The 57,369-nt window shown below is 64.6% G+C and carries 48 protein-coding genes and 1 pseudogene (1 of these 49 only partly in view); 21 read left to right on the top strand and 28 right to left on the bottom strand.

The features are described 5' to 3' along the window. Positions 1-316 carry the beginning of a LysR family transcriptional regulator gene (locus tag IAE24_RS21115; RefSeq protein ID WP_013802902.1) on the bottom strand. 581 nt of this gene lie to the left of the window's left edge, so only the first 316 of its 897 coding nucleotides appear in the window; the start codon lies at positions 314-316; its stop codon lies beyond the left edge, outside the window. 150 nt (positions 317-466) lie between these two features. Between IAE24_RS21115 and IAE24_RS21110 the strand changes: the two genes are divergently transcribed. Next, the gene (locus IAE24_RS21110; protein ID WP_199961102.1) at positions 467-1,789 is read left to right on the top strand and encodes an arylsulfatase; all 1,323 of its coding nucleotides are present in this window, start codon (positions 467-469) and stop codon (positions 1,787-1,789) included. Then, on the top strand, positions 1,786-2,808 hold the full coding sequence (locus IAE24_RS21105; RefSeq protein ID WP_199961103.1) for a tripartite tricarboxylate transporter substrate binding protein: 1,023 nt from the start codon (positions 1,786-1,788) through the stop codon (positions 2,806-2,808). The genes IAE24_RS21110 and IAE24_RS21105 overlap by 4 nt, the downstream gene beginning before the upstream one ends. A gap of 58 nt (positions 2,809-2,866) precedes the next feature. Here IAE24_RS21105 and IAE24_RS21100 read toward each other — a convergent pair whose 3' ends face one another. From IAE24_RS21100 to nikR, 3 genes are all read right to left on the bottom strand, one after another. Further along, positions 2,867-3,583, bottom strand: a complete 717-nt coding sequence (locus IAE24_RS21100; protein ID WP_199961104.1) for a DUF4198 domain-containing protein — start codon at positions 3,581-3,583, stop codon at positions 2,867-2,869. A gap of 10 nt (positions 3,584-3,593) precedes the next feature. Beyond that, on the bottom strand, positions 3,594-5,627 hold the full coding sequence (locus tag IAE24_RS21095; RefSeq protein WP_233626246.1) for a TonB-dependent receptor: 2,034 nt from the start codon (positions 5,625-5,627) through the stop codon (positions 3,594-3,596). Between the two features lie 127 nt (positions 5,628-5,754). Then, positions 5,755-6,249 carry a nickel-responsive transcriptional regulator NikR gene (gene nikR, locus IAE24_RS21090; RefSeq protein ID WP_043796807.1) on the bottom strand — a complete coding sequence of 165 codons (495 nt, stop codon included), beginning with the start codon at positions 6,247-6,249 and terminating at the stop codon, positions 5,755-5,757. A 246-nt stretch (positions 6,250-6,495) separates the two neighbouring features. On the opposite strand from nikR, the gene IAE24_RS21085 reads away from it, so the two are divergent. After that, positions 6,496-6,855: a hypothetical protein gene (locus tag IAE24_RS21085; RefSeq protein ID WP_013802908.1), complete on the top strand. Its 360-nt coding sequence runs from the start codon at positions 6,496-6,498 to the stop codon at positions 6,853-6,855. On the opposite strand, the gene IAE24_RS21080 is transcribed toward IAE24_RS21085, so the two are convergent. Further along, complete coding sequence (locus IAE24_RS21080) at positions 6,848-8,401, bottom strand: MFS transporter (RefSeq protein ID WP_199961106.1); 1,554 nt, start codon at positions 8,399-8,401, stop codon at positions 6,848-6,850. The two genes, IAE24_RS21085 and IAE24_RS21080, sit on opposite strands and share 8 nt — an antisense overlap. A gap of 139 nt (positions 8,402-8,540) precedes the next feature. Between IAE24_RS21080 and IAE24_RS21075 the strand changes: the two genes are divergently transcribed. Continuing rightward, positions 8,541-9,428 (top strand): LysR family transcriptional regulator, encoded by an 888-nt coding sequence (locus IAE24_RS21075; RefSeq protein ID WP_199961135.1) that lies wholly within the window; start codon positions 8,541-8,543, stop codon positions 9,426-9,428. A 19-nt stretch (positions 9,429-9,447) separates the two neighbouring features. On the opposite strand, the gene IAE24_RS21070 is transcribed toward IAE24_RS21075, so the two are convergent. Then, positions 9,448-9,948, bottom strand: coding sequence for a DUF2938 domain-containing protein (locus IAE24_RS21070; protein ID WP_199961107.1), 501 nt, complete (start codon positions 9,946-9,948; stop codon positions 9,448-9,450). A gap of 114 nt (positions 9,949-10,062) precedes the next feature. Between IAE24_RS21070 and IAE24_RS21065 the strand changes: the two genes are divergently transcribed. Continuing rightward, entirely contained in the window at positions 10,063-10,734 is a 672-nt protein-coding gene (locus tag IAE24_RS21065) for an ArsR/SmtB family transcription factor (protein WP_199961108.1), read from the top strand. On the opposite strand, the gene IAE24_RS21060 is transcribed toward IAE24_RS21065, so the two are convergent. From IAE24_RS21060 to IAE24_RS21050, 3 genes are all read right to left on the bottom strand, one after another. Continuing rightward, a complete protein-coding gene (locus IAE24_RS21060) occupies positions 10,731-11,312 on the bottom strand; it encodes a TetR/AcrR family transcriptional regulator (RefSeq protein ID WP_199961109.1) in 582 nt (193 codons plus the stop codon). The genes IAE24_RS21065 and IAE24_RS21060 overlap by 4 nt on opposite strands. Next, a complete protein-coding gene (locus IAE24_RS21055; RefSeq protein ID WP_199961110.1) occupies positions 11,305-11,904 on the bottom strand; it encodes a dihydrofolate reductase family protein in 600 nt (199 codons plus the stop codon). Before IAE24_RS21055 ends, IAE24_RS21060 begins: the two co-directional genes overlap by 8 nt. Before the next feature lie 74 nt (positions 11,905-11,978). Continuing rightward, positions 11,979-12,830 carry an EamA family transporter gene (locus IAE24_RS21050; protein WP_199961136.1) on the bottom strand — a complete coding sequence of 284 codons (852 nt, stop codon included), beginning with the start codon at positions 12,828-12,830 and terminating at the stop codon, positions 11,979-11,981. Between the two features lie 109 nt (positions 12,831-12,939). On the opposite strand from IAE24_RS21050, the gene IAE24_RS21045 reads away from it, so the two are divergent. The 5 genes from IAE24_RS21045 to IAE24_RS21025 all read left to right on the top strand — a co-directional run bounded on the left by IAE24_RS21045 (position 12,940) and on the right by IAE24_RS21025 (position 17,502). After that, complete coding sequence (locus IAE24_RS21045) at positions 12,940-13,482, top strand: MarR family winged helix-turn-helix transcriptional regulator (protein ID WP_063326454.1); 543 nt, start codon at positions 12,940-12,942, stop codon at positions 13,480-13,482. Between the two features lie 97 nt (positions 13,483-13,579). Then, positions 13,580-13,795, top strand: a complete 216-nt coding sequence (locus tag IAE24_RS21040) for a hypothetical protein (RefSeq protein ID WP_199961111.1) — start codon at positions 13,580-13,582, stop codon at positions 13,793-13,795. A 378-nt stretch (positions 13,796-14,173) separates the two neighbouring features. After that, entirely contained in the window at positions 14,174-14,665 is a 492-nt protein-coding gene (locus tag IAE24_RS21035; RefSeq protein WP_180317386.1) for a response regulator transcription factor, read from the top strand. A 449-nt stretch (positions 14,666-15,114) separates the two neighbouring features. Next, positions 15,115-16,428 (top strand): hypothetical protein, encoded by a 1,314-nt coding sequence (locus IAE24_RS21030; RefSeq protein ID WP_199961112.1) that lies wholly within the window; start codon positions 15,115-15,117, stop codon positions 16,426-16,428. Between the two features lie 63 nt (positions 16,429-16,491). Then, complete coding sequence (locus IAE24_RS21025) at positions 16,492-17,502, top strand: hypothetical protein (RefSeq protein ID WP_071955205.1); 1,011 nt, start codon at positions 16,492-16,494, stop codon at positions 17,500-17,502. Positions 17,503-17,558: 56 nt separating this feature from the next. Here the strand turns inward: IAE24_RS21025 and IAE24_RS21020 are convergent, their stop codons facing one another. The 4 genes from IAE24_RS21020 to gstA all read right to left on the bottom strand — a co-directional run bounded on the left by IAE24_RS21020 (position 17,559) and on the right by gstA (position 22,548). Next, positions 17,559-20,033: a TonB-dependent siderophore receptor gene (locus tag IAE24_RS21020; protein ID WP_199961113.1), complete on the bottom strand. Its 2,475-nt coding sequence runs from the start codon at positions 20,031-20,033 to the stop codon at positions 17,559-17,561. Between the two features lie 102 nt (positions 20,034-20,135). Next, the gene (locus tag IAE24_RS21015; RefSeq protein WP_233626248.1) at positions 20,136-21,185 is read right to left on the bottom strand and encodes a FecR family protein; all 1,050 of its coding nucleotides are present in this window, start codon (positions 21,183-21,185) and stop codon (positions 20,136-20,138) included. After that, positions 21,175-21,711 (bottom strand): sigma-70 family RNA polymerase sigma factor, encoded by a 537-nt coding sequence (locus IAE24_RS21010; protein WP_043824270.1) that lies wholly within the window; start codon positions 21,709-21,711, stop codon positions 21,175-21,177. The genes IAE24_RS21015 and IAE24_RS21010 overlap by 11 nt, the downstream gene beginning before the upstream one ends. Before the next feature lie 204 nt (positions 21,712-21,915). After that, positions 21,916-22,548 carry a glutathione transferase GstA gene (gene gstA, locus IAE24_RS21005; protein WP_199961114.1) on the bottom strand — a complete coding sequence of 211 codons (633 nt, stop codon included), beginning with the start codon at positions 22,546-22,548 and terminating at the stop codon, positions 21,916-21,918. A 150-nt stretch (positions 22,549-22,698) separates the two neighbouring features. Here gstA and IAE24_RS21000 point away from each other — a divergent pair, with 150 nt between their 5' ends. From IAE24_RS21000 to IAE24_RS20990, 3 genes are all read left to right on the top strand, one after another. Then, the gene (locus IAE24_RS21000; RefSeq protein ID WP_065345876.1) at positions 22,699-23,022 is read left to right on the top strand and encodes a winged helix-turn-helix transcriptional regulator; all 324 of its coding nucleotides are present in this window, start codon (positions 22,699-22,701) and stop codon (positions 23,020-23,022) included. An 81-nt stretch (positions 23,023-23,103) separates the two neighbouring features. Further along, on the top strand, positions 23,104-24,084 hold the full coding sequence (locus IAE24_RS20995; RefSeq protein ID WP_199961115.1) for an AraC family transcriptional regulator: 981 nt from the start codon (positions 23,104-23,106) through the stop codon (positions 24,082-24,084). 372 nt (positions 24,085-24,456) lie between these two features. Next, on the top strand, positions 24,457-25,284 hold the full coding sequence (locus IAE24_RS20990; protein WP_199961116.1) for a hypothetical protein: 828 nt from the start codon (positions 24,457-24,459) through the stop codon (positions 25,282-25,284). Between the two features lie 289 nt (positions 25,285-25,573). Here IAE24_RS20990 and IAE24_RS20985 read toward each other — a convergent pair. The 3 genes and pseudogenes from IAE24_RS20985 to IAE24_RS20975 form a co-directional block, all read right to left on the bottom strand. Further along, positions 25,574-26,198 (bottom strand): annotated as a pseudogene (locus IAE24_RS20985) (tyrosine-type recombinase/integrase). 195 nt (positions 26,199-26,393) lie between these two features. Further along, positions 26,394-28,766, bottom strand: a complete 2,373-nt coding sequence (locus tag IAE24_RS20980) for a hypothetical protein (protein WP_199961117.1) — start codon at positions 28,764-28,766, stop codon at positions 26,394-26,396. Positions 28,767-28,834: 68 nt separating this feature from the next. Then, on the bottom strand, positions 28,835-29,995 hold the full coding sequence (locus IAE24_RS20975; RefSeq protein WP_199961118.1) for a YobI family P-loop NTPase: 1,161 nt from the start codon (positions 29,993-29,995) through the stop codon (positions 28,835-28,837). A gap of 634 nt (positions 29,996-30,629) precedes the next feature. Here IAE24_RS20975 and IAE24_RS20970 point away from each other — a divergent pair. Both IAE24_RS20970 and IAE24_RS30615 read left to right on the top strand, forming a co-directional pair. Further along, positions 30,630-31,565, top strand: a complete 936-nt coding sequence (locus IAE24_RS20970) for a BRO-N domain-containing protein (RefSeq protein ID WP_199961119.1) — start codon at positions 30,630-30,632, stop codon at positions 31,563-31,565. 143 nt (positions 31,566-31,708) lie between these two features. Beyond that, positions 31,709-31,831 carry a hypothetical protein gene (locus tag IAE24_RS30615; RefSeq protein WP_013802932.1) on the top strand — a complete coding sequence of 41 codons (123 nt, stop codon included), beginning with the start codon at positions 31,709-31,711 and terminating at the stop codon, positions 31,829-31,831. Between the two features lie 39 nt (positions 31,832-31,870). Here IAE24_RS30615 and IAE24_RS20965 read toward each other — a convergent pair whose 3' ends face one another. Further along, the gene (locus IAE24_RS20965) at positions 31,871-32,155 is read right to left on the bottom strand and encodes an immunity protein Tsi6 family protein (protein ID WP_071955187.1); all 285 of its coding nucleotides are present in this window, start codon (positions 32,153-32,155) and stop codon (positions 31,871-31,873) included. A 160-nt stretch (positions 32,156-32,315) separates the two neighbouring features. Beyond that, entirely contained in the window at positions 32,316-34,475 is a 2,160-nt protein-coding gene (locus IAE24_RS20960; RefSeq protein WP_199961120.1) for a methyl-accepting chemotaxis protein, read from the bottom strand. Positions 34,476-34,730: 255 nt separating this feature from the next. On the opposite strand from IAE24_RS20960, the gene IAE24_RS20955 reads away from it, so the two are divergent. Both IAE24_RS20955 and IAE24_RS20950 read left to right on the top strand, forming a co-directional pair. Beyond that, positions 34,731-35,594, top strand: a complete 864-nt coding sequence (locus tag IAE24_RS20955) for a LysR family transcriptional regulator (protein WP_199961121.1) — start codon at positions 34,731-34,733, stop codon at positions 35,592-35,594. Positions 35,595-35,690: 96 nt separating this feature from the next. Continuing rightward, complete coding sequence (locus tag IAE24_RS20950) at positions 35,691-36,848, top strand: agmatine deiminase family protein (RefSeq protein WP_199961122.1); 1,158 nt, start codon at positions 35,691-35,693, stop codon at positions 36,846-36,848. Between the two features lie 412 nt (positions 36,849-37,260). Here IAE24_RS20950 and IAE24_RS20945 read toward each other — a convergent pair whose 3' ends face one another. Genes IAE24_RS20945 through IAE24_RS20930 form a run of 4 tightly spaced genes read right to left on the bottom strand, consistent with a single transcriptional unit; the run spans position 37,261 to position 44,607 of the window. Next, the gene (locus IAE24_RS20945) at positions 37,261-37,914 is read right to left on the bottom strand and encodes a response regulator transcription factor (protein ID WP_199961123.1); all 654 of its coding nucleotides are present in this window, start codon (positions 37,912-37,914) and stop codon (positions 37,261-37,263) included. A gap of 18 nt (positions 37,915-37,932) precedes the next feature. Continuing rightward, entirely contained in the window at positions 37,933-41,193 is a 3,261-nt protein-coding gene (locus IAE24_RS20940; protein WP_199961124.1) for a hybrid sensor histidine kinase/response regulator, read from the bottom strand. A 20-nt stretch (positions 41,194-41,213) separates the two neighbouring features. After that, complete coding sequence (locus tag IAE24_RS20935) at positions 41,214-42,425, bottom strand: EAL domain-containing response regulator (RefSeq protein WP_199961125.1); 1,212 nt, start codon at positions 42,423-42,425, stop codon at positions 41,214-41,216. 4 nt (positions 42,426-42,429) lie between these two features. Beyond that, complete coding sequence (locus IAE24_RS20930; protein ID WP_233626249.1) at positions 42,430-44,607, bottom strand: ATP-binding protein; 2,178 nt, start codon at positions 44,605-44,607, stop codon at positions 42,430-42,432. A gap of 482 nt (positions 44,608-45,089) precedes the next feature. On the opposite strand from IAE24_RS20930, the gene IAE24_RS20925 reads away from it, so the two are divergent. Then, positions 45,090-47,447, top strand: coding sequence for an Ig-like domain-containing protein (locus tag IAE24_RS20925; RefSeq protein ID WP_233626250.1), 2,358 nt, complete (start codon positions 45,090-45,092; stop codon positions 47,445-47,447). A 34-nt stretch (positions 47,448-47,481) separates the two neighbouring features. Here the strand turns inward: IAE24_RS20925 and IAE24_RS20920 are convergent, their stop codons facing one another. The 6 genes from IAE24_RS20920 to IAE24_RS20895 form a co-directional block, all read right to left on the bottom strand. Beyond that, positions 47,482-47,799, bottom strand: coding sequence for a DUF3325 domain-containing protein (locus tag IAE24_RS20920; RefSeq protein WP_123691578.1), 318 nt, complete (start codon positions 47,797-47,799; stop codon positions 47,482-47,484). Beyond that, on the bottom strand, positions 47,792-49,465 hold the full coding sequence (locus tag IAE24_RS20915; RefSeq protein WP_199961127.1) for a PepSY-associated TM helix domain-containing protein: 1,674 nt from the start codon (positions 49,463-49,465) through the stop codon (positions 47,792-47,794). The genes IAE24_RS20920 and IAE24_RS20915 overlap by 8 nt, the downstream gene beginning before the upstream one ends. A 17-nt stretch (positions 49,466-49,482) precedes the next feature. Further along, a complete protein-coding gene (locus IAE24_RS20910) occupies positions 49,483-49,761 on the bottom strand; it encodes a hypothetical protein (protein ID WP_063326477.1) in 279 nt (92 codons plus the stop codon). Between the two features lie 114 nt (positions 49,762-49,875). Continuing rightward, positions 49,876-51,594 carry an FMN-binding glutamate synthase family protein gene (locus IAE24_RS20905; protein ID WP_199961128.1) on the bottom strand — a complete coding sequence of 573 codons (1,719 nt, stop codon included), beginning with the start codon at positions 51,592-51,594 and terminating at the stop codon, positions 49,876-49,878. An 88-nt stretch (positions 51,595-51,682) separates the two neighbouring features. Beyond that, the gene (locus IAE24_RS20900) at positions 51,683-53,188 is read right to left on the bottom strand and encodes a sensor histidine kinase (RefSeq protein WP_199961129.1); all 1,506 of its coding nucleotides are present in this window, start codon (positions 53,186-53,188) and stop codon (positions 51,683-51,685) included. A gap of 1 nt (position 53,189) precedes the next feature. Continuing rightward, positions 53,190-53,906, bottom strand: a complete 717-nt coding sequence (locus IAE24_RS20895) for a response regulator transcription factor (RefSeq protein ID WP_012204915.1) — start codon at positions 53,904-53,906, stop codon at positions 53,190-53,192. Between the two features lie 168 nt (positions 53,907-54,074). On the opposite strand from IAE24_RS20895, the gene msrB reads away from it, so the two are divergent. The 3 genes from msrB to msrA are packed head-to-tail and all read left to right on the top strand — an operon-like array spanning position 54,075 to position 57,235. Further along, positions 54,075-54,575: a peptide-methionine (R)-S-oxide reductase MsrB gene (msrB, locus tag IAE24_RS20890; protein ID WP_013802950.1), complete on the top strand. Its 501-nt coding sequence runs from the start codon at positions 54,075-54,077 to the stop codon at positions 54,573-54,575. Positions 54,576-54,591: 16 nt separating this feature from the next. After that, entirely contained in the window at positions 54,592-56,451 is a 1,860-nt protein-coding gene (locus IAE24_RS20885) for a cytochrome c biogenesis protein DipZ (RefSeq protein WP_199961130.1), read from the top strand. Between the two features lie 34 nt (positions 56,452-56,485). Next, positions 56,486-57,235, top strand: a complete 750-nt coding sequence (msrA, locus tag IAE24_RS20880; protein WP_199961131.1) for a peptide-methionine (S)-S-oxide reductase MsrA — start codon at positions 56,486-56,488, stop codon at positions 57,233-57,235. The last annotated feature ends 134 nt before the right edge of the window (positions 57,236-57,369 follow it).

The raw sequence follows: 57,369 nt of genomic DNA, 5'->3' as shown, positions 1-57,369 counted from the left end.
CCGAGGTGGCCTGCGTGAAGCCCAGGCGGATCAGGCCCACATGCTGGGCCTGGATGTCGCTGGCGGCGCGCATCGTCTCCTCATGCCGCAGCACCAGTTGGCGTGCGGGCTCCATGAATAGCTGGCCGCTGCTGGTCAGCGCCACGCCATGCGTTCCGCGCGTGAACAGGGCCGCTCCCACGCCCTGCTCCACGCGGCGCACGATCTTGGAGACGGCCGGCTGGGTCAGTTGCAGGGCAGCGGCCGCACGCCCGAAATGGCCATGCTCGGCCACGGCCAGAAAGCAGGCCAGCTCGTTATAGGCAAATCCCGTCATGCCATCCCTTGTCAACGAAGAAAAACGAGAAAGCTTGCTACCTTGTCGAGCAAAGCCATTCCAGGTGTGCATCGATTTTCGCTTGTTTGGTTATCACCAAGACAGGGCTTGTGGCTAGAGTTTTGGCATGGAAACTTTTTGAGCCACATCATGAACCCACCAAACATCGTGCTCATCGTCGCGGACAACCTGGGCTGGGGCGAGCTGGGCTGCTACGGCGGCGGTGCGCTCCGCGGCGCGCCCACTCCGCGCATCGACCAGCTGGCCTCCGAGGGGCTGCTGCTGCAGAACTTCAACGTGGAAAGCGACTGCGTGCCCACGCGCTCGGCCCTGATAACGGGGCGCCACCCCATCCGCACGGGTGCCCTGCAATCGGTGCCGGCCGGGCTGCCACAGGGCCTGACGCGCGGCGAGACCACGCTGGCCCAGCTGCTGTCCGCCCAGGGATATGCCACGGCGCATTTCGGCAAATGGCATCTGGGGGACATTCCGGGCCGTTATCCCTCGGACCGGGGTTTCGACGAGTGGTACGGCATTCCCCGCACCACGGACGAAAGCCAGTTCACCGCGACCACGGGCTACGACCCCCAGGTGGCGCCCCTGCCCCACATCATGGAAGGCCGCGCGGGCGCGCCCTCGGACGATGTCAAGGTCTATGACCTGGAATCGCGGCGCAACATCGATGCCGAGCTGGTGGAGCGCTCGCTGGACTTCATGCGCCGCAACCACGCCCGGGACCGCCGCTTCTTCCTGTACCTGCCCCTGGTGCACCTGCACTTTCCCACGCTGCCGCATGCGGATTTCGCGGGCCACACCGGCCAGGGCGACTTTGCCGACTCCATGGTGGAGATGGACCACCGCGTGGGCCAGATCTCGGACGAGATCGACCGGCTCGGCCTGCGCGAGGACACCCTGTTCATTTTCTGCAGCGACAACGGCCCCGAGTTCCGCCAGCCCTACCGCGGCACGGCCGGCCCCTGGCGCGGCACCTACCACACGGCCATGGAGGGCAGCCTGCGCGTGCCCTTCATCGCACGCTGGCCGGGCCGCATCCAGGCCGGGCGCACCAGCAACGAAATCATGCACGTGACCGACATCTTCTCCACCCTGGCGGCGGTGGCGGGCGCTGCCGTGCCACAGGACCGGCCCATCGACGGCCTGGACCAGACGGCCTTCCTGCTGGGCGAGCCCCGGTCCGCGCGCGAGGGCTTTCTCTTCTACATCAAGGACCAGCTGCGGGCCGCGAAGTGGCGCGACTGGAAGCTGCATTTCTACTGGGAGCCCGAGGTCAACGAGAGCAAGGGCAAGCTGGAGTCCCCCTACCTGTTCAACATCGTGCGCGATCCCAAGGAGGAGCATGACGTGCTGATCTTCAACACCTGGGTGCTCAACCCCATGCTGACCATGGTCCAGCGCTTCAACGAAAGCTGCAAGGCACACCCCAACACCGCGCCCGGCGCCCCCGACCAATGACCTGCGCACCCCTACCCGCCCCGCAGGCCAGCGGCTGCCTGCTGACCACCCGCCGCCATGCACTGCGCCCCCTGGCCGCCGCAGCCCTGCTGGCACTTGCAATGCCCACGGCCCGCGCGGCCGATTCCCCGGCGCACGCCCCGCAGGGCAAGCCCATCACCTGGATCGTGGGCTTTGCGCCCGGCGGCAGCCTGGACGTGCTGACCCGCCATGTGGCCCGGCAACTGGAGGCCAGGGCCGGTGTCAGCGTGGTGGTGGAAAACCGGCCGGGCGCCTCGGGCGCGATCAGCCTGCAGGCGGCAGCGAAGGCACCTGCCGATGGCCTGACCCTGGTCTCCGTGCCCGGACCGCAGCTGTCCGGCCCACGCCAGCCCGAGGTGGGCCGCGAGCTGACCGCCGTGGCCGTGATGGCCCGGGGCGCCATGGTGCTGGTGGGCCCTGCCCCGGGCGCGGCCGGCAGCCTGGGCGAACTGGTAGCCGCCATGAAAGCCAAATCGGGCCAATGGAGCTACGCCAGTTCGGGCACGGGCACCTCCCAGCATCTGGCCGGCGAACTGCTCAACGCCCTGGCGGCCACCAGCATGGTGCATGTGCCGTACAAGGGCGGCGGGCAGGCCGTGACCGATGTGGTGGGCGGGCAGATCCCCCTGGCCATGCTGGGCGTGACGCCCGTGCTGCCGCACATCCAGTCGGGCCGGCTGAAGGCCTATGCCGTGACCAGCGCCACGCGCATAGACAGCCTGCCTGATGTACCGACCATGCGCGAGGCTGGCGTGCCCGGCTACGAGGCCACCCAGTGGTATGCCGTGGCCGTGCCCTCCGGCACGGCCCCCGAGCGGCTGGCCCAGCTCAATCATTGGATCAACCAGGCCATACAGTCGCCCGAGCTGCGCCCCACGCTGCAGGCCGCCGGGGCCGTGGCCACGCCCATGTCCCTGCCCGAGATCCAGCGCTTCATGTCCCAGGACAACGCCAAGTGGAAGAAGCTGGCCGCAGACCGGCGCCTGGCGCTGGACTGACCCCACAGCGCCGGGCCGCGCCAGGCCGGGCCACGCCGGGCCGGGCCGCCATCCCCTTTCAATGCGCCGAGAACCCCAGCAGGTATTCGTAGCTGAGGCTGGTGGTGCGCGCGTCGCCGGAGACAGGCAGGCGCACGATGGCCAGCAGCTGGTTCATGCCGGCACGCGGTGTGACGGTCACCAGGCCGTCGGCATCGGTTGCCAGTGGCGGGCCGCTTTCTCCCAGCGACACGCGCACGCCAGCCCGGGGCTGGCCGTTCAGCAGCACCTGGAATTGCTGGGGCTCGCCCGCGTGGGGCGAGCGGCGGGTCTTGGCGATGATCTCCAGGGTCTGGCCCAGCTTCTCGCGGGTGACCGGGCCCCATTCGACGATGGTCTTGTGGAACTTGAGCGCATGCACGCCGCTGGTGGCGCCGGGGTTCTCGGTCATGGGCTTTTCAACCATCGGCCCCTCGCCCACGCGGCTGAAAAATCCGTTGTCGAAATGCGCGGCCAGCAGCGCGGCCTTGCGGGCCGGCGTGGCGCGGGCACCGCCGGGCACGGGCTGCACGGCCACGTTGATGCGGCGGCCGCGCGCGTCATAGGCCTCAACGCTCTTGAGCTTGCCGGTCGCAAAGTTCTCCAGCTGGCCCTCATGGCCGCCGAACTGCACGGTGTAGGCGCCGTCGGCATCGGGCTCCAGCCAGACGTTGTGGGCCTGGGCCAGCGGTGCGCAGGCCAGCAGGACCACGAATGCGGCGGTTGCAACGGATGCGAAACAGGGGTTGGATTTCATTTTTTCCTCCTCAAAACTGTGTCTGCACGCCGACCTTGAGCGTGCGCGGCGCGCCGGGCGCGAACAGCGGCACGCCGCGGATGACCGAGGCCGACGTGGCATAGGCCTTGTCCCCCAGGTTGGAGACCACGGCGTAAATGCGGCTGCGCGCCGAAGGCAGGCGCCAGCTCAGGCCCAGGTCCCAGGTGGCGTAGCCGCCGTAGAACACGCTGTTGTCGGCCGTGACGGCATAGCGGCCCACGCGGCGCCAGGTGAGCGTTCCCTCCCACTGCGCCAGCGGGCGCCAGGCCAGGCCCACGGTGGCGGTCTGCCGGGGCACGCCGGCCACCTGGTTGCCGACCAGGGCCGGGTTGCCGTTTTCGGTCACGCGCGAATGGGCGCTGCCCCAGGCCAGTTGCAGGTCCAGGTTCTTGCGCACCGCCCACAGCGCGCTGGCCTCCACGCCCGTGCGGCGCGTGGCGCCGAAGTTCTCGTACACGCCGGGCGCCACGTTGCGGATCTCGCCCGAGGACTGCAGCCGATAGGCGGCCACATCCAGCGCCAGGCCCGGCATGGGTTTGATCTGCGCGCCCACTTCGGTCTGCCGAAAGATGTTGGGATCGAGCCGCGCGGCGCCCAGCGCGTACTTGGCGAAATCGCTGGCCAGCGCAAACCCTTCGGACCAGCTGGCGCGCAGCAGCACGCCCGGCGCCACCTGCGAGCGCAGGCCCAGCTTGGGGCTGGCATGCGCCGTGCGCGCCAGCGGGCCACAGGGGTCGCTGCCCGTCTCGGGGCCATTGGGACGGCAACCGCCCGTGAAGCGGTCCCAGCGCAGGCCGGCGGACAGCTGCAGCAGGCGGTGGATGGGCGCATCCACCTCGGCAAAGGCCGAGAGGGTGTTGAGCCTGGAATTGCGGTCGTCAATGGCTGCGCCCGTGCGCTCGCGCCACTGCAGGCCGTCGTAGAACTGGTAGTCGGTGGATTCGCGCACGGCCTCCAGCCCGGCCACCCAGTTGAGCGGGGTCAGCGCCGTGACATGCCGGCCATTGAGGCTGGTGCCGGCGCCGTAGACGGCGCGGTCATAGCTTTCCTCGCGCTGGCGCCACTGCAGTGCGTCGATGGGCCGGGTGAACCAGCGCGTGAAGCTTTGCTGCGTGGTGTAGGTATGGCCCAGCCAGGTCAGCCGGGGCGAAAGCGCGTACTGCACATCGGCCCGCAGCGTGGCGAAGTTCTTGCGCGTGCCATCGTTCATGGCGCGCGGGTCCATGCCTTGCGGATCGCGCGCGAACTGCCCCGCCGTCAGGTACGACGGCGAGTCGCCCTCGCCGTGGTGCAACCGTGCCGACAGCGCCACTTCCAGCTGCGACGAGAGCCGCTTGCTCCAGCGCAGGGATACCGTGCTGCGCTGCATTTGCGACTGCGCGCGGAAACCGTCCGTGCGGTAGTGCTGGGCCGCCAGGTTCAGGAACTCGCCCTCGCCCGGCTTCAGCCCCAGCGCCGCCTGAGCGTCCAGCGTGCCGTGCGAGGCCAGGCTGACATCGGCCTCGCGGTACTCGGCCTGGGCGTCGTAGTTGCCCTGCTTGCGCGTCTCTATCGCCATCAGCCCCGCGCGGTTGAAGTTGCCGTACAGCGCGGACACGGGACCCTTGTAGATGCTGACGCGCTCCATCTCCAGCGGCACGATCACGCCCAGGTCCACATAGCCGTCGGCATGCGACATGGCCTCGTTCAGGGGAATGCCGTCCAGCACCACGCCCACGTCGCCGCCATGGCCGCCACCGCCGAAGCCGCGCATGACGATGGCGTCACCCACGCCGGACAGCTGGTAGTTCTGCACATTCATGCCCGGCACCTGGCGCAGCAGCTCCTGCGGATGGCTGGCATGGGCGTTGGTGATGTCCTCTGCCTCGATCACCGTGGTGGTGTAGGCGGCCGAGGCACCACGCGCGGTCTGGCCCTTGACCTCGACGGGCTGCAGGCTGGCCGCGGCATCCGTCGCCTGCTGTGCACCAGCCTGGGGAATGGCGGCCAGGCCCAGCAGGCCGGCCGCCGCAATCTGGTGCAAGGCGCAGGGCCGAGAAGGAAATTTCAGAGGATGTGTCATGCGGGTCCAGGAGTTGTATGAAGAAAAAAGCAAACTTCATACCGACCTGCGTGACAGAGGCTGGGCAAGGCGCCCGCCCTGGCTTCAATCAGTCGCCGTGGGCGTGTGAATGGGGATGTGGATGCGGATGCGGATGGGAATGGGGATCGGGTTGCGCGTGCTCATGCCCGCCAGGCTCCCCCCGGCGCGCCATCACCACGTTGAGCTGGCCATGGTGCACGCCGCGCTCGGCCGTGATGGTGTCGGCAAATCGCCGCACAGCGCTGGCCGGGCCGCGCAGCATCACCGTCTCTATGCACTGCTCATGGTCCAGGTGCACGTGGGTGGTGGCCATGTGCAGTTCGTGGTGGTCATGCTGCAGGCTGGCCAGGCGCTCGGACAGGTCGCGCTCGTGGTGGTTGTAGACATAGGACAGGTTGGCCACGCACAGGCCGTCGGCGTCCTCGCGCTCGCGCACCTGGGCCAGGTGGGCGCGCAGCACGTCGCGGATGGCCTCGGAGCGGTTGTCGTAGCCGCGCGCGGCGATCCATGCGTCGAAATCACGGGCCAGGTCGTCGTCGATGGAGATGGTGAAGCGTTCCATGGGCAGCAGAAGTGGGGAAACAGGTGGCGGGAACAAAAAAGGTCGGCATCACGCAGGATGTGCCCGGCCATTGTCCGGCCATCCAGGCCGGTGCCCTGCATGCAACACCCGCGCCAATCACTGTCGGCGCAGGCTGGCAATAGCGACAAACCACCACGGTCATGCTTTGTTCACATTCGCGCAATATCCGGTTACCCTGATCGAGGTTGCGCAGTGCGCACCGTCGATCGCTGAAAGGGGCGCGGCATGCAGTATTCATTCGATCAGCTTCTGGACATGCTGCTGTCCCTGCTGGAGGCTGCGCCCGCCTGTTCCTCGCGCGAACAGTCCTTCGAGCAGCTGCGCACGCTGTGGCTTCAGACCCACAGCTATTTCGCGGCCCCCGAGACCGAGCTGCGCCGCATCGGTACACGCCGGCTGGAAGACTTTCACGGCTGGAAGGACCTGGACAAAGACCCCTGCTACCTGGACCACGATCCCGGCAACGGCAGCGCCCTGCGCATCTACCTGCACCGCGATGGTGGCATGGTGATACAGCGCCTGCAGGGCGATGGCCGGCAGATCCTGTTCTCGCGCCTGGGCGTGCAGTTGCAGCCTGCTAGCTGAGCCTGCGCCCGGCCTGCGGGGCCAATTGCTCCGGGGAAGACACGGCCCGGCCCTTGCGCTCCAGCAGCCACAGAACGGCCAGCGCCGTGACCACCGCCAGCCCCGCCAGCAGCAGCAACAGATCGTGGAAGGCCGCGCCGTACACCTGCGCAAGCAAGCCGTCCTGCCCCGGCAGCGCCTGGGCGGCGCGCGCCAGATCGGCCTGGGCCAGTTGCCCGGCCATCTCGCGCCGCAGGTCCGCATCGGGCGACAGCCCGCCAAGCTGCCCCTCCACCAGCACCGCCAGCACGGCGCCCGCCACGGCCAGGGCCACGCCGTCCGCCGAGATGCGCACGGTGTTGAAGATGCCCGTGGCCATGCCCACGCGGTCTGGCGCCACGGTGCTCACGGCCAGCCCGTCCATCAGGCCCCAGGGCAGGCCAATGCCGGTGCCTATCAGCAGCAAGGGCAGCGCCAACGCCGGACCGGCGCCCTGCCCGAAGGCAGCCGCCAGCCACCACAGGCCTGCCGCGGCCAGCAGCAGACCGGCCGCCGACAGCCGGCCCGGGCTGATCCAGCGCGACAGCAGGCCCACCAGCAGGGCCGCCAGCAGCGGCACCACCAGCAAGGGCGCCGCCAGCCAGCCCATCATGCGGCCCGCCGCCAGCGGGCTGAGGCCCTCCACGCCGATGAAGCGCCCGGGCAGCATGACCACCAGAGAGATGAACAGAAACGCCGGAGACGCCGCCAGCAACTGCACGCCCAGAAAGCGCGGCTGCGAGAACAGCGATAGATCCAGCAACGGACGGGCCACGCGCCGCTGCACCGCCACGAAGACCACGAACAGCAAGGCGGACAGCGCCAGCGGCCCCAGCACCTCGGCATGGAGCCAGCCGCGCTCGGGCACCATCAGCACGCCGTAGGTGAAGCCGCCCAGGGCCAGGGTGAACAGGGCTGCGCCCAGCCAGTCGGGCCGGTCGGCAGACACGGCTTCATCGCGCCGCGCGCTGGCCATCACCATGGGCAGGCCCAGCAGCGCCACCAGCCCCGTCCCATGGAACACCCAGCGCCAGCCCAGGCTGTCCACCATCAGGCCCGACACCCAGGGGCCGAAGGCCAGGCCCAGGCCAAAGGTCGTGCCCAGCAGGCTGAAGGCCCGCATGCGCGCCGCGCCCTCGAACAGCGGCGCCAGGGAGGACATGGCCGCCGCAAAGGCCACTGCCCCGCCCAGCCCCTGCAGCAGGCGCAGCCCATCGGCCCAGCGCAGATCGGTTGCCAGGCCCACGCCAAAGCTCAGCAGGCCGAACCAGACCAGCCCCAACAGCCACAGGCGGCGCCGGCCATGGATGTCGGTCAGGCTGCCGGCCACCATCATGGCGCTGCCGTAGCTCAGGATGTAGGCATTCATGATCCAGCCCAGCTGGGAGGGCGTGCCGCCCAGCTCGGCATGGATGGAAGGCAGGGCCACGGCCGGGCCCGTGAAGCTCAGGGGAATCAGCAGCCCCGTCAGGCAGACGGCCAGCAGTTGCAGCCATTTGAGGGGGCTGCCGCGAGAGAGGGAAGACATGGTTTGTGCGCCATTTCAAGAAACGACCGCCAGCGTAGGCCCGTCTTCATCTGAGACAATCCATCTTTATTTCCGAACACTTGAGACACCTGAGTCTCAAATCATCTCCTTCACACACCTCTTCACACAGCACATGGAAATAGACAGCCTGGGCAGCATCGGCCTCTTTGTGCGCGTGGCCGAGCGGCTGGGCTTCTCTGCCGTGGCGCGCGAACTGGGGCTGTCGCCCTCGACCGTGGGCAAGGCCGTGGCGCGGCTGGAGGAGCGCCTGGGCGTGCGCCTGTTCAACCGCAGCACGCGCACGTTGGCACTGACGGCCGAGGGCGAACGCTTTCTGGAGCGCTGCCGGCGCATCCTCTGCGAGGTCGAGGCCGCGCAGCAGGAACTGCGCCATGCGGGCGAGCGGCCCCAGGGCCGGCTCAAGGTCAGCCTGCCACGCCACTGCGGTTTGTTCGAGCAGGCGCTCTCGGACTTCCTGCTGGAGTACCCCGAGGTCGAACTGGACCTGAATTTCTCGGACCATCTGGTCGATGTGATCGGCGACGGCTTTGACGTGGCCATACGTGCCGCGCCGCTGCAGGACTCGGGCCTCAAGCAACGGCGGCTGGGCGGCTTCCGGCGCGTGCTGGTGGGCTCGCCCGCCTATTTCCAGCGCCATGGCAGGCCGGCGCAACCTGCCGACCTGGCCCGCCACCAATGCCTGCACTACCGCTATCCGGCCACCGGCCGGCTGGAGCGCTGGCCCTTGGGAAACGACGACGACACCGCCCCGCCCGCGCTGCCCTCCAGCGTGGTCTGCAACAGCGTGGAGATGCGCATCTTCCTGGCGCTGCGCGGCCAGGGCATTGCCTGCCTGCCGGACTTCACCGTGGCCCGCCAGCTGGAGCAGGGCCTGCTGCAGACCGTGCTCGACCCGTTCACCGCCAACGCCCAGGGCACGGTCTGGATGGTCTGGCCCCCGGGCCGCGACCTCTCGCCCAAGGTCAGGGCCTTTCTCGAATTCATGGCGCACAGGCTGTTTGCCTGAACCGGGTCAGCGCATCCGCTCAGCCCCTCAGTTGCGAGACGGCCCAGGCCGCGATGAACAGGCCCAGGCCGAACACCGTGTGCGCCATCAGGCTGCGCAGCCGCGCCACGGCGGGCTTGGGTGTCTTGCGGGCAAACAGCCCCGCCCCCATGCACGGCTGCAGCGCCAGAAAGGGTGCGGCCACGGTGAACACGCCCCAGGCCAGGGCCGGCCACAGCGTGGGCGCCCGGGCCCAGCCCTCACCCGCCAGGGCCAGCAGGGCTGCCGCAAAGGCCACGCCGATCGCATAGTGCGCCACCCAGCCCAGGGCCTTCTCACCCGCCACCGGCGCGGACCGGCCGATACCGGCATGCACCAGCCGGCCGCGCGGCAGATGGCCCAGCCAGCGGCCCACCATGGCGTAGTCCAGCGAAGGCACGCCCCACAGACGCTGCAGCACCAGCGCCCACACATCCATCACCAAGGTCGCGCCTGCGCCCGTCAGCACGGCGCGCAGCAGGAATTCCGGCACATCCAGCATGTCTCTTCACTCTCTTGCAGGTTTGCAGCGGCCTCCTTGGATGCCACCGCATGCACAATGAACAATACATTCAATTAATTGATTGAATGTTTGCGCGATGCTAGGCTATCCCCCATGAATCCGTCAAGCAGCCCTGTACCGATCGAGGCCTTCCCCGACTTGGCCGACCTGGCGCGCACCCTGGGTCATGCCCACCGCCTCACCTTGCTGAGCCATGCGGCCGAAGGCGAGCAGCCCGTGGAGCGCCTGGCCGAGCTGTGCGGGCTGTCCGTGGCCAACACCTCCCAGCACCTGCAGCACCTCAAGCGCGCGGGCATGGTGCTCACACGGCGCGAGGGCAAGCATGTGCTGTACCGGCTGGGTGACGGGCCCATCACCGGCATCATCGATGCGCTGCACGACTATCTGCGATTCCGCCACGCCGAGATCCGCGCCGTGGTCTCCGACAGCCTGCGCCAGCGTGACCGCCTGCAAGCCGTTGCGCTGGACGAGCTGCTGCAGCGCATGCAGATGGACGACACCATCGTGCTGGACGTGCGTCCTCCAGCGGAATTCGCCCAGGGCCACCTGCCCGGGGCCGTCAACATTCCCCTGGAAGCGCTGGAAGGCGAGCTGGACGCGCTGCCGCCCGACAAGGACATCGTGGCCTATTGCGGGGGCCAGTACTGCGTACTCTCGGCCAATGCCGTCACGGCGCTGCGCGCCAGTGGCCGGGAGGCGCGGCGCTTCGAGGCGGGCTTCACCGGCTGGCAGCAGGCCGGCCTGCGCGTGGAGGCCGGCGCCTAGCGCAGCAGCCGCGCCAGCCCCTGCTCGAACCGGCCATGCAAGGCCTTCGCACCCTCGCCCGACAGGGCCAGCGCCAGCGCATGGCCATGGGTGTAATCGATCAGCAAGTCCAGCAGCACGGCGGCATCGTCATCGCTGGGCTCGCACTGCTGCACCTCGCCGCGCAGCCGCTGCGTGAAGGCGGCCAGCGAATCGGTGAACAGGGCCGGGTCGCCCAGAATGCACACCGTCAGCGCCGGATGGCGGCGCACGCGCTCCATGTAGCCCGCCAGCAGCGCCTGCACTCGCTGCGCCGGCGCAAGCCCGGGCTGCGGTTCGGCCAGCGGCTGGCCATGCACGCGCTCCACCAGGCTGCGCATCAATTCCTGCTGGTCACCCACATGGTGGATCACCGACATGGGCGTAATGCCCAGCTGCCGCGCCAGCGGCCGCAGGCCAAAGCCCTGCGCGCCCACGGCCTCCAGCAAGGCCAGCCCGGCATCCAGCACCTGATCGCGGCTGAGCGAGCGCCCGGCCGAGGGGCGCCCGCGCCGTGCAGCCTGTGCAGTCGGTACAGCCAGTACAGCCTGCTCACTCATCGCCGCCCCCGTTGCGCACCATGACCCGGCCGCCCGCCTCCACGCGGTAGCGCGTGCTGACCATGCCGCTGGGATAGGCCTGGGAGGCCAGGCACGTCAACCGCAGATCGCAGCCGATATCACCAAACAGCGGCCGCCCCGCGCCGATCAGCACGGGCACGCGGGTGATGGTCATCTCGCCCACCTCACCCGCCGCCAGGAAGGCGCGGATCACGGCTCCGCCGTCGATATAGGCGCTGCTCCAGCCCTCGGCCCGCAGCTCGGCCACCAATTGGGCAGGCTGGGCGGACGTGATGCGCAACTTGCCGCGCAGGTGCACAGGCACATCGCCCGCGCCCAGCGTGCGGCTCATCACCACCACGGGCTTGTCGAACGGCCAGGATTCGAAGCCGAGCACGCTTTCATAGGTGGAGCGGCCCATGACGATGCCGTCCACCGTCTTCATGAAGGCCGCGTAGCCGTAGTCCTCGCCGCCATCGCCCCCGGCCGGCAGCCAGTCCAACGAACCATCGGGCCGGGCAATGAAACCATCCACCGAAGTGGCGATGAAGACCTTGCCGAATGCATTGCTGAGGGCTTTTGCGGGTGCCATGGCGATCTCTCCATCCAATTAAACATACACCGTATGATAAATAATCCGCAGCCCCTTGCCAACCGTTCCCATGCTCAGGCGCCGCGCGAAGCAGACCACTGCACCGCCAGCACGCTGGCCAGCACCACCAGCAGGCCCAGGAAGGACATGCCCGTCATGGACTGCGACAGCAGCACCCAGCCCAGGACCACGGCGGTGAGCGGGCTCAACAGGCCCAATGACGACACGGCCACCGACGGCAGGCGCCCGATGCCGCGAAACCACAGCACATAGGCCAGCAGCGCGCCGGCAAGACACAGGTAGGCATAGGCGCCCAGCTCGGTGAGCGACAGCGCGGGCAACGGCGCATCCACCCACCAGGCCAGCGGCAGCAGCATCAGCCCGCCAAACAGCAGTTGCCAGCCCGTCAGCGCCAGCACCGGCAAGTCCACGCGCCAGCGCCGCGTGAGCCAGGTGCCGGCCGCCATGCACACCGCACCCGCCAATGCCGCCGCCATGCCCACGGGCTCGAACACCGTCTGCGGCGACAGCAGCAGCACTGCCATGCCCGCAATGCCGGCCACGGCGGCCCACAGCGTCAGCCGCGCGGGGACCCGCCCGTCCACGCCCCAGGCCAGCGCCATCACCAGCAGGGGCTGCACGGCACCCAGCACGGCCGCCAGCCCGCCCGGCAGCCGGTAGGCCGCCACAAACAACAGCGCCTGGAACACGCCGATGTTCAGCGCGCCCAGCACCAGCAGCCGCCACCAGCCCGAGCCCACGGGCAGCCGCCGCGTGAACAGCACCAGCAGCAGCCCGGCCGGCAGCACGCGGATCAGCGCAGCCGTGAACGGACGGTCTGGCGGCAGCAGCTCGGAAGTGACGATGTAGGTGGAGCCCCAGATGGCGGGCGCCAGCGCGGTCAGCAGGATGTCGCGCCAGGCCATGGCGAGGCTGGCCGAGGGTGCGGAAGAAGAGGATGGCGAGGAGGACATGGCATTTATCTTTAATTCAAGACAAATCCATTATGCACGACTTATCTTAAAATCAAGACAAATGCCGAAACCCACCCTCCCCCGCCTGCCCGACCGGGTAGACACCATCCTCGAACAATGGGCGCGCGAACGCCCCGACCTGGACGCCAGCCCCATGGGCCCCATAGGCCGCATCAAGCGCTGCGCCGCCCTGCTGGAGCAGCGGCTGGAAGAGTGCTTTGCGCGCTTCGGCATGACCATGTGGGAATTCGACGTGCTGGCCACGCTGCGCCGCTCGGGCGCGCCCTTCTGCCTCACGCCCACGGCCCTGTTTTCCACGCTCATGGTCACCTCGGGCACCATGACCCACCGCATGAAAAGCCTGGAGACGCGCGGCCTGGTGCAGCGCCTGCCCAACCCGCAGGACGCGCGCAGCATGCTGGTGCAGCTCACCGACCAGGGGCTGGAGCTGATAGACCGCGCCGTGGAAGCGCACCTGGACAACGAGCGCGCCATGCTGGCGCCCATGCCCGTTGCCGAACTGGCCGCGCTGGACCAGCGGCTATCCCTGCTGCTGCGCGTGCTGGAGGGCGGGCCTGACGAGGGCACCCGCCCTGCCCCCTGAACTGGCGTATATCCAGGTCGTTGGGACTGGCGACGGTCGTGGTGCTCACGCCCTTCGTCATGACCCGGGAACGCTTTTGGCAAAAGAGGTGCTTCCCTTGAAGCACATCGCAGGTGCCCAGCCGCTTCTCGATACGCCATGGCAGGAATTGCTTACCCGCATGTCTCAAGACCTGCGCAACAGCCCGCATCCTGGACTCGGCTGGGCAATGCCAGAAAATCCTGATCACGCAAGCGCGATCCACAGAAGACCATTGGCTTTCCCACAATCTCCTGCAAAAACCTTGGTGTCGAATTTTTGTAGCCAGATGTAATGATTTCACCAAAGATTTCCACTAAGATGTCCATTCCAACGGTGAAATGGCGATAACAGATTCTCAAACGACTTTGATACTCCCTCAACGCACCACACCATCCTGATAATGGTTTACTAATCTCCCGCCTTGGATACAAAAGGCTGCCACAGGCTGAATGCGCGCGATTTTCAATCGTCCAATGTTCAGGATTTTTCCGGCTGATCCTTTACCGCACAATTTTCACACGAATGGCATGACGTCAGTTTACTCAGGCGGTAAACAGGCGGTTTAGCGAGTTATTCAATCTTTCAAACGGCACTGTGCAAAGCAGTCTCGCCGAGGCTTCGGCGTGGAATGGCCCTATGGCATCGGCACATAAAAAATGGGAGACATACCATGGATAGATCGGAAATAGTTTTAGCAAATAGCGAATGCCATCTCGATGCTGCGCATCCAACAGCAGATGAAGTCATCGCGTCTGCGCTCACCGCGCGCGAAATCGATGTACTCGAAGCGATGGCCAAAGGCCTCGGCTGCAAGGACATTGCGCACACGCTGGGCATCAGCGAACACACGGTACGCAAGCACCGCAGCAATATGTGTACGCGGCTGGGCCTGCGCAATGCGGTAGAACTCGTCACGCACGCCAGGCGGCACGGCTGGTTGAGCGCTGCCCGCTCACCGCTCCCTCTGTCTCCCCGCGAGCAGGAAGTGATGGTGCACGTGCTGGCGGGCCAGACCAGCAAGGAGATCGCACGTTCGCTTTACCTCAGCGACTTGACCGTGCGCAAGCATCGCGAAAACATTCTGCGCAAACTGGGCCTGACAAGCACCGCCCAGTTGCAGACATTTGCGCCAACGGCAACTCGCAATGGCGGCAGCATCTGATATCCAAGCCAGCGTGCATCGCCTGTCCGTACTCACCGAATACGACATTGGAAGTATTCCATCCTCCTGATGCAATTGGGCATGATGAGTCCAACGAATACTTATGACGGCTTCAGCAGGCGCCAGTGCATTCCAGGTTTGCGCGGTTGATATGGAATATCCGCGCGAGCCTTGAAAGGCTGCAAAGGCTCATATCCCTTCACCTCTTCGCCTCTACGGTCAGCGTCCGTCGGGGCATCTTCCCGGCGCCCACGTGTCGGATTCCTGCACGCAACTCAAAGGAGTATCCCGCCATGAACCACTCTTCGCGGTCACCACCTGAGACTTCTCCCAAGCACCCCATGCCTTAGGCCCAATACCGGGCAATCATTCTCATTGGCAAAGAAAAGCGTTCATGACTTCAAACCTCATGTCGCTCCCTATTCATTCAATTTCAGGAATTGCACGCCATGTCAGATCAAGCCATGTTCAGCCAGTTGTACAACGCCCTTATCGATAATCTCGGCACCCCGAATTTCCAGTTGCTTGGCACCCCCAAGGACTTCAGCTGGGGCACGGCTCCAACCGGGCAATGGGACGCGGCGGCCTATCAGGTCGTCAGCGGCATGCCGCAGTGGTCTGCGATCGGTCAGTACGGCAGCCTCGATGCAACGCTCTTCGACGCCGTTCGCCAGATCTTCGGTCACGTGACATTCAAGGTCAGCCCCGAGCAGCAGGCCGATCAGACAGCGCTGGCCAACCTGTGCGTCCAGAAAAGCAATGCGATCGTCAAGGCCAACAGCGACATGAACCAGGTCTACCTGAGTGCAAAGCAGAACGGCGGCTTGATATTCGCGGCCCGCTACCCTGACATCAGCACGTGGATCAACAACGCGCCGGAGGCTGCTGCCTACATTACGACCATCCAGGCGGCCACCAACGCCTACAACCAGGCGGTCAAGATGAAGATGGAGCTGGAGCGGGCCAGCATGCCCAGCGATCTGCAGCGCGCCATCGACATGATGCAGACGCCGTCGGGCGACCCCGCCACGAACAACGCACCGGCAGGCTGGACCAAGGTGCCGGATGGCGCGGGCATCCTGCGCTGGCAGCCGGACTTCCACATCGACACGAACGGCGCGGACTGGCGCGCATCGCTCAGCAATGGCAGCGCAGGCGCGTTCTCGATCGCGATGAAATCTTCGCAATCGAGCAGCGACTTCAAGTCCTCGTTTGCCAAGGGCTCGACCAGCGTTGGCAACTTCTTCTGGAGCGTCAACGCATCGGGCGGCTGGAGCAAGTCCGACCTGTTCAACCAGGACTCGAGCTCGGCAGTGAAGATCAGCTGCGAGTCCTCCACGCGCGTGAAGGTGAATCCGGGCGACTGGTACCCGGGCGGCTTCATGAGCGAACTGGCCAAGGCACAGCAGGGGCCGAACGGCCAGGGCTACACCATCGTCGCCCCGTGGGTGGCCAACGGTGGCCCGGGGTCGAGCTCCCTGTTCGGCCCGAACGGCATCGTCGCGGCACGGGTGTCCGAGCTGCTGGTCGTCTACAAGCCTTCGTTCGAGATCACGATGAGCGCCAACACCTACCAGCAGAACAAGCAGGCCTTCGAGGCCAGCGCGGGTGTGCGCATCGGACCCTTCACCTTCGGTGGCACGGGCGGTCACCAGTCCGAGTACACCAAGAGCACCGCACAGGCCAACACCTTCAAGGGAAGCAGCACCTCGGTGAACCCGCAAATCATCGGCGTGATCGTCGACTTCCCGGGCATCCACTGACCTGAAGACCAGCGGGTGGGCGGGACTGGCGGGGCCCACCCCCGTCAACCGGAGACAGCGTTCATGAACGTGATCCATCAGTTCCTCGGCGGTCTGGCTGATCTGGTGCCTCCGCCCCCAAGGGCCCCAAGCGTATCGAGCGGGCCGAAAACCGGCATGGTGTTCAAGCGCTCGGCATCCATTTCGGCGCCGCTGGTGCGGGGGCAGATGCTGATGCCGGTGACCGCGTGGAACTGGCCGGATCCAGTGACCGGCACCATGGCCGACGCGCAGTTCCTCTTTGCAGATACGGTGCCCCAGTCCGCTGCCAATGGCGCGCTGTACCAAGCGTCGGGGCGCAGCTTTTCGCAGGGATACAAGACCTTTCTGCAGGTACTCGAAGCCTGCAAATTTCCCTATCAGTCGATGCTTGCAGGCGCCATGCAGAAGATGGCGGCACCTCCAGGCGACCCTGCCTACTCGCCCACTCCGGTGGGATGGACCAAGGTGTACGAGACCGGCTACCTCCAGTGGAAACCTATCTGGACACTGCCCAAGAGTTCGTCGGAGTGGAGCGCAGCAGTGGCTGTCGGAACGATCGCAAACCCCGGCACCTTGCGCTTGAATCTCAACGACACATCCGGCGCAGGGCCGCAGGCTCCGGCTTCCCTGCAGGCCCTGGACGCTTCCGGCCGCGTCCTTGCGCTACCCGCCGCTTCGCTGGAGACGGTGACGATCACCTCTGAATGCTGGGACCAGGTGCCGATCTACCCCGGCAGCTGGTACGACGCCTCGATGGTGGCGCTGGGTCGCGGCCTGGTGCCGGATGCAGGCGTATTCTTCGGGCCTGGCGGACTGATGGCGTGCCGTGTGTCAACTTTCTACGTCGCGTTGAAACCCCGCTTCGACTTCACTGCCGCAGCGCCGATACCCGCCTCGCTGCGCCAGACGCTGGATGAAGCTGACACCGTGCAGGCCATGGGTGTGACGGTTCAGCGAGCAAGCGGAGACGGGCAGCCAAACCAGGCCTTGCGCCTCGTGAACACCGACCCTGCACCCGTCATCGTGGCCGTGAGCCTTGAAACCTTGGCGTGATTCGTCACATCCACCGTCACGTCCACCGTCATGTCCACCGTCACCCCAGCCCCCGCCTACCAGCGGTAGGTGGCCGTGGCCACTGCCTGCCGCAGCTCGCCGTAGCGGCAGCTGCCTGCGCTGCAGTTGCTCAGATAGGCCTTGTTGCCCAGGTTGCGCAGGTTCAGCGCCAGGCTCCAGCGCTGCAGGTCGTAGGCGACCAGGGCATCCACCACCGTGTACGAAGGCAGCGGGGCCGCTGCCGACTCCTGGTAGCCGCGGTTGGAGCCCATGTAGCGCGCTCCAATCCCCACCCGCAGGCCGGTTGCAAAGCGGTAGTCGGCCCATACCGACAGCTGGTTGCGCGACACCGCCTGCATCTGCTTGCCAACCTCCGAAGGCGTGCTGCTGGCCGTGACGATGGCCTTGGGCGTATAGGTATAGGCCGCGATCACGTTCAGGTTCTTCAGCGGCTGGAACGCGGCCTCCAGCTCCAGCCCGCGCACCGCAATCTCGCCGGTCTGCCGGGGCAGGAACTCCGGCGTGTAGGTGATGTAGTTCCTGCGGCGCAGATCGAAGATGGCGGCGCTGTAGCGCCCTTTTCCATCTGTCGGCACATAGCGCACGCCGGCCTCGTACTGGCGCCCGGTTTCGGGCTTGAGCGGCGTATTGGTCTCCGGGTCCATGGTCACCGTGGGCGAGAACGACTCGGAATAGCTCACATAGGGCGCCCAGCCGCTGGGGTGCAGATAGACCAGTCCCGCGCGGCTGGTGAACTTGTGGTCGTTGATGCGCGTGCGGCTGCCGTCGATATGGCTGCTCACCGTGGCCGAGGCGCTGTCGTACCGGCCCCCCACCGTGGCCACCCAGTCGCCCCACTTGATCTGGTCCTGCAGGTAGATGCCCGTCTGTGTCAGCCGCGTGCGGGCGTCGAACCAGGGATCACCGGGCACCACATCGTTCGTATACACCGGCGCATAGCCGTCGATGCCCGACACCGTGCCCGCGTTGTAGGTGCGCTGGTCATTGCGCGAGCCCTGGTAGTCCAGCCCCGCCAGAAACGTGTGCTGCCAATCGCCCAGCCGCAGCTTGGCCTGGGCCTGGTTGTCTATGGTCAGCAGCCGCGCCCGCTCCTTGCTGCCGAACGGAAAGCGGTTGAGCCGCCGGAAATTGGCCGGGTCCAGCGGATCGGCAGGGTTGACGGTGGCGAAATCGCTCTGGTTGTAGACCTGCTGGTAGTCCACCTTGATGGCGCCGTAGCGCGCGTTCTGGCGCAGCGTCCAGGTGTCGTTCAGGCGGTGCTCGAACAGATAGCCCAGCATCCACTGGTCCTGATTGAAATGGTCGAATCCCGGCTCGCCCACATAGGTGCCCGGCGAGAACTTGCCGTTGGGATTGGGCAGCAGCGTGCCCACCTCGGGAAAGCTGCCGTAGGAGCTGCCATCGCGTATGCGCAGATAGTGCGCCAGCACGGTCAGCGAGGTATCGGTGGAGGGCTTCCACGTCAGCGAAGGCGCCAGGTACACCCGGTCATTGAGCAGGCCGCTGGCCTGCAGCTCGGCATCGCGCACCATGCCGGTCACGCGGTACTGCAGCGTGCCCTGCGCATCCAGCGCCCCCGCAAAATCCCCGCCCACCTGGCGCCGCCCATGGTTACCCACCTGCACCTGCAGCTCACGCAGCGGCTCGCCTGTGGGCCGCTTGCTGACCACGTTGACCATGCCGCCCGGCCCCGTCTGCCCATACAGCACCGAGGATGGGCCGCGCAGCACCTCGATGCGCTCCGTGCCGTAGTTCTCCGTCTGCCACACGGCCCAGCCGTTGTTGTTGCGCAGCGGCAGGCCGTCCAGGTAGTAGCCGGGCGTCTGCGCATCAAAGCCGCGGATGATGGTCCAGTCAAAGCGCGAATCCGCACCCCAGGGCGACACATTGATGCCCGGCGTATAGGCCAGCGCATCCTTGAGCCGCAGCGCCCCGCTGGCGTTGATGAAATCCGAAGTCACCACCGAGATCGACTGCGGCGTCTCCTCCAGCGGCGTATCGGACTTGGTGGCCGTGGCGCTGCGCCGCGCCACATAGCCGGGCACCGGCCCCGTGGCCGTCTCGGCATCCACCGCCCCGCTCACGGTCACCGTGGGCAGGCGCGGAACCTCCCTGGCTGCCGGAGACACTGCCTCAGGCGCGGGCTGCGGTGCGGCCCGCAGCACATAGCCGCCGGGCGTCCTCGCCAGCACATAGCCGCTGCCGCGCAGCAGTACGCCAAAGCCTTCTTCCACGCCATGGCGGCCCTGCAGCCCGGGGGAGCGCAGGCCGCGCAACTGATTGGCATCGATGGCAATGGCCACGCCCGCCTGCAGCGCAAAGCGGTTGAGCACATCGGCCAGCGGGCCGGCAGGTACGTCATAGGCAATGGGCTGCGCGGGGGCCTGCGCGACCGCGGCCCCCGTTCCCGTGGCAGCCAGCGCCGCCACCGCAGCGGCGATGGCGATCCTGGCGAACCGCCCGGGCAGCGACGGGGGGCGGCTGCGGCCTGCGTTGGTCGGCAATGGCATGGCAGAGGATTCCTTCCTTGGTTCGTTGGTGTCTTCCAGGGCTTGACGCACGAACTGCGGAAAGGCGAACCGGATCGGCAAAAAAATTTTGAAATCGTCCCCTCAGGGCCCGGGCGCATCCACCAGTACCAGCCAAGGCGTGAGCTTGCGAATGCGCAGCTCGGGAAAACTGCTCAGCAGCAGCTGCAGCGCGCGGTCCGTATCGTCAAGCGGCAGCACGGCGCTCACGCGCAGGTGGTGGATCTGTGCGCTGTCATAGCGGATATGGCCGGGCCGGTGGCGGGCCAGCGCATCCAGCACCTCGGCCAGGGGCTGGTCGCTCACCACCAGCTGGTGCTGGCGCCAGGCATCCGCCAGGCCCCGGGCGTCCATGGCCTGCACGGGCCCCAGGCCGTGGTCCGTGATGCGCACGCGCTGGCCGGCATCCACCGTGGCGGAGTCCTGGCCGCCCGCAGCGGCCTGCGCCGCCACGCGCGACTCCAGCACGCTCAACACCGTGGCATCGGCCTGCCGGTCCACCACAAAGCGCGTGCCCAGCGCACGCAGGCTGCCCTGCGCCGTCTCCACCACAAAGGGGCGTGATGCATCACGGGCCACATCGACCAGAATCTCGCCCTGCACCAGCTCCACCGTGCGGCGCCGCTCGTCATAACGCAGGTTCACCGCGCTGCCACTGGCCAGGGTGATGCGCGTGCCATCCGCCAGCGCCCGGGTCTGCCACTGGCCTGTGGCCGTGCGCAGGTCCGCCATCAGATAGCCCGGTGGCCAGGCCTGCAATGCCACCCAGGCCGGCAAGGCCAGCACGGCAGCCAGCATCAGGGCTGCACCGGCACGCCGCGTGCGCCGAGCCCGGCGTGTCTGCCCATCCTGCTTTCTTCCAGCACTGCCCGACGCATCCAGCGCCGCACGGGCTGGCCGGCTGCCGGCCGGGCCGCTGCGCGCAGCCTGCAGGCGGTCCAGAAACTGCTCCATGTCCAGGGCGGCGGCCGCATGGCGCGGGTCGGCACGCTTCCATGCTTCAAAGCCCGCGCGGGCCGTGGCGCATTCGGCCTCGTCATCGCCCGTCAGCGCCACAAGCCACTGCGCCGCCTGCTCGGCAAGGGCATCGTCATCCGGCCCTGTGCCGGACATGCGCTCCGCTCTACCGGACATGCTCGGCCACGGCAGGGCAATGGGCGCGGCAGTGCAGCAGCGCCTGCACCAGGTACTTCTGCACCATGCGCGTGGAAACACCCAGGCCCTGTGCAATCTCGGCCTGCGGCTGCTCGTCCAGGTAGTGGCGCAGAAACGCCTCGCGCGGGCGCTCGGCCAGCCCCTCCAGCGCAGCGCCAATCTGCTCCAGCGCCTGCACCGCCATCAGGATTTCTTCGGGCGCCGGATAGCCGGGCAGGCTTTGCGCCACCAGCGCCAGCTCATCCAGATAGGCCTGCGCCATGGCCTGGCGCCGCGCCCGGTCCACCAGCAGCCGCCTGGCCGTGGTCGTCAGGTAGGCGCGTGGCTCCGCCATGCCCAGCAACGCATCGCGCGACGCCAGGATGCGCACAAAGGTGTCATGCGCCACATCGGCCGCATCAAACGCATTGCCCACCCTGCGCCGCAGCCAGCCGCGCAACCAGCCATGGTGGTCGGCATAAAGGGCAGCCATGCGTTGCTGCAGCGCAGATTCGGTGGAAGACACGGTTTCTTCTGCGCTGCGCCCGGGGCAAGGCGGCAGCCGCAGCGGCGGAATTGAGAATGAAACGCATTCTATCGAGACGGAACGCATGCGTATCAGTCTGCGGCGTGGCCACAACGGGCGCGGTGGCAGGCATGGACCGGCGGGCAACGGTGCGGCGGATACGGCCAAGCCAGTCCAGCGCACCGCCATGTGCCCTGCCCCACCCTATCGCAGACCTTCCGCCTGCAGTGACTGGCGCACGGCAGGCCGCTCCCGCATCCGCGCGTACCAGGCTGCAAGATGCTCCAGGCCATCAAAGCGAATGCTCGTCTTGTAGACCGACTCCAGCCAAGGCGCCTGCCCCCACTGCGTGAGCGCGTACAGATAGGCATCGGCCACGGTGAAGCCATCGCCCATCAGGTAGCGCTTGCCGGCCAGTTGCGCGTTCACCCAGGCATACCGCTGCTCCAGCTTGGGCATGGCCGTCTCCACGCCGTACTTTCCCGCCAGCACGGCATACAGCAGCGGGATGAAGCCCTTGTGGATCTCCGAGTTCAGAAAGGCCAGCCACTCCAGCAGCCGATAGCGCTCCAGGCTGCCCTGGACTGGCACCAGAAGCGACGCAGGCTGCAGGTCCGCCAGGTACTGCAGGACGGCGGGCCCTTCCCGCAGCAGGCTGCCGTCGTCCAACTCCAGCAGGGGGACATAGCCGAACGGGCTGAGCGCACGGAAGTCCCTGCCGTCTTCCGTCTGGTGGGTCTTGTGGTCCACCCGGACCAGTTGGAAATCAAGCCCCAGCTCGTTCAGGACAATGTGCGGCGCCAGCGAACAGGCGCCCGGCAGGTAATACAGCTTCATGGAATTTCTCTGGTGATGGAACAAGGGGCCTGCGCGTTCAGGCACAGCCCCTGGCCAATGTCATGCACCAGGGATAAATCTGGAAGAAGGCAATAAAACTGCCCATAGGTTAAAAAAATATACCTGCCGTCTGCCTATGATGAATGTGCTATGAAATCCAACATCTCCGGCTGCTCCGTGGAAGAAGCCATGCGCCTGCTGGGCGGCCGCTGGAGGCTACTCATCGCCTCCTACCTCATCGACGGCCCCCGCCGCTTCAACGACCTGCGCCGCGACATGCCCGGCATCTCCCAACGCTCCCTCACCCTGGACCTTCGCGCGCTGGAGGAAGCGGGCCTGGTCAAGCGCACGGTCTACCCCACTGCGCCGATCAAGGTGGAATACGAATTGACCCCGGATGGGGAACGGCTCAAGCCGGTGGTGGGGGTGATGAAGGAGTTTGGATTGTGGGTGAAGGGGAAGGCGCCGGCCTGACGAGAGCTGCGCCGGCTGGCTGTCTCCTGCTGACAGGCAGGCCCCACCGCCGCATGCACGGTGATTTGAAGAACAACGACCATGACGAACAAGCCTTCCGAGCAGGCATCCCGCGCCGAGTACGCGCGACGGATCAATCGCGTGCTCAACTACATCGATGCCCACCTGGATCAGCCTCTGGATGGTGCGCATCTGGCCGACATCGCCAATTTCTCGCGCTTCCACTTTCACCGAATTTTCGCGGCATGGATGGGAGAAACGCTGGGCAGCTATGCTCAGCGCCGACGGCTCGAGAAGGCGGCGTTCCGGCTGTCCTGCGGCAGCAAGGAAACCGTGCTTGAAACCGCCTTGGCCACCGGCTTCCAATCGGGCGAAGCATTTGCGCGTGCCTTCAAGCTCAAGTTTGGCTGCACGCCATCGGCCTGGCGCTCCACCACGCTTGAGCGGCTGAAAACCCAGGCGGCCGCCATCGGGCAGCCGCCAGGCAGCCAGGAGAGCAATCCTGATCAGGTCTTCGGCAATCTCCATCAGGAAGACCCCCGCGCGTTCGGCGAACCTCAGGGCTCTTGTCACCTGAAGGAAGAAATCGCCATGGAAGTCCGCATCATTGATCTGCCCAAAGCACATGTCGCCTATCAACGCTTGATCGGCCCCTATGGGCCAGCCATAGGCCAATTCTGGCGAGGCACCATTGCGCCGTGGATGCACTCCAATGGCCTCAGCGATCAAACGTGCTACGGCATAGGCTATGACGACCCCTCTCTCACACCCCCCAGCAAGTGCCGCTATGACGCCTGCGTGGAAGTCCCCGCGCATTTCGTCGCCAGCGGCCAGGTGGATACCCAATCCCTGCCGGGCGGCCGCTACGCCGTGGCAAGGTTCAAAGGAAAACCCGAGGGCTTGGCCAACGCCTGGATGTGGCTGACGCGCGAATGGATGCCGTCCAGCGGAATGCAATGCGACGACCGGCCTTGCTTTGAGATGTTTTCTGCGGCCACCGCCATGGATGCCGACACAGGCGAGTTCTGCTGCGACATCTGCATTCCGGTGCGGGCGCTGTAAAGCGACTCAAGCCGGTTGAGGTTTGACGAATGTGTTGGGTTGGGCGGTTGAATTTACTACCTGCGGCAGCCGTTCGACCTTTGCCGTCAGGTGTCGGCTTTGCAGCAGTAGCGGTCATCCAGACTTGGCCGCCGAGCGCGCACTATCGGCCATGAGCGGTCATTCCATCACGGATCTTCAACGATTCATATCAAGCATCAAGCTCAAGATTTCTAATCTTTACTTTAAATGGTTTCGTGTGATTGCTCACTCTGAGTGTTACATGTAGATTCATCCTTGCAACAAGAGCGACTGATATTTCACCGGTCGCCTAAGTCTATTTAGGCCTCACAAGCCGATCGTCTCAATCATCCAGCCTAGCAAAAATAATCCATGGCAATCTCTGAAACCGTTCTGGAAATGCACTACCACAAGCCGTTGATGGATCTGATCCGCAACACATACGGAGTCGGTCCTAACGGAAAGTTCAACTTCTTCAAGTACAGCCCTCAGAGGGAGGTGTTCTTGGGCTTCGATCAGGCATATGCAATGACAGAGATTTCAGATCAAGACTTCTTTGATCAACTCAAGGATAGTGCGATGAAAAATGGATACAAGCTGAAGCAAACCTTCGTCGCGTACTTCCTGCAATTCAAAGTGGTTTCCGAACTCCATAAAAAACAAAAAAAGAACCCCCCTCAGATCACAAGTAAACCCTATTACCGCGCCAATCTTGATACGACAAAAAACGACAACACTGGCTTCTCTCAGCACGAGTTGCTATACAAACTTAGTCAGAACAATGGCGCAATGGTGTACTATGCATGTCCAATGCTCTTTGACAAATCTGTATTGTACGAGGTAAACGTAAGCCTAGAATCCCTTCGCTTGGTGGACTTCTCGTCTTGTCCTTCAGATTTTTCGGACAACAGCAAACATTACATCTACTTTGACCAGATGCAAGGAGATCCGATTTGGTGCAGTGAGCCTGTGCTCGGAGAAGCAATTACAGCGAAGGAATTCGCAAGCCTAGTCGTTACCCGTCTACGCCAGGGATCATCTGAGGAGATGGCAGCTCAAGTTATGGGACTATTGAACACTATCAAAAACGAGTTTACGAAGCATTTAGAACAGAAGCCTTATCAGGAGCCTCCGGGAGATGGACTAGAGCTATTCGCTAATGCACTGACTATCGTTCGATTTGATGAGGTTGTTAATTAATTTTAATAATACTTCGTCAAACGATAGGTTTTGCGCCAGTCGTTTTGCTGTCAGCTTTTGGTCGTCCAGCGACAGTCACCGACCGGCGGCTCCAGGCTGTGAATCCACCCTGTCATTCTGCCGTTCAGGTGTTGGCCTGCGAATGACTTAGATCAGCCTGAGGCTATCGTTTGGAAGTCGGCAGTGGCCGACTGCTCCTAGTCGCGATCTCCAGGTCGCCCGGTACCAGCTAGCCGCCGTTCAGCGCGGCCGAACCAAGCTTGCGCCCGTGCGGCCCTCACTGAGCACCTCAGATTTCCGTCTGCTCTGAGATTTCTAGGGCGTCATCAACCTCGATGCCCAGGTATCTCACTGTCGACTCGAGCTTGGAGTGTCCTAGAAGCAGTTGAACCGCCCTGAGATTTTTGGTGCGCCGGTAAATCAGCGTTGCCTTTGTTCTGCGCACAGAGTGCGTGCCGTACTCTGCCCGGTCCAGGCCGAGCTCCTCTACCCAGTACCCGAGGATCCGAGCGTACTGTCGGGTGCCCAAATGAGGCGACTCGTGCAGCCGGCTGGGGAACAGGAAGTCCTCGGACTTCAGGCGCGCCTGCTTGATCCAAACCTGCAATACGTCCTTCGTTGCTTGAGTGATTTCGAACTGGACTGGACGCCGTGTCTTCTGCTGCATGATGATGGCGCGCGTCGCCACCTGATCGCCATGGCACACGTCCCGAACCTTGAGTGCGACGAGGTCATAGCCGCGCAGCTTGCTGTCGATACCTAAGTTGAACAGGGCGAGTTCACGAACCCTGCCGCCCATCTGGAGCCGAACGCGCAGCGCCCAAATTTCCTTGAGTTTGAAGGGCACCTTTTGTGCCAACGAGCTTACCCTTGTTCCATGGCTCGCGCTGAATGAAGTTGCCTGTGGGTCCCATGATGGTCTCCCATCGATTAAAGGGCTCTACAGGATGCACTCCTCAACGGACCGAACTCGCCGCGTTGCAGGGGCTTCACGCTGGCTACGCGGGAATTTCCGACGTCGGCTGATTGGCGTGCGTGTGAAATGTCAGTCTCGGCCAGAAGCGGAAATTAGTAACGGCTGTTCTGCACCTGATCTTTGGAGCCTATTTTTAACTCCTAAAAAGGTTAACCTTTATATCCTTGTCAAAGTAAGGATCCTCACTCCATGAAGAAATAATATTCCTTGATTTGAGCCACTGTACTAAATTTCGATTTTCCAAGTTGTTTTTCAACTTCGGCTTGGCATATCCTGTTTTAATCTCTGAATATGGTCGAGGCAAATTGGCCAAGACATGACGCACTTCATCAGGCAACAAAAGATTATGATATTTGTTGAAAAGTGAAATTTGTATTGCTATAGGCCGAGAATTTATTACCAAGGACTGCACAGCGCTCCCGCTAATATTTGACAAATTGAAGTCTACGTTATAAATAATTGGACCTACCAGTGCTGATCGATCAGAAAGTTTCTCGAGCAATTCTAGGTTCATCAATTTAACCACCTCGATTTTTTCTGTGTCATCAACATCGGATTGTAGAAGCTCCTCTCGAAAGTCGTCGTCAATTGCAGGTATATCGGGATTGGCCAGATATTTTTTTATATTAGTCGCAACGAATAGTACCTGCAGATCCTTGCTCGCCGCGAGTGCTTCGAAGTTTTCGTTGCTGAAGGCAATCTTTTCCTTAGATATCAAAATCCGAAGCTTGACTGGCTCCAGTCCTGTAGGCAGGCTCTCGAATAAGCTCGGTAAAGCATTAACATATTCTTCGTAAGCAGCATCTGACAGCGAGCCTGCCTTGATGAGGAACTCACGCAACTCGAATGACTCCGGTTCACTTGGCATAGGGTGTCGCAGAATAGCCGATCTAACTGAAGGCAGGTCAAGATACGCGATTAGGTCATCTTTATTAAAGCCACTAGACTTAATGAAATCGAGACAGTTCGTCCAGGTTGCTTCAATTGCATTCAACTGGAAAATTATTGCGTGCAATCTCTCGGGCACATCTTCAAGACCTGGTAGTCGGGCTGTCTGTCTTCCAAGAAATGCCTCAATATCACTTTGATCGATGTCATCTCGACCAAGAATGTACAGAATAGCAGAAACATCCTCTTCTGAATTCTCTTGTATCGATAAAATAATATTTTTTAGATAACTATTAAAATCACGCTCCACTCTATTTATCAAAGCTACGTCATTCGTTGAACGAATAGTGGTAAAATTTCTCAAGCGCATTGGCTCGATATCACGATGACCAAGAATTTCTTTGTAGACATACTCCAGATTCGCTATGGTCAGCCCGTACCGCCCCCTCTGGAACATAAAGCGCACAATTTCCGAATGCTCTTTGATTGCGGCTAGATCTCGGATATCGAGGTCAAAGCATTCTAGTCGCTCAGGAGCCAAATCCGGCGAATGTAGCAGAATTTCTGGAAGGTGTTCACCTACGAAATCTGACAGCTCGGCAAAGTTCCTAGCAAGTGTCTTAAGTGAGCCTGCGGGCAGATTCACAATGATTTGGGTAACGTGGTTAATATTTTTAGAGCTAGCAATGGCAGACGGGACAAAATTGTTCCAAGCGTTGGACAAGCCCAAGAGAAGCTCTGGAACATGAAAGCCACTTGCGTAATAAGTATTAAAGAAGTCTTGGCAGATCTCAAAATTAGATGAAAGACACTGGAAAAGCTTCTGTAATTGGTCAGGATAAATTTGATGCTCAGCAAGAAGGCTATCAACGATTTTAACGTTCAAGACATAGCTCTGTCTGAAGTCCTCATTACGCATAGCCGCTATGACCTCTTTAGGATTGTCGAGCGGGAAGTTGGGCTCAGGCGTGACGAATGCCCGTATTCGAATTAGAAACTTATTATCATTGGGCGACAAACGCCCCAAGTGAAAGAGGGAGGTGTACTGATAGTATGTGTCATCGAGATGGCCTTCCAATATCAAAAATCGGGCAAGCTCGCCGTTCTCTTCAAAACCATTGAAAAGCTCATTAATCCTATCGGAATTTAAACGCAACAGCTTATTGAGCTTAGTCATCCGAATTGTCGAGATCTCTATTCTGAGTTCGTTTATTCGATTCAGCACCTTGCTCTTATTTTCAACCCCTTTGCTTTTGATCTCTTCCTTGCGTTGTTCATAAGATTTTTGAGAGTCAATCCCGGATTGAAATTGTGGAATATCAATTCGATTCGCTCCATGATAGGCATTGGAATAATATAAACGCGACGTAGCAATCAGGTTCTCGAACTCTTCGTTAGCTGCTAGCTGAGGAAGCGCAATCAAAGAGCCTTGATTAATGCCCACTTGGGTCGCTCCCGCGGGAAGGTTCTCGATCAGCGCCATCGCATAGATTTTGCGCAGTTCCATCAGATCTGCAGGGGTCTGTCGCTCAGCTACATCCAATCGCTTCTCAAGTTCCTCGATCTCAGCCTTGCATTTCGTTTCCGCGTCCTTGATGAGGTAGTCTTGATGACTCATTATTTTGGCGAGATTTCCCGCACCTCGGTGCAGTTTTTCGAAGTCCCTTGGATAAACATTCTTATAGATTAAAATCGCAAGAAGCTTATTGGCGTCAAGTAGATTATCTCCAAATTGGCCACATAAATGGCGTACTCATTAAATATACTCTGAATTAGCCTCAGATCATTCAGGTAGCGAGAGACCTCTCGAAGAAACTGTCGATCAAGGCGTTCATCCAGCGCAAGTCTTCTTCCGTGCGCCAAAACCATATCGATCGAATTCGAGGTATTTATAATCGGTATTACAGGAGTTATAAATTCGAAAAACTTGGTTCGATCTGTGTTGATGAACATGTCATCGCGCAGGGCGTAGAGGAACCTGACGGTCCGTCTTACACCCGAATTTCCATTCACCAGGCTATTAATTTCGCGCAGAGTGACGAAAATTTCCGCGTCGTTAAATCGGTCTAGGTCCTCGATGATAACGAGGTCGTAGCTGGTCGACTGGAAGAAGTATAGTATTTCATCTAAATGACGATTAAGTATTGATGTTTGGTCATCATGCGCAGGCTTTATCTCGACATCCTTCAACGAAATACTCTTGAGTGAGAGACCGAAGCTAGCAACATAGAGATGATGCAGCGCCATCCACAGAAATAATGCCGCGAATGCGCAAACTGCTAGCTTGAATCCACTACTGGAATCCAGTGGGTTAATAAAGGAGCCGCTTACAATATCCGACCGCCGATCAAAAACATAAAATAGAGCAAGTATGCCGAGTGTTATAAAAAATGATTTTATTATTGATAAAGCACTGGGCGACTGAATTCGCTTGAATCTTGATAGTGGTAGCTTGTTCGCGTCGGCACCATACAGCATCTGCTGCAGGATGCTTCTCTCAATCTCTTGGCGACTTACCTTGTCGCCACCTGCACTCGCCTCAGCAACGAACGCGGCAAGAGATATATGAAGCGCAGGCCTCCGATACTTCTTCAAAAATGATTGGATGATGCTGCTCTTTCCTGAGCCATAGGGGCCAGTTAGCGCAATATTCAATACCTTCGGGTTGCTCGTAGCAAACAGAAGAGCTTCGGAGTATACGCCGGCCTTGTCTGCCTCATCGGTTGGCGCAAGATCCACAAACTTTGTTTGAGCGTCATTAGAGCCATAATTACCGTCCAACCAAGACGAAAGGCGGTTGAGGTACTTGGTTAGCCCATGAACTAGAGAGAGGATGGTCTTTATCATAAGCTGCTAGACGAACTAATCATTAGAAGTCAGTTCGGTTGTTCCCTGAGTTATTAATTAATCAAGGATAGCAGCTACAAGGGCGCGAATTGCTGCTGAAAATTCTGTGTTGTTTGGGTGAGACCTTCGCAGGGTCCTTCCACTATGTTGATGCGCACGCTGAAGCTCGTCCGACTAGCGCCAGCTTTGGAAGCAGAGCCGTTGTCTGGGTGTTTCTGCTGAGCGTCGGCAACCAGCCTGAAGCCGTCGTTCAATCGCCTGCGCTGGCCTACTGCTGACACACAGGCCTTGAACAACTGATCTGCGAAGAAAGCAAAACAGGTGACGTTGCCCTCGCAATTCACTGCAAAGCCCCTCATTCAACACGTCCCTGCCCCCTCCATCCAGCACCCCTACGTAACCGCTTTGGGCAGCTCCCGCACGCCCACACCTGCTACGATCCCTCCGGTGCTCAACACACCTTCATAGGCGGAAGTCACTCCCGAAAGTCAGTGGCATTTCGCCCATACGCTTTGTCTTGCCCTGCAACCCAGGGCAAGTCTTGTTTATGGCCGGGCTGCCCGCCGCTGCATAAAGCCATTGCGGCAAAGACAGACGGGCAACCCTATGACAGTGTTGACATAGGAGGCCATTCATGGCTTTGCGATCCCTCTCCCGTGCCGTCCCCGCAGACGACATCACCCCCCAAACCCTCCACTTCGGCGACATCCCGATCCGCACGTTCTCCAAGAACGGCGTGATCTGGTTCCTGGCCAAGGATGTGTGCACCGCCCTGGGAATCTCCCGCCACAAGCTGGCCACCGGCAAGCTCGATGAGGCCCAGCGCTGCACCGTCCGCCTTGCCAGCGAGCCCGGCCGGAAGCCCAGGCGCGAAGCCGTGGCTGCCGTCAACGCGGACGGCTTGCATGCGCTGATCCAGGCCAGCCCCTCACCTGAGGCCAAGCGCTTCAGGCGCTGGGTGAAGCACAAGGTCCTGGCCAGCATGGATGCATCGGCCAAAGACCGCAAACCCAAGTACAAGACCAAGCATCCGCCCCAAAGCCTGATCCCGGGGCCTGCGCCCAAGGTCTTGCGCCGCATCCGCACCTGCGATGACCTGTCTTTCACGCGGCGCAATGCGAAGGGGGAGCGCATTCAGTGGTTTGTGCCGCCGCGCGTGAACAGCGGGCATGAGCACTACGGGATTGGAGAGATCTGGTTCAGCGAGGTGGTGGAGCTGGCGCGCCACAACCCCAGGCATGCCTATGACGCCATGCGGTTTGCGGGGCCGGAGATGGCGCGGTACTGGAACCATGGGCACCCTGACGGGTTCTTTGACCGCATGGCACGTTGGGCGCTGGGGGCCATTCTTGCCAATGCGCAGGAGCCCGTGCTGCCGTTTGAATTGCCCTGCCTGGGCTTTGCGCCGCTGGAGGGCATGGAGGCCATGCTGGCGACTGCAGCTGCGCCCCGGCCGCTGCCGGATCATGTGCAGGAGGCCATCGACAGGCAGGCCTGGCAGGAGGCGGCCGAGTGCCAGCGGCATTACTACGAGCGCCGCCGCCGTGACCTGATGGCGCGGCACGACTGAGGCGCGCGTCAAATGCCACTCCTTTACCCCAGGAGTGGCCAGCGGCTGGCCGGGAAGTGTTCCGGCGCCTTGATTCCGAAGTGGGTGAAGCCTGGTATTGCGAAGTGACCAGGGCAGGCCAGAGCACCCCGCAAAGGCGGTGGATGAGCGATGTGCCCGGCTTCATTGACCGCCGCGACTATTTCAAGACCGCCGAGATCAGCGGCAACAGCTACATCGCCAAGAGCCGCCTGGGCCGGGTGGTCTTCGAGACTCCGCTGGCGTAGCGCCAAACTACCCCCGCCATTTCCTTTGCTGGAGCGCGCTCAGGGCAAATCGATCTTCAGCCCGCGCGCGGTCTGCACGGCCACGTAGTGCGCATCCTTCAGGGCCCGGGCCAGCTCTGGATCGGTCTCGTCGAACTCCTTGACCGCAACGCTGCCGATGGTGATGTGGTGCAGCCTGGAGCGATCCAGGCCCCGGTCCAGCAGCACCGCACGCACGTATTGCAGCTGTTGCGCCAGGTGCTGGAAGACATCGTGCCCTGGCAGGGCCAGGGCACGTTGGGCCACCAGCGCCAGGGCGCGATCGATGTATTCAAGGGGCGTCAATGGGATTCAACCGGTTCATGCAGTGGCTGCAGAGCATGCCAGAGCGCCGCGGGCCCGAGAGGGCGGGCCGCTGGAGCCAGGGGCTTCAGGGGCACCAGGGGCACCAGGGGCACCAGGGGCACCAGGGGCATCAGGCTCCCCTGGCCTCACCCGATGGTTCTCAGAAACTGTCCCAGTCGTCATCGGCCGTGGAGGCCATGGCGACGGGCTTGGCGGCGGCCGTTTTTGCTGGAGCCGCAGGGGCTGCGGGCTTGGCCGCGGCAGCGCCGGGCGCCAGGGCCGGGGCACGGTGGATTGCGGCGCTGGTGGTTGGCGCGGCGCTCGCTGCGCGGGCCGCAGTCTGCAGCGGCGCACCATTGACACCCGGCAGCCTGAAGACCGAGACCACGCGCACCAGTTGATCGGACTGGTGGCGCAGGCCTGCGGCGGCGCCGGCCATTTCCTCGACCAGGGCGGCGTTCTTCTGCGTGGTCTGGTCGATGTGGGTGATGGCCTCGGCCACCTGGGCGACGCCGCTGTTTTGCTCGGCGCTGGCGTGGCTGATGTCCGAGATGAGCTGGGTGACCTTGCGGATTTCCTCCATGGCCTGCTCCATGGTTTCCCCCGCAAACGCAGCCTCCTGGTTGCCGGTGTGGATTTCGGCGACGCTGTGGCTGATGAGCTGCTTGATTTCCTTGGCGGCCTCGGCGCTGCGGCCCGCCAGGGCGCGCACTTCCTCGGCCACCACGGCAAAGCCCCGGCCATGCTCGCCCGCGCGGGCCGCTTCCACGGCGGCGTTGAGGGCGAGGATGTTGGTCTGGAAGGCAATGGAGTCGATGACGCCGATGATGTCGGCGATCTTCTTGCTGCTGGCGTCTATGCCCTGCATGGTCTGCACGACCTTGCGCACGGCCTGCCCGCCTTCGGTGACGACGCGCTGGGCCTCGCGCGTGATGCGGTCGGCCGATTGCGCGTGGTCTGCGTTGTGGGCCACGGTGGAGCCCAGTTCCTCCATGGCGGCGGCGGTCTGCTCCAGCGCGCTGGCTTCGCTTTCGGTGCGGGCGGCCAAGTCCTGGTTGCCCTGGGCGATTTCCGCGCTGGCCAGGGCCACGCTGTGGGCCTGTTCGTTCACGCTGCCGACCACGCGCGTCAGGCCCGTGCTGGTGGTGTTCATGGCTTCCAGCAGGTGGCCGATTTCATCCTGGCGGTCGCTGGCGATGCGCACGGTCAGGTCGCCATCGGCAATGGCGTAGGCCATGTGGCTGGCCTGCTTCAAGGGGCGCACGATCATGCGGCGGATGAGCCAAAACCATGCCGCCGACAGCAACAGCACGGCGCCCAGGCCCATGAGGGCGAATTGCAGGACCAGGCTGCGGGTCTCGGACACGGCTTCGTCCACGTAGGCGCTGGTGGCAATGACCCAGTTCCAGGGTGCGTATTGGCTGAAGACGACCAGCTTGTCGCGGGCCTGGGTTTCGCCCGGATTGGTCCAGGGATAGGCCATGCTGCCCTGCTTGCGGTCCAGCATGTCGCGGATGAAGAAGCGGCCATCGCCGTCCTTGGAATCGCTCATGTTCTGGCCTTCCAGGGCGGGATGCACGACCAGTTGGCCGCGCTGGGGGCCGTCTTCGGCATTGAGCACGTAGTAGTAGCCGGTCTGGCCCACCTTGAGCGCGCGGATGGAGTCCTTGAAGTGCTCCAGCAGTTGCGAGAAGTCCTGGCCCACGAAGGCGATGCCCACGGTGGCGCCGGAGGCGTCCTTGAGCGGGCGGTATTGCGTCATGTACTGGCGGCCGAACAGGTGGGCCAGGCCCATGTAGCTTTGGCCGGCCTGGATGGCGGCGTAGGCGGGATGGGCGCGGTCCAGCCGGCTGCCCAGCACGGCCGCGCTCTGGTCGCCTTTCTCGTTTTTGAGCGTGGTGGCAATGCGCACGAAGTCGCCCTGCCCCTGGGCCGCAAACACGGTGGCCACGGCGCCGGTGCTGCGCGTGAAGGCCTGCAGGTGCGCATCGTTGCCGTTGAGCGGCTGGCCGTCCAGGCTCAGCACGGGTTCGCCGCCGCTGGTGTCCAGGCTGAGCGTTCCCTGCAGGCTGCGCGCCAGGCTGTCGGCCAGGAACTGGGTGCGCTGGCGCAGCTCCTTGTCGGTGGACTCGACGAAGTTGTGCAGCATCTGGACGCCCTGCTGCATCTCGTTGTGCATTTTTTTCTGCAGGGACTTGCTCACATCCCAGGCAATGCCCAGCACCAGCAGCGCCAGGATGGCGGCGACCCAGACAAAATTGGTGAGTGACAGCTTTGCGCCCAATCCTTGGCGGCGCCAGAAACGTTGACCGATGTGCATTGATGCATCTCCTGTGCGGCGTTGTGCGCCGCTGTTGTGCGCGCACAGGCGGGGAATGCCTGCGTGCCAAGCCATGCTGACCAAAGTCAAGCCCTGGTGATTCATGGGCCGAAGCGTATCGACGCTGCCGCATGCGGGATTTGAGATGGGTCAAGGAAGTAACCAAGTGTTGCAACGACAGCGCCCGGCCATCGCGCTCGGCTTCGGCTGGGTGCGTCGACAATTCCGGTTCCACCGCTTTGTCTGCCGTGCCCCATGTCCAATGCCCGCCTCCCCTCCTTCCGGTTCCTGATCGGCTTCGAGGCCGCAGCCCGCCTGGGCAATTACTCGCGCGCGGCAGAGGAGCTGTGCATTTCCCAATCCGCCGTGAGCCACCAGATTGCGCAGCTGGAGCAGCAGTTGGGCCAGCCGCTGTTCCGCCGCAAGGGGCGCGGCGTGGAGCTGACGGTGGCGGGCCGGCTGCTGCTGGACAGCGTGGGCAAGTCGCTGGACCAGATCCGCCACGGGCTCAGTCGCATAGAGACCTACATGGACGACAGCCTGGTCACCATCGTCTGCCCCGCCCCCGTGGCCAGCGGCTGGCTGCAGCCGCGCCTGGACGGCCTGCTGCAGCGCCACCCCCAGCTGTGCCCCATCGTCTCCACCGACGAGACAGCGCGCTACATCGACGAGCTGGATGTGGACATCGCCATTACCCGCGAGCCGCTGCGGCAGACCGATGTGCTGCAGGTGCCTCTGCTGGCCGACGAGCTGGTGGCCGTGCGCGCACCCGGGCCGCACACAGGCGCCGGCCTGCTGTGCCTGGAGGAAGACCTGACCAGCGACCGCACCGGCCCCTTCATCCGCCAGCACCTGGGCCGGCTGCGCAAGACCGCCATCTACGACGACGCACGCCTGCTGCTGGACGCGGCGCTGCGCGGGCGTGGCTGCGCCGTGGTGTCGCGCCTGCTGGCGGACGAGGCACTGGGCACGGGCCGGTTGCAGTTGGTGGAAGGCATTCCACCCTTTGCGCTGGGCCGCCTGTGGATGTCGCGCATCGAGGGCGAGCCGCGCATGGCGCTGGTGCGCGAGGTGTTTGACTACCTTGTGGAGCAGGCGGTGCCGCTTGCCAAAACATGAGCGGGGTTGATTGATTGCGGCAAAAGATATCAATTTTCAGAATGAATACGGGCTCGGACAATCGCGGCATTCCCCCAAGCACCTGCTGAAGACACCATGCCTTACGCCCTTTCCCGCCGCTGCCTGCTGAACTGCCTGGGCCTGTCGCCCGTGGCGGCCCTGGCCGGCACCGCCGCCGCCCGCTCCACGGCAGCCCGTGCCGAAGGCAGCCGCCAGGACCCGGACAGCCTGGAGACCTGGCACATGCCCGACGAGGGCGAGCCGCACCAGTCCACCTGGATGTCCTTCGGCCCCAGCGAGAGGGTCTGGGGCCGCCGCCTGCTGGAGCCCGCGCGCGAGCACCTGGCCGGCATTGCGCGCGCCATTGCCGCCTTCGAGCCCGTGAACATGCTGGTGCGCGAGCGCGACTACGACCTGGCCGCGCGCCTGTGCGGCAACCGCGTCAAGCTGCATGTGCAGCCCGTGGATGACCTCTGGATGCGCGACACCGGGCCGGTCTTCGTGCGCAAGCTGGGCAGCGGCACTGGCAGCAGCAAGGGCGAACTGGCGGGCGTGGATTTCAACTTCAACGGCTGGGGCGACAAGCAGGCGCATGACAACGATGCCGAGGTGGCAGGCTTTGTCACCGAAGCCGCCAACGTGCGCTACCTGGAGACCGCGCTGGTGCTGGAGGGCGGCGGCATCGAGGTGGACGGCCAGGGCACGGCCCTCATCACCGAAAGCTGCGTGCTCAACCCCAACCGCAATCCGGGCCTGTCGAAAAGCGCCTGCGAGGCCGAACTCAAGCGCCTGCTGGGCCTGCGCAAGATCATCTGGCTGCCCGGCATTGCGGGTCGCGACATCACGGACGGGCACACCGACTTCTATGCGCGCTTTGCCTCGCCCGGCGTGGTGGTGGCAGGCCTGGACGACGACCCGGACTCCTACGACTACGCCGTCACGCGGCGCCATCTGGACATACTGCGCCAGGCCACCGATGCGCGCAGGCAAAAGCTCAGCGTGCAGGTGCTCAAGGGCCCCTCGTCGGTGCGCAGCAAGCTGGAGTCCAGGGAGTTCGCGGCCGGCTACATCAATTTCTATGTGTGCAACGGCGCCGTGATCGCCCCGCAGTTTGGCGACGCCCGCGCAGACGCCAACGCCCGCTCCCTGCTGCGCGAGCTGTTTCCCCGCCGCGAGGTGGTGCAGCTGGACATCGACGCGATTGCCGCCGGGGGTGGCGGCATCCACTGCACGACGCAGCAGCAGCCGCTTTGATGCGCGCCGTGCGGCAATAAGAATCGTCTTAACCTTGGCTGCGCAAGGCCGGGCAAGACTGGAGAGCGGTATATCGATCCGTTTTTTCCAGAAATGCAGCCAAAGAGAACGTCCCAGAAACTGTGCGACCCGTGCTACGAATTGCTGAGCAATACAAGCCTGTCAACGCCCCACCCCGGACTGAGGTTCCGCTTTTATTCACTGGAGCAGGACGCCAATTTCGTGAACTATTGCTGCGTGCATTGCCAGGCGCCCCTGGCGATGAAGACAAGCCGGCGCGGGGCACTTCTGGGGTTTCGCCTGATGCCGTCCGAACCGCACTATCGCCTGGGCGAGGGGGACGCCGAGGACGGCAGCCAGGCGCAAGGCCAGGCGCTAAAAGGGTGACCGGCTTGTGCAGCCCGCAGGCCGGTCAGTCGAAGAGATGGTGCTCGGCGCAAAAGGCCGCCAGGTCCTGGTTGCTGTCCACGTTCAGCTTGCGCATGGCGGAGTTCTTCTGGAGGCTGACGGTCTTGACGCTGCGCCGCAGCCGTGCGGCGATTTCGGTGATGGACTCACCATTGGCGAAATGCCTGAGGACTTCGAACTCGCGCGGCGAGAGGCTGTTGGCGCGCTCGGCCAGGAAAACGGACCGTTCCTGCCTGGGCGTGTCGGCCTGGAATGAGGGCGAATAGTAGCGGGCATTGAGGCGGACACACTGCAGCGCCGCCATGATCTGGGTGAGCGGCTCTTCCTTGAGCAGCACACCGGCGACGCCGGCGTCATACAGGGCCGAGATGATCATGGGGTTGGAGACGGTCGTCAGCACCAGCACCTTGACGTCCGGGAAGTGGCGTATCAGATAGTCCACGTAGCGCAGGCCATCGCCATAGACATCGTCGCCCGGCATGGAGTAGTCGGTCAGAACCACGTCCAGGGGGTTCGATCTGGCGTATTGCATCAAAGACGATGGCGTGCTGAACGTGGCCACGACCTGGAGATTGGGGTCCTGCTCCAGGAAGTCCTTGACGCCAAGCAGGACCACGGCGTGGTCGTCCACGACAGCAATGCGCAGTTTCAGTTTCATGGGATCGCAAGCAAAGGGTTAGGGCTGGGGCAATTGCGCCATCATGGCTCGAAGGTCGGCCAAGAGGTCGGCCAAAAGGACTGACAGCGCGGCCTGCAGGCCGGGCTCCCGGGTGCCGTTCGGGAGCTGGTCCTCCAGCGACTGGGTGCGCGCGGCAAGCTCCTGCATCCTGGCCAGCAGCAAGGCGCCGCGCATGCGATGCAGCGCCTGCGCGGCCAGGTCGGGCCGGCGCTCATCCAGGCCACGGGCCAGCATTGCGATGTCGTCGTTCATGCACTGCACGAAGACCTGCCGGTGCGTCTGCAGCACGTTGGGCTCCGACAGGGCCGCAGGCCGCGGGGTATCCCCCACCGGGGTATCGGCCTGGGCAGGCGCCGGACGGAGCCGCTTTTTCGGCGCGAATTTCTCCAGGGTGCGGACCAGCGTGCGCAACGGGATGGGCTTGACCAGCCAGGCATTCATGCCGGCATTCAGGCAGCGGTTTTCCTCGTCCAGCATGGCATTGGCGGTCACGCCGACGATAGGGCAGGCAACGCCCTCCGCACGCAGCCGCTCCGCCAGTTCGTAGCCGTTGAGGTAGGGCATGTTCACGTCCGTCAGCACCAGATCGTGCGGGCTGATGTCCCACAGCGCCAGCGCCTCCTCCCCATCGTCGGCGACCGTGACTTCGCAGCCCAGGCTCTCGAGCTGGCCGCGCAGCGTCACCTGGTTGACGGGATTGTCCTCGGCGACCAGCACGCGCAGATCGAACAGGGGCAGATCGGAGCCGGAGCCGGCCGAGCGCTGTGCGCCGCCGAGCACTTGTGCAATGCCCAAACCGATGCTCAGAACGTTGTGCCCGTCGATGCCCCGGTTGTCCGGCGAGGAAAGGTTCAGGTGCGGCCCCGTCCATCCGGGCGCGGGGCTGTCCGCCGGCAACAGGACGTCCAGCAGCAGTTCATCCTTGTCTGCGGCCACCGGAGCGGCGCCCGCCGCGCGGGCCTGGCCGCCCCAGCGCTGCAGCCAGGCACAGATGTTGTCCGTCAGTTCCGGGTGGGGGGTGCGCACCGCGATGCGGGCACCCTTGAGCTCGGGCGCCTCCTCCTCCTCCTGCGCGACGGTCTCCAGCCCCAGCTCGAACCAGAACCGGCTGCCCAGGCCGGGCTCGCTCCAGACCTCGATGGAGCTGGACATCATCCGGGCCAGGCTCCAGCAGATGGACAGGCCCAGGCCCGCTCCACGCGCGGTGCGGCTGCTGTTCTTGACGAGATAAAAGGGCGTGAAAAGCTCGCCATGCAGGGATTTCTCTATGCCCACGCCCGTGTCGCAGACCTCGAACACCAGCCGGACCTGGGAGGCCGTGCCCGGCACGCTGCGCAGGCGGACGATCACATGGCCGGCCTCCGTGAACTTGATGGCATTGCTGATGAGATTGCCCAGGATCTGGCGGATGCGCACCGCATCGCCCAGCACCGACTCGGGCACCTGCGCGTCCACGCAGGAAAACAGCAGCAGGCCGTTTTGCTGCGCCATGGCGGCATAGGAGCTGGTGCAGTTCTGCACCAGCTCCCGGGGATTGAACGGGGCCTTTTCCAGTTGCAACTGGCCCGCCTCGATCTTGCTGGTGTCCAGGATGTCGCTGATGATCTGCAGCAAGATGGACGAGGAGGCTTCGATACGGTCCACATACTTGCGCTGCAGCTGCGTGAGCTCGGTCAGGCCCAGCAGCTCCAGCGTGCCCAGCGCGCCATACAGCGGCGTGCGGATCTCGTGGCTCATGGTCGCCAGAAAGGTGGACTTTGCCTCGTTGGCCTCGTCCGCCGCGATTCTTGCCCGCTCCAGATTGCTCTCGATTTCTGCGCGCGCACTGACGTCGGCAAACACGCACAGCGTCACATCCTGGCCCAGGTAGCGGGTGGGCGCGTAGGCCACGTAAAGCGTTCGGCCCTGCGCGGTGACCAGCTGCTCCATGGTTCCTGCGGCCCTGGCGTGGACAATTTCATCCAGCGCTGCCCTGTTTTCCGGCGAGCCGGGGCGCAGGTAGCCATCGGCCGAGTGCAGCCACTCCTGCACCAGCGAGTTGCTGAAGATGATCTTTCCACTGCCGTAGGCCACAAGGCAGACAGCCACGGGGGCGGTTTCGATCAGCGTCCTGTTGAATTGATTGCTCTCGACGATGACCCGCTGCGCTTCCTGGGCAGGCGCAATCACCTTGCGGTTGAACCAGCGGGTATAGGCAATACCGGCCAGCAGGCTCAGCAGCAGGGCCAGCACCAGGCCGGCAGAAGGGGCGAACAGCCGGCCCTGGAAAAAGGTGGCGTAGTCCACCTGGTAGTAGCCGGTCCACCGGCCGGAGGCATCCTCGGTCTTGAGGATCAGGCCATTACGCGTGTACCGCATCCCCGCCTCGTCCACCTGCGGCACCGGGCCGGTGCCCATGAGCACGCCGAAATCCCGGTGCTCCAGCCAGAAAAGATGCCTGGGCAGCGTATGGATGGATCTTTCTATGGCGCTGATGCGCTGGCGGCTAAAAAGGATGGCGGCGTAGATCGGGCTTGTGGCGGCTTCGTCGCCGGCATCGATATGGCTTGAAAAGCCGGCTGCGACCATGCCGATCATCTTTTCCGGGAACTGGGGCGACCGGAACCAGACGATCTCCTGCGCCGGCACCGTGGAGCCGGCGCCAGGCCGGGCATCGGCGGCCCTGGCCCGCAGATGCGCCTTGACGGCGGCAATCGTGCTGTCGAACATTTCCTGCGTGACGCTCTCGTTGCCGATGGGCACGTCGATGGCCGGCACGCCGATGCTGATCGCCCCGTCCTCCTTGGTGAAGAAGGCAGCGGCTGCCGGGAAGTAGGAGCCCGCCCAGAAGGACGAATAGCCTGCGGCCAGGGAGCTGCCCAGCGAGAAAAGCCGGTCCGGGAGCGTGTCGCAGGCCGCGCGCGCAGAGCATTGCAGTGAAAAGGGAATGCCGCCGATGGCCTCGCGGCCACGGAACATGCGGTAGTCCGCCTGCGCAGGAGCGGGCACGTCGACGATGGTGGCTACTCTCTGGTCCGGCAGCGCTTTCCAGGACTCGTTGCGGCCCTTGAGCCGCCGAAGAAAGATCTCCTGCTCGTCCAGCGAGCCGACGATGGCGGAGAAGTTCAAGGCCAGGCGGCCCTGCTCCTGCTCGAAGATCCTCTCCGAGCCCCACAGCAGCACGGCGATGAGGAAGATCGCAAGGGGAAGCACTCCAAACAGTACCCGGTTCTGCCAGCGTGTGGTGCGTGTGATCTTGCTGAACGGGGAGTCGGGCATGGACGCCTTGCGTGCTTGGGTCAGGTGGGGTTGCCTTGGTGTCGGGGTTCGGATGCCAGCATAAGGGCAAATTCGCTGGCGGGCACCGCGGCGGACAGCAGATATCCCTGCACGCAATCGCAGCCGATGCTGCGCAGCAACTCCAGGTCCTGGGTGGTCTCCACCCCTTCCGCCGTCACCGTCAGGCCCAGTTGCCGCCCCAACTGCACCGACGATGTCAAGGCCGCAGTGCGCACCTCGTCACCCGCGGCACCGGCCACGAAGGCCCGGTCGATCTTCAATTCGGTGAAGGGCGTGGAGATGAGGCTGTACATCGAGCTGTAACCCCGCCCGTAGTCATCCTGGGCCAAGCCGAAGCCTTTGAGCCGCAGGCGGCTCGCGCACATGTAGTAGTTGGCAGGTATGCCGACGGCCTGGTCCTCCAGCAGCTCGAACGTGATGTTCTCCGCAGCGATGCCGCACCGGGCCGCCATGTCGTGCAACTCATCCGGCAGGCCAATATCGTCCAGCAGCGGTATCGGCAGATTGACGGATACGGGAATCACATATCCCGAACTGCGCCAGGCCAGGTGCGCTGCCATGGCGTCTTCCATCATCCGCACCAGCAAGGCATGGTCCAGCCCATGGAACCGGATGGCGGACATGAACGAGCCCGGCATCATGAAGCCGAACTGCCGATCGTTCCAGCGTGCCAGCGCTTCCACACCGACGGTGTGGCCCGTGAGCAGGGATTTCTTGGGCTGGAACCAGGCCTGTATGGTTTTCTCCTCCAGCGCCTGGATCAGGTGTTCCTTGGCGAAAATCGGCCGTTCCTTGATCCCTGGAGTACTTTTCCTCTCGTAGGCACGCAAGGACCTGAGTTGGCTGGCCAGGACCTGGACATGGTCTGCACCGAACGGCTTTTGAAACATCCCGACGACGGAAAAGCCGGACTCCTTGGCCATGAGACTGACACTGTTCATCAACCGGCGCGAGCAGGAGCTGGATATGACGAGCATGGGATGCAGGCCGCGCTGGCTCAGTTCATTGATGAACTGCAGGCCGTCCATGTCGGGCATTTTCAGGTCGGTGATGACGAGATGGAATCCGCCATCGCGCAGCATTTGCAGTGCATCGCGTGCGTTGCAGGCAATGTGCGTGTCCACGATTCCCGCCTCCATGAGCAGGCTGCGCGTGTGCTCGCAGCACAGGGCGTGGTCGTCAAGAATGAGTACTTTGAATGTCGACAGCATGGGATCAGGTCCTGCATTGCTTGATGTGGTTCAGGGTGGTGCGCAGCACCGCCAACGTGAATGGCTTGCACAGCAGGCTGTCGAAGCCGGCCGGCAGTCCGTCGCCCTGCCCTTGCGCCTGCGTTTGCGTCTGCCCCTGCGGCTGCGCATTGGCCGTCAGCCCGACGATCGGGCGGCCGTAGCCACGCTTTCTGAGCGCACGCGCCAGGGCCAGGCCATCCAGCAGCGGCATGTGCAGGTCGGTGAGAACGGCGTCGAATTCGAGCAGGCCGGGCATGGACAGCGCGTCCTGCCCATTGCTGGCCTGCTGGACCTCGCAGCCCAGCACCTGCAGTTGCTCTCGCAGGATGATTCTGTTGATGGGGTTGTCCTCGACGATGAGCACACTCAGCCCCATCGGCTCGTGGACCTGGGGAGCGGCGGCGTACAGGTCAGGGCGCGCGCCCGGCGCAATGCCCTGCTGGGCCATGCCCAGCGCCTGGCCCACGGCCAGCACGCCAGGCATGCTGGTTTCCCAAACACGGGCCTGCAGGGTTTCGCGGGGAACCTCGCCCGGCGCCAGCGCCAGAACGCATTTGCCCGTCCATTGCGGACGGCGCACCGACCGTGGCCAGGCTTGCACCAGCACCGCCTGTTCATTGGAGCCCTGCACCTGCTCCCGGTACGGCTGGGCCATGGCGCCCCAATGCCGCAGCCAGGCGCACAGGTTGTGCACGACTTCCGGAATGGCGCCATCCACGTAGACGGTGTGCGGCAACAGACTGGGCACTGCCTCATAGCCTGCCGCGCTCTCGCGCGGCAGGCGCAGCTCGAATGACACGCAGGTCCCCAGTCCCGGCTGGCTGGCGGCCGTCAGCCGCCCGCCCATCTCCTGGCTGAGGCGCAGGCAGATGGACAGACCCAGGCCCGCGCCCTGGACCTGCTGCTGCGTGGCCGCATGGGCACGGAAGTACGGGTCGAACAGGAAGGGCTGCTGCTCCGGCTCGATGCCGATGCCCGTGTCCTGCACCTGGAACCGCAGGTCGGTGCCTTCCTCGCTGTCGCCCATCACCTGCAGGCGGATGGCCACATGGCCGGAGAACGTGAACTTGATGGCATTGCCCACCAGGTTGTCCAGGATCTGCCGCAGCCGCAAGGCATCGCCCACCAGCAGGGGCGGCGTTTTCACATCGGAGACGGCATACAGCTGCAGCCCCTTTTGCTCGGCACGCGACAGCAGGCCCGCGGCCACGCTGTCGAGCAGTTCGGTGGCCGAAAACGCATGGGCCTCCAGTTGCAGCCGGCCCGCCTCGATGGCCGACAGGTCCAGGCTGTCGTTGACGATGCGCAGCAAGGAGGCCGATGCCTGCTGCATGGCCCCCAGGTAGCGTGTCTGTTCGGAAGGAACCCTGGACAGCGCCAGCAGCTCCAGCGTTCCCAGGATGCCAAAGAGCGGCGTCCGTATTTCATGGCTCATGGTGGCCAGAAACTGCGTCTTGGCCTGGCTTGCCGATTCGGCGCGCAGCTTGGCATCGACCAGCGCTGCCTGCACCTGCCTGAGCGCCGTCACATCGCTGACCAGGCAGAAAACCACCGGCTCGCCGGCGTGGGTCGTGGGCGTGGTGCTGACCTCCACCAACCGACCGTCTCCCAGCGCCAGCTCACGCGGGCCCTGCTGTGTGCCCCCGGCCACGGCATGCTCGAACCAGGAAGCATCACTGCACACCCACTGCCGCGCCAGTCCGTTGGACAGCAGCAGGCTGCGATCGCTGCACCGCACCAGCGCCAGGCCCACGGGGGCCGTGTCCAGCAGCTTGCGGCAGAGCGCATCACCGGCGGCGCAGGCGCCTGCCCGGCTCCAGGCCGAAGCCGCCACGCTGCGGCGCAGCCGGCGCACGCACCATGCAAGTGCAGCCATGAAGGCAAGTCCCAGCGACACGGACCCCAGCAGCAGCCAGACATGGGCCCTGACCAGCTGCCGCGCGGGCTCCCAGCGGTCTGCAAGCCATCCGGCGTTGTTCGCGGATTTGCGCAGCAACAGGGATTCGGGAAGCGCCCGGCCTGCCTGCATCAGTGAATGGAGCGGCCCGGGCTGGCCCTGCGGTGCGCTGGTGCGCCACGGCCAGGCATAACCGGCTTGCGTGTGGATGGCTGCGTGCGTGGCCCCCACCGCAGCGTCCAGCAGCAGGAAACATCGGTCCATGAAAAACAACTGAATGTCTCGCACGGGCACATGACCGAGGCTGCGCGACGGCGTCGCCGGGGCGGCGGCGTCCCTGCCGCCGTGACCGGCACAGGCCAGCATGGCCATGATCGCCAGTGCAAATGCCATCAAATCACGCCGTGCCAGGGACAGGCACAGCCTGTGATGTATCGATCTGGAAGAAAACAAGAGAGCTTGAAACTGGCGCATTGCCGAATCTTAGAAATCAAAGGGCGAATTTGGACTAAGAATTTTCTTAATGCTGAAACCTCTTGCACGCCGCCTCGCCAAAGAGCGATTTCAAGCATCGATCCGCCATCGGAAAATCGTCAACTCTCTTTGAAGATGCCATTATTCCTGTCACTTTAAGAAAATTCTTAAACCAATATTCCGATGCCCTGGAGATCATTGCCGGATTGATTCATCGACAAAGGCTGCTCCGTTTCTGACCACCCCTGTGATATTGAGCACAGACGTCGCGCATGCAGAATGCCAGCGCTATTTCACGTCCTGTATTGCGCAATATCCAGAATGCGTCTCGGCGGCCGATTTCAGGGGAAGTAAAAATGGCAATGAGGATATACAGGCGACGATTCACGACCAGGCCGGCAAGCAGGCCGCTGCGCCTGCTCGCCCTGGCGTTGCTCTTGCAAGGCTGTGTCGCCACGGCCCATGCATGGACCGTCGTGGTGGACAGCGCCGCCGACGCAAGCGGCCCGTGCGCCAGCACCGGCCTGGGACCCTGCTCCCTGCGCGACGCCATCACCTACGCCAACGCCAACCGCAACAAAGGGGGCGACAACCGCATCGAGTTCAGCATCGGTGCGGGGGGAGAGCAGACCATCGTCACCCAAAGCAACTGGAATGGCAGCCTCATGCAGCCCATTGCACCGGCCACATCGCTGACGGTGGACGCCAGCACGCAACCCGGCTATGAGGACCACTTGCCACGCCGCCCCCTGATCACGCTGCAGGCAGGCAGCTCCGAGTTCGGTACAGGGCTCGAGCTGGCAGGCGCCATCACGGTGCGCGGTCTGGCGATAGGCGGCTTCAACACCGCCCTGGCGGTGACCGGCGACGGCAACACCGTGCTGGGCTGCCATATAGGCGTTGACGCATCGGGAACGGTTGCCATGGGCAATCGCAGCAACATTATTGTCAACTCCGGCAACCGCAACCGCATCGGCAATCTGGATATTGGCGGGCGAAATGTCATTTCCGCGGCGGAAAATTCCGGAGTATGGCTTTCCTGGCCGGGCGTCGGTACAGAAAACATCATTCAGGGAAATTACATAGGCACCGATATCACCGGCAATGTGGCGCTGGGAAACCAGGGAAACGGCATCAGCGTGGCATCCGAATTTACCGGCACGCTGATCGACAGCAACCTCGTCTCCGGCAACGTCAGGGAAACCGGTGGTTCATCCGGGATTTCCATTTCCGGCTCGCACACGCTGGTGACCCGCAACCGCGTCGGAACCAATGCAGCCGGCACGGCCATGATTGCCAACAATGGGCCAGGCATTGCCGTATTCTTTTCGCCGGAAGGCGGACATCGCATTGGCACAGGCCCTGAAGACGGCAACCTGGTTGCCGGAAACAAGGAAACGGCCATTGAATTGAATGGAAACTACGCCGCACGCAACTCGAATACCCTGATTGCCGGGAATATCGTGGGAACCAGCCTGGATGCCAGCACCATGCTGCCCAATCAATGGGGCATCGTCATCAAGGATTCGGACGAGGTCACCGTGCGCGGAAACATCGTCGGTGGCAGCAAGGCGTCCGGCATACAGTTCCAGGGCGCCGGCAAGAACAACCTCGTGCAGGGCAACTACGTGGGCGTCAGTCCCCAGGGAACCGCCCTGCCCAATGGGGAAGGCGTTTCCTTTTTCCAGAAGGCCCATGACACCCTGGTCGGCGGTGACGACGCGGCACATGCCAACGTGATTGCGCACAACAGGCTGTTCGGCGTGGGATTGCGGGGGGACGAAGTCAAGGGCGTCTCCATGCTCGGCAATGCCATCTACGGCAATACCGAGGGAGGCATCGCACGAACCAGCCTGGCCAACGGAGATCCTGCCGATCCGGTGCTGCTCACGGTGACGCCCGACGGCCTGTCCGGCACGCTGGACAGCGTCGCCAACGAGAGCATGCGCATCGAGTATTTCTCGACGCCCAGGCTGCCCGACGGGCTGGTGGAGCGCGCCGCCGGCAAGGTTCTGCTGGGCTCGCAGACCGTGACCACCGATGCCTCCGGCCATGCGCCTTTGGCGTTCAAGGGCGCCATGCCTCCGGGTGACCAGGCCGCTGTCACGGCGACCGCCACCCGGATTTCCACCGGTGACACCTCGCGCTTTTCCAACGCGATGGCGGCCAACGCCGCCCCCGTGGCGCTGCCGCAAGCCGTCACGACGCCGCAGGATACGGCGCTGTCCATCACCCTCGCTGGCACGGACTTCGAGTCGGACCCGCTGCGCTTCGAGATCACCACCGGCCCCGCCCATGGCGGCATCAGCGGCTTCGATCCCCAGACGGGCACGCTGGTCTACACGCCGGCGGCCGGCTACTCCGGGCCCGATACCTTCGCCTTCACGGTATCCGACGGGCACCAGAGCGCTGCCGCGCCGGCATCCGTGTCCATCGAGGTGATCGCTGCCGATCCTCCCGACCCGGGCCCGGGCACCGATCCCGACCCCGGTCCGGGCACGGACCCAGGGCCCGGTACCGGCCCCGGAAATGTCCAGGCCGTTCCCGGCCTGGGCAAGGTCGGCATGCTGGCGCTGCTGTGCGGCATGGCCTATCTGGCCAGCCGCAGGATGAGGAAAAGGCAGGCCTGAGCCTGCGGCCGGCGCAGTGGTCCCCGCGCAAACGTCAGGCCGGCAGCCAGCGCAGCCAGCTCGGCCGCCAGGTCAGGGTGAAGGCAATGGCCAGGGCGGCAGCGGCCAGCGTCATGATCCAGACCAGGGAGGCCATGGAGGCATGGTCCACCGCCAGGCACAGTCCCAGCGAGGCGGCCAGGCCTGAGACGCCCAGCCAGTGCAGCAGCCTGACCTTGCCATCGGGCTGGGGCGTGTCGCCGTGCACCTGCTCCCAGTGCACGTCCTTGGCCAGCGCAAACCAGCCCATGCCTGCCAGCGAGGCGGCAAAGGCGGCGGCCAGCAGCAGTGCGTCCATCAGTCCCTCAGACATGGGCCACCTCCGCGGCGCGCGAGGGCATGGCGGGCACGGCGCGCGTCTTGAGCTTGCGCGCCACCACCACGGCCAGCACGGCGCTGCCCAGCATGAACAGGTCCACGCCGGCCACGGGCCAGTAGCCCGCGCCCAGGGTCTTGAACAGGTGGTCGCCCGTGGTCAGCCAGTTCAGCAGCACGGCCGTGACGGCCATGGCGGCCACGGCCCAGCACTGCTCGCGCCAGGCGGGATTGGGCAGGCCTTGGGCCACGGGGGCGCTGCGCACAAAGGCGTGGAGCATGGCCAGCAGCCAGGCGGCCCAGAAGAAATAGCGCTCCATGTCGCCCCGGCCCGGCCAGCCCTGGGGCATGGCCTCGGGCAGCAGGCGGTTGGAAATCAGCATGCCCAGGGCGGCCACCAGCATGCCGGTGACGGTGGTGACGGCCAGGGCATCGACCACGCGCGCACCCTGCACGCCCTGTTTGGCGTGCTGCTTCTTGCGCTTTTCCACGAAGAAGACAAAGCCGGTGGCAATGCAGGCGCAGCCGGCCAGGCCACCGAGCACGTACAGCCAGCGCAGCAGCCAGTGGCGGAAGTGCTGCAGGTGCAGGCCGGTGAGGAAGGTGTTGAGGCTGTCCACGGCAGTGCGCGGCGGATCTTCGCGCAGCAGCGCGCCCGTGCTGGCCTTGAAGTGGATGCCCTCGCCCGTGAGCGCGATGCGGTCGGTGCCGGCGCGGTAGACGCTGACGTAGCCGTTGGCATCGCCCACATGGGTGACGGACAGGAAGCCCACGTCGCCGGCCATGCCCTTGGCGGCCCAGCGGCGCTGCGCCTCGGCCACCATGGCGTCCACCGAGGCCACGGGCGCGGCCACTCCGGCGCGGTCGTGCGGCAGGCCGGTTTCCTCGGCCTCCATTTTTTCGTGCAGCTCGTGCAGGGGCTCCAGCTGGGTATGGGTGATGGGGAAGTAGATGCCCGCAAAGATCACCAGCCCCGTGAAGGCGAAGAAGAAGTGGAAGGGCAGCGCCACCACGCCCGTCATGTTGTGCAGGTCCAGCACGCTGCGCTGGGTGGCCTTCTTCGGACGGAAGGTGAACAGCTCGCGGAAGATCTTGCGATGCATGACCACGCCGCTGACCAGGGCCACCAGCATGATGAGCGCGGCAAAGCCCACGATCCAGTAGCCAAGGCCCATCCAGTTGAGCGTCAGGCTGTAGTGCAGCGGGTAGAAGAACTGGCTGCCGATCTTGAGGTGGTCATCCGGCAGGGACTCGCCATTGCGCGGGTCGATGGTGCGCATGGCCCAGATCAGGGTCTCGGGCTTCTTGGCGTTGGCCACCTCGTAGCCGGCGAACAGGCCCAGCACCGGGTCGCGGTGCGTGGTGTAGGCGCCCCAGCGCTGGGGCGTGTCGAAGCGCTCGGGCAGCGGGCCGTTGACCTCGCCGCGCATGGCCTCGCGCGCCTGGGCATTGGGCTGCATGGACTCGAAGACCGGCTTGAGGATCTGGTCGTACGAGGGCATGGGCGTGGGCTCGAAGCGCGAGGCCGGAATGGCCCATCGGTCGATCTCGCGGTCGAACACCGACAGCGCGCCAAAGAAGAAGGCGGCCATGAGCACGAAGCCGAGCACCAGCCCGAACCAGGTGTGCAGCCAGGCCATGGAAAGGCGGAAATTCTGGAACATGGGAAGCGATCTCCGGATCAGGGCAGCAGCATCTGCTGGAGCAGTGATGCGCAGCCGGTCATGACAATGCCGCCACCGGCCAGCACGGCCCAGACGCGCGGGAGGCTCTGGGCGGCAAAGGCCCAGAGGAACACCGTCAGAAACACCAGGAAGCCGAGGATGTAGCCCAGATGCTCGGCATCGTGGAACTCCATTCCGGCGGCAAACATCAGCACGACGCCCAGGGCGATGAAGCCCCAGGTGAAGGCATAGCCGCCGAAGATGGCAGCTGCAATGCGAACCAAAATAGTTTTCATTTACACAGAAAAATACAGTTGTGCACCAAGTTCTCGGGGCGCATTATCCCCGAGGGTTGTTAAAACCTGTAATCGGCTGTGGTCTGTGGCGCCTGTCTTCTGTGCGTGGCGTCTCTATGCAGGCTGGCCTGCCGCCTGCGCCTTGGCCTGCGGTGCAGAAGGCTTGAGCGTGGGCGGCGCGAACTGGAAGGTGTGGGCGCTGGCCCCCGGCCAGTAGAGCTTGAACACGCTGTGCTGCTTGTCCAGCGGCCCCAGCAGCGCGCCGGGCTCCACGCGCAGGACCAGGTTGGCCAGCTGCCGCACCTCGGTGTCGGAGATGCGCCGCACGATGTGGTGGGCCGTGATGTCGCAAGGGTGCTCCAGGCCCGCAGCCTGCACCAGCTCCTGCAGCGCATGCAGGGTCTTGTCGTGGAAGTTGGCCACGCGCGTGGCCTTGTCGGGCACGACCAGGGCCTTCTGGCGCGCCGCATCCTGCGTGGCCACGCCCGTGGGGCAGTGGCCGGTGTGGCAGTTCTGCGCCTGGATGCAGCCCAGGGCCATCATGAAGCCGCGCCCGGCGTTGCACCAGTCGGCGCCCAGCGCCATCATGCGTGCGATGTCGAAGGCCGTGATCACCTTGCCGGCCGCGCCGATCTTGATGCGGTGGCGCAGGCCCACGCCGATCAGCGTGTTGTGCACCAGCAGCAGCCCCTCCTGAAGCGGCACGCCCACGTGGTCGGTGAACTCCACCGGCGCCGCGCCCGTGCCGCCCTCGGCGCCATCGACCACGATGAAGTCCGGCGTGATGTCCGTCTCCTGCATGGCCTTGACGATGGCGAACCACTCCCAGGGATGGCCCACGCAGAACTTGAAGCCCGTGGGCTTGCCGCCCGACTTCTCGCGCAGGCGGGCGATGAAATGCATCATCTCCACCGGTGTCTTGAAGGCGCTGTGGCTGGACGGGCTGATGCAGTCCACACCCACGGGCACGCCGCGCGCGGCGGCGATCTCAGGCGTGACCTTGGCGCCCAGCAGCATGCCGCCGTGGCCGGGCTTGGCGCCCTGGCTGAGCTTGATCTCGATGAGCTTGACCTGCGGGTCGGTGGCGTTGGCGATGAATTTTTCTTCGTTGAAGCTGCCATCGTCGTTGCGGCAGCCGAAGTAGCCCGAGGCCACCTCCCAGATCAGGTCGCCGCCGTGCACGCGGTGGTGCTGGCTGATGGAGCCCTCGCCCGTGTCGTGCGCAAAGCCGCCCATCTTCGCGCCCTTGTTCAGCGCCAGGATGGCATTGGCCGACAGCGCGCCGAAGCTCATGGCCGAGATATTGAAGATGCTGGCGCTGTAGGGCTGGGTGCAGGGCGAGGTGCCTTCATCGGCGCAGCCGATGGTGATGCGGAAGTCATGCGAGGCCAGCTTGGTGGGCTGCATGGAATGGTTCACCCATTCATAGCCCTGGGCCGTGACATTGAGCTGCGTGCCCAAGGGGCGGCTGTCCGGGTCGCCCTTGGCGCGCTGGTAGACCAGGGAGCGCTGGGCGCGCGAGAACGGCAGCGCCTCATGGTCGGACTCGATGAAGTACTGGCGCATCTCGGGCCGGATGAACTCCAGCAGAAACCGCAGGTGCCCGATGATGGGGTAGTTGCGCAGCACCGAATGGCGCACCTGGGTCATGTCGCGCACGCCCAGCAGCGCCAGCGCGGCGCACACGCCAAAGCCCAGCCACCACCACAGCCCTCCCCACACCAACGCCGCCACCAGCAGCCCCGCGCTGCCGACCAGGCTCAGGCAGAACGTGGTGTAGCGCAGCGGCACCCATGCGGGCAGGCGATGAACCGGGGAGGCAGACGTTGACATGGCGTGGGTCCTTGGGGGCGTGTTGACGATCTTGTGCATGCCGCGCCGTCGAGGGCGCGCTGTGCACAAGGGTAACCCACGATCCGCGTCAGCCCTGGCGCGGCCGGGCGCCGGCGCCAGTTGCCTGCGCGGCCGCCGGCAGCACGAACCGGAAGCTCGCCCCCTGCCCCGGCTGGTCCACCAGTTCGATGCGGCAGCCGTGCAGTTCCAGCATGCGGTGGACGATGCGCAGGCCCAGGCCGCCGCCGCGGCGGGCGCCGCCCACGGTGAAGGGGCGCTCGAACAGGCCTTCGCGCAGATCGGCCGAGATGCCGGGGCCGGTGTCGGCCACGGTGACTTCGACCGCGTTGCCCGCTGCCGCCAGCGCCACCTGGATGCTGCCGCCGCCGGGCGTGTGGCGCAGCGCGTTGTCCAGCAGGTTGCCCAGCACGCGCTCGATCATGCCCAGGTCGGCCTGGACGACGGGCAGGCGGGGCGGGAATTCGGCCCGCAGCGCCACCTGGCGCGCCTCGGCACGCAGCTCGAATTTCTGGAACACGTCCTGCACCAGGTCGGGCATGGAAAACGGCTCCGGCTCGGGCTGGACAAAGCCGTATTCCAGGCGCGCCAGCTCGAACAGGCTTTGCGCCAGCTCGCCCACCTTCTGGCTCTGGGCCAGGGCAATGCCCAGGTAGCGGCGGCGCTCGGTGGCGTCGAGCACGGCGTCCTTGAGCAGCAGCGTTTCCAGATAGCCGTGCAGGGACGACAGCGGCGTGCGCAGGTCGTGCGAGACGTTGGCGATGAGTTCGCGCCGCTCCTGGTCCTGGCGCGTGAGCGCCCGCCACTGCTCGCCGATGCGCGCCACCATGCGGCGGTAGGCCGAGTCCAGCACGGCGATCTCGTCACGGCTGTCCTGTGCGGCGCCGGGCTGGGGGGCCGGCAGGTCCGGGGGCGCGCCATGGATGTCGAAACCGGCCACCTCTTCGGTGAGCCGGCGCAGCGGCCGCGTGATCAGCGCAAAGGCGACCAGGCCCGCCACCAGGCACAGCAGCGCCACCATGCCGATGGACCACAGCGCCGTGCTGAGCACCGAGTTGGCCGAGCCCTGCGCCACCAGCTGGTCATGCGCCTCGCCCTGCAGCACCACGTAGATGAAGCCCACGTCCTTTCCGTTGACGCGCAGCGGCGCCGCGCTGAAGACCTTGCGGCCTTCGACGCTGCGCGGGTCGTCGCCCAGGATGGGCAGCGTGCCGCCTTCCAGCAGCCGGTGCACGGGCGCCAGGTCCACGCGCTCGCGGCGCACGCGGCCGTCGGGGGCGGCATGGCCGGCAATGCGGCCGTCGGCGTCCAGCAGGTAGACCTCCACGCTGGGGTTGACCAGCATGAGCTGGTTGAAGAAGCTGCGCACGGCGCCGGGCATGAGGCCGTTGGCGTCGGTCAGCTGGGCGTCGCGCGCAATGCTTTCGGCCACGTCGCGCGACAGGCCCTGCACCACTTCCAGCTCGTGCATGCGGCTGGCGCGCAACTGCATCCAGGCCGAGGTGCCGCTGCACACCAGCAGCAGCACGGCAAAGACCAGGGACAGGCGCTGGGTCAGTGTCAGGCGCAGCTTCATGTCAGGCGCCCTCCCCCGCCTCGGCGAACTTGTAGCCGCGCCCCCAGACGGTAAGGATGCGCGCGGGCTGGGCCGGGTCGGCCTCGATCTTGGCACGCAGGCGGTTGATGTGGGTGTTGACGGTGTGCTCGTAGCCCTCGTGCTGGTAGCCCCAGACGGCATTGAGCAGGTCCATGCGCGAGAACACCTTGCCGGGCTGGCGCGCAAAAAAATACAGCAGGTCGAACTCGCGCGGGGTCAGGTCCAGCCGGGCACCATGAAGCCGGGCATCGCGCGCCACGGGGTCCATGGCCAGGCCGGCGATGGTCAGGCTGCCGGACTCCAGCCGGGCATTCTGGGCCAGCGCCTCCACGCGGCGCAGCAGCGCCTTGACGCGCGCCACCAGTTCCAGCACGGAAAACGGCTTGGCCAGGTAGTCGTCGGCGCCGATCTCCAGGCCCAGGATGCGCTGCACCTCGCTGGAGCGCGCGCTGATGATGATGATGGGCGTGTAGCGCGCCATGGCGCGGGCGCGGCGGCAGATCTCCAGGCCGTCCACGCCGGGCAGCATGATGTCCAGCACCAGCGCGTCCCAGCCGCCGCGCTCCAGTTGGCGCAGGCCGTCGTCGCCACGCGCGCAGTGCATGACTTCCAGGCCTTCGTCGCGCAGGTGCAGCGTGAGCAGGTCGGCGATATGGGCGTCGTCCTCGACGAGAAGTACGCGGCGCGTGGCGGTCATCGGATGCGGTTTCCTGGAAGTGGCGGGAGTGGCTGCCATTGTGCGCAATACCGGGGCCGGGAGTTATCACGAATCTTTGAACTCTGCGTGAAGACTTCGGGAGGCCGCCGCCCTAACCTGACTGGCATCGCATCGTTTTCAGACGCACGTAACCTTCAGGAGCACACCATGACCACCAGACGCCATCTTCTGTGGACTGCAGGCGCCGGCACCACCGCCGTGCTGGCGGCCAGCCTGTTCCCGCGCCGCGCACCGGCCGCCGCTTCCAGCGAAATCTTCGAGGTGAGCTACAGCGACGCCGAGTGGCGTGCCCGGCTCACGCCCGAGCAGTACCAGATCCTGCGCAAGGAAGGCACGGAGCGCGCCGGCACCAGCCCCCTGAACAAGGAGCACCGCGCCGGCACCTTTGCCTGCGCGGGCTGCGCGCTGCCGCTGTTCTCGTCCAAGACCAAGTTCGACAGCGGCACGGGCTGGCCCAGCTTCTGGCAGCCGCTGGACAAGGCCGTGGCCACGCGCCAGGACCGCACCTACGGCATGCTGCGCACCGAGGTGCATTGCCGCCGCTGCGGCGGCCACCTGGGCCATGTCTTCGACGACGGCCCCAAGCCCACGGGCCTGCGCTACTGCATGAACGGCCTGTCGCTGACGTTCACGCCCCAGCCAGCCTGAACCCGGGAGCCACGCCATGCTGCTGATCGTCCTGGCCTATCTGGGCGGGGTGCTGACCATCGTCAGCCCCTGCATCCTGCCGGTGCTGCCCTTCGTCTTTGCACGCGCCGACCAGCCCTTCGCCAAAAGCGGCCTGCCGCTGCTGGCGGGCATGGCGCTGACCTTCGCGCTGGTGGCCTCGCTGGCCGCCGTGGGCGGCGGCTGGGTGGTGGCCGCCAATGAATACGGCCGCTGGCTGGCCCTGGGCCTGGTCGCCGTGTTTGCGCTGACCCTGCTGTGGCCCGGCCTGTCCGAGCGGCTGACGCGGCCGCTGGTGGCGGCGGGCTCGCGCCTTTCCGAGCGTGCCCAGGGCACGGACGGCGGCGCCCGCCCCGGCGCCTCGCTGCTGCTGGGCGTGGCCACGGGCCTGCTGTGGGCGCCCTGCGCGGGCCCCATCCTGGGCCTGATCCTCACGGGCGCCGCACTGCAGGGCGCCAACACCACCTCCAGCCTGCTGCTGCTGGCCTATGCGGCCGGTGCGGCCACCTCCATGGCGGCGGCCCTGCTGCTGGGCGGCAAGGTGTTTGCGGCGCTCAAGCGCATGCTGGGCGCGGGCGAATGGGTGCGGCGCGGGCTGGGCGCGGCCATGCTGGCCGGCGTGGGCGCGATTGCGCTGGGGCTGGACACGGGCGTGCTGGCGCAAGTGTCCACGGCCTCCACCGGCGGCCTGGAGCAAAGGCTGGTGGACCGCCTGAGCGGCAGGCCCGAGGGTGGCGCCATGGCCATGCAGGCCGGTCCCGCAATGATGGCCGCCGTGGACAGGGGTGAGGGTTCGGGCCAAGGCTCGGGCCAGGGCTCGGGTGCCGGCCCGGCCATGATGGCCGCAGGCGGCGCCATGCGCATGGCCGGTGGCCCGTCCCGCGCCACCCTGCCGGACGAAGGGCTGGCCCCTGCGCTGGACGGCGCCACCGACTGGCTCAACTCCACCCCGCTGACGGCCGAACAACTGCGCGGCAAGGTGGTGCTGGTGGATTTCTGGACCTATTCCTGCATCAACTGCCTGCGCACCCTGCCCTATGTGAAGGCCTGGGCCGAGAAATACCGCGACCAGGGCCTGGTGGTGGTGGGCGTGCATGCGCCGGAGTTCGCCTTCGAACGCAAGCTGTCCAACGTGGAAAAGGCCATCAAGGACCTGGGCATCAGCTACCCCGTGGCCGTGGACAACGGCTACAAGATCTGGCGCGCCTTCAACAACCAGTACTGGCCGGCGCACTACTTCATCGACGCCCAGGGCCGCATCCGGCACCACCACTTTGGCGAGGGCGGCTATGCCGAGTCCGAGCGCGTGATCCAGCAACTGCTGCATGAAGCCGGATCGAAGCAGGTGGACCAGGGCCTGATCGACGTGCAGGCCAAGGGCGTGCAGCAGGCAGCCGACATGGCAGCCGTGCGCTCGCACGAAACCTACCTGGGCTATGAGCGCGCCGAGCAATTTGCCGCCACGCCTGCCGCCGTGCACAACCAGGCCACCGCCTATGCCACGCCCGAGCGCCTGCCGCTGAACGCCTGGGGCCTGAGCGGCCAATGGACGGTGGGCCCGGAAAGCGCCACGCTGGACGGCGCCACCGGTCGCATCACCTACCGCTTCCAGGCACGCGACCTGCACCTGGTGCTGGGCCCCGGCAGCGATGGCAAGCCCGTGCGCTTCAAGGTGCTGATCGACGGCAAGGCGCCCGGCGCCTCGCGCGGCATGGACGTGGCCGCCGACGGCAGCGGCAGCGTGACCGAGCAGCGCCTGTACCAGCTGGTGCGCCAGGACGGCGGCGCAGCCGAACACACCTTCAGCATCGAATTCCTGGATCCCGGCATCTCCGCCTATGCCTTCACCTTTGGCTGATCCCTGGCCACTTCACTTTCACCGGAGAGACACCATGACCAACGATTCCACCCTCGCCACCGCACCCCGCCGCCGCGGCCTTCTCCAACTGCTGACCGGCAGCGCCGTGCTGCTGGGCGGCGCCCTGCTGTGGCAGGGCAGCAACCTGCAGGCGGCCGAGCAGGCCGTGCGCATTCCACCACCCGCGCAGGATGCGCCCGCCACGGGCCAGGGGCCGCAGAAAGCCATCTTTGCGGGCGGCTGCTTCTGGGGCGTGCAAGGCGTGTTCCAGCATGTCAAGGGCGTGCAGCGCGCCGTCTCGGGCTACAGCGGCGGCACGGCGGCCCAGGCCTCGTATTCGGCGGTGAGCAGCGGACGCACCGGGCATGCGGAGTCGGTCGAGGTCACCTATGACCCGGCCCAGGTCAGCTACGGCCAGCTGCTGCAGATCTACTTTTCCGTGGCCCATGACCCGACCCAGCTCAACCGCCAGGGGCCGGACACGGGCACGCAGTACCGCTCGGCCATCTTCGCCACCGACGCCGCGCAGCTCAAGACCGCCCAGGCCTACGTGGCCCAGCTGGACGCGGCCAAGGTCTTCGGCAAGCCCATCGTGACCCGGCTGGAGGACAAGCCCAGCTTCTTCCCGGCCGAGAACTACCACCAGGACTTCATGACGGAGAACCCGCGCCACCCCTACATCGTCATCAACGACCTGCCCAAGGTGGAGCAGCTCAAGCAGCTGTTCCCGGGCAGCTACCGCGCCGAGCCGGTGCTGGTCAAGCAGGCCGTCCGGCAGATGTAGCGTCCGCGCAGCGCGGGGGCAGCGCGGGGGCAGCGCGGGTGCGGTGCCTGCAGGCGTCGGCGGCGGCTGCCGTATGAGACATTTGCGGCATGCCTCCCAGTTCGCTTGATGCACCCGCTGCACCCGCTGCACCC

It is taken from the genome of Delftia sp. S65 (assembly GCF_016516495.1).
In the GTDB taxonomy this organism is placed as follows: domain Bacteria; phylum Pseudomonadota; class Gammaproteobacteria; order Burkholderiales; family Burkholderiaceae_C; genus Comamonas; species Comamonas acidovorans.
This window is presented reverse-complemented; position numbering and strand designations above follow the sequence as displayed.

Excerpts from the sequence above, each read along its gene's own strand:
- IAE24_RS21110 (WP_199961102.1), top strand. The coding sequence starts at position 467 with ATGAACCCACCAAACATCGTGCTCATCGTCGCGGACAACCTGGGCTGG.
- IAE24_RS21105 (WP_199961103.1), top strand. The coding sequence starts at position 1,786 with ATGACCTGCGCACCCCTACCCGCCCCGCAGGCCAGCGGCTGCCTGCTG.
- IAE24_RS21100 (WP_199961104.1), bottom strand. The coding sequence starts at position 3,583 with ATGAAATCCAACCCCTGTTTCGCATCCGTTGCAACCGCCGCATTCGTG.
- nikR (WP_043796807.1), bottom strand. The coding sequence starts at position 6,249 with ATGGAACGCTTCACCATCTCCATCGACGACGACCTGGCCCGTGATTTC.
- IAE24_RS21085 (WP_013802908.1), top strand. The coding sequence starts at position 6,496 with ATGCAGTATTCATTCGATCAGCTTCTGGACATGCTGCTGTCCCTGCTG.
- IAE24_RS21080 (WP_199961106.1), bottom strand. The coding sequence starts at position 8,401 with ATGTCTTCCCTCTCTCGCGGCAGCCCCCTCAAATGGCTGCAACTGCTG.
- IAE24_RS21070 (WP_199961107.1), bottom strand. The coding sequence starts at position 9,948 with ATGCTGGATGTGCCGGAATTCCTGCTGCGCGCCGTGCTGACGGGCGCA.
- IAE24_RS21065 (WP_199961108.1), top strand. The coding sequence starts at position 10,063 with ATGAATCCGTCAAGCAGCCCTGTACCGATCGAGGCCTTCCCCGACTTG.
- IAE24_RS21060 (WP_199961109.1), bottom strand. The coding sequence starts at position 11,312 with ATGAGTGAGCAGGCTGTACTGGCTGTACCGACTGCACAGGCTGCACGG.
- IAE24_RS21055 (WP_199961110.1), bottom strand. The coding sequence starts at position 11,904 with ATGGCACCCGCAAAAGCCCTCAGCAATGCATTCGGCAAGGTCTTCATC.
- IAE24_RS21050 (WP_199961136.1), bottom strand. The coding sequence starts at position 12,830 with ATGGCCTGGCGCGACATCCTGCTGACCGCGCTGGCGCCCGCCATCTGG.
- IAE24_RS21045 (WP_063326454.1), top strand. The coding sequence starts at position 12,940 with ATGCCGAAACCCACCCTCCCCCGCCTGCCCGACCGGGTAGACACCATC.
- IAE24_RS21035 (WP_180317386.1), top strand. The coding sequence starts at position 14,174 with ATGGATAGATCGGAAATAGTTTTAGCAAATAGCGAATGCCATCTCGAT.
- IAE24_RS21030 (WP_199961112.1), top strand. The coding sequence starts at position 15,115 with ATGTCAGATCAAGCCATGTTCAGCCAGTTGTACAACGCCCTTATCGAT.
- IAE24_RS21025 (WP_071955205.1), top strand. The coding sequence starts at position 16,492 with ATGAACGTGATCCATCAGTTCCTCGGCGGTCTGGCTGATCTGGTGCCT.
- IAE24_RS21020 (WP_199961113.1), bottom strand. The coding sequence starts at position 20,033 with ATGCCATTGCCGACCAACGCAGGCCGCAGCCGCCCCCCGTCGCTGCCC.
- IAE24_RS21015 (WP_233626248.1), bottom strand. The coding sequence starts at position 21,185 with ATGTCCGGTAGAGCGGAGCGCATGTCCGGCACAGGGCCGGATGACGAT.
- gstA (WP_199961114.1), bottom strand. The coding sequence starts at position 22,548 with ATGAAGCTGTATTACCTGCCGGGCGCCTGTTCGCTGGCGCCGCACATT.
- IAE24_RS21000 (WP_065345876.1), top strand. The coding sequence starts at position 22,699 with ATGAAATCCAACATCTCCGGCTGCTCCGTGGAAGAAGCCATGCGCCTG.
- IAE24_RS20995 (WP_199961115.1), top strand. The coding sequence starts at position 23,104 with ATGACGAACAAGCCTTCCGAGCAGGCATCCCGCGCCGAGTACGCGCGA.
- IAE24_RS20990 (WP_199961116.1), top strand. The coding sequence starts at position 24,457 with ATGGCAATCTCTGAAACCGTTCTGGAAATGCACTACCACAAGCCGTTG.
- IAE24_RS20980 (WP_199961117.1), bottom strand. The coding sequence starts at position 28,766 with ATGAGTCATCAAGACTACCTCATCAAGGACGCGGAAACGAAATGCAAG.
- IAE24_RS20975 (WP_199961118.1), bottom strand. The coding sequence starts at position 29,995 with ATGATAAAGACCATCCTCTCTCTAGTTCATGGGCTAACCAAGTACCTC.
- IAE24_RS20970 (WP_199961119.1), top strand. The coding sequence starts at position 30,630 with ATGGCTTTGCGATCCCTCTCCCGTGCCGTCCCCGCAGACGACATCACC.
- IAE24_RS30615 (WP_013802932.1), top strand. The coding sequence starts at position 31,709 with ATGAGCGATGTGCCCGGCTTCATTGACCGCCGCGACTATTTCAAGACC.
- IAE24_RS20960 (WP_199961120.1), bottom strand. The coding sequence starts at position 34,475 with ATGCACATCGGTCAACGTTTCTGGCGCCGCCAAGGATTGGGCGCAAAG.
- IAE24_RS20955 (WP_199961121.1), top strand. The coding sequence starts at position 34,731 with ATGTCCAATGCCCGCCTCCCCTCCTTCCGGTTCCTGATCGGCTTCGAG.
- IAE24_RS20950 (WP_199961122.1), top strand. The coding sequence starts at position 35,691 with ATGCCTTACGCCCTTTCCCGCCGCTGCCTGCTGAACTGCCTGGGCCTG.
- IAE24_RS20945 (WP_199961123.1), bottom strand. The coding sequence starts at position 37,914 with ATGAAACTGAAACTGCGCATTGCTGTCGTGGACGACCACGCCGTGGTC.
- IAE24_RS20940 (WP_199961124.1), bottom strand. The coding sequence starts at position 41,193 with ATGCCCGACTCCCCGTTCAGCAAGATCACACGCACCACACGCTGGCAG.
- IAE24_RS20935 (WP_199961125.1), bottom strand. The coding sequence starts at position 42,425 with ATGCTGTCGACATTCAAAGTACTCATTCTTGACGACCACGCCCTGTGC.
- IAE24_RS20930 (WP_233626249.1), bottom strand. The coding sequence starts at position 44,607 with ATGGACCGATGTTTCCTGCTGCTGGACGCTGCGGTGGGGGCCACGCAC.
- IAE24_RS20925 (WP_233626250.1), top strand. The coding sequence starts at position 45,090 with ATGCAGAATGCCAGCGCTATTTCACGTCCTGTATTGCGCAATATCCAG.
- IAE24_RS20920 (WP_123691578.1), bottom strand. The coding sequence starts at position 47,799 with ATGTCTGAGGGACTGATGGACGCACTGCTGCTGGCCGCCGCCTTTGCC.
- IAE24_RS20915 (WP_199961127.1), bottom strand. The coding sequence starts at position 49,465 with ATGTTCCAGAATTTCCGCCTTTCCATGGCCTGGCTGCACACCTGGTTC.
- IAE24_RS20910 (WP_063326477.1), bottom strand. The coding sequence starts at position 49,761 with ATGAAAACTATTTTGGTTCGCATTGCAGCTGCCATCTTCGGCGGCTAT.
- IAE24_RS20905 (WP_199961128.1), bottom strand. The coding sequence starts at position 51,594 with ATGTCAACGTCTGCCTCCCCGGTTCATCGCCTGCCCGCATGGGTGCCG.
- IAE24_RS20900 (WP_199961129.1), bottom strand. The coding sequence starts at position 53,188 with ATGAAGCTGCGCCTGACACTGACCCAGCGCCTGTCCCTGGTCTTTGCC.
- IAE24_RS20895 (WP_012204915.1), bottom strand. The coding sequence starts at position 53,906 with ATGACCGCCACGCGCCGCGTACTTCTCGTCGAGGACGACGCCCATATC.
- msrB (WP_013802950.1), top strand. The coding sequence starts at position 54,075 with ATGACCACCAGACGCCATCTTCTGTGGACTGCAGGCGCCGGCACCACC.
- IAE24_RS20885 (WP_199961130.1), top strand. The coding sequence starts at position 54,592 with ATGCTGCTGATCGTCCTGGCCTATCTGGGCGGGGTGCTGACCATCGTC.
- msrA (WP_199961131.1), top strand. The coding sequence starts at position 56,486 with ATGACCAACGATTCCACCCTCGCCACCGCACCCCGCCGCCGCGGCCTT.